A 57,671-nucleotide genomic window follows, 5' to 3' on the forward strand; every position below is an offset into this window, starting at 1 on the left:
TAGCACAAGGTGATAAAAAAGTTATATTAGTAGATTGTGATTTAAGGAAGCCATCTATACATAAGAAATTTAAGATATCTAACATAGTAGGATTATCAGATGTAATAGTAGGTAAGGAAGCCTTAGAAAATGCTGTTCATAGATATAATAAGAATATGACAGTATTAACTTCAGGGAAGATACCACCTAACCCATCTGAAATGTTATCTTCTAAAACTATGTCAAAGCTTATAGAACACTTAAAAGAAGAATATGATTACGTTATTTTAGATACACCACCTGTACAAGCGGTTACAGATTCGCAAATACTTTCAACTAAGGTAGATGGAACAATATTAGTAGTAAGAGCAGATAAAACTAAAAAAGATGGGGTTCAAAATGCAATAAGCCTTCTTAAGAAAGTTAATGCTAATATAATAGGAACAGTTTTAAATGGAGTAGATACTAGTAGAAATAAGTACTACTATTATTATGGAGAAAAATAATCTTAATTATTTAATAGTTAAAATAGATACACAAATGAGAAGATAAAGAGAAGGAAAAGATATAGGTAAATAATAATTTAAAACATTATAATATGAGATTTTGTCTACAATGTGACAATCTAAATACTTTCTTAGATTGCCACATTGTGGTAAAAATATAGGGTTTTAAGTTAAAAGTAGTAAAAAAAATGTAAAGATGGAGGTGCTAAATGGTAGATTTGCATTCTCATTTAATTTGGAGTATAGATGATGGTTCAAAATCAAAAGAAATGACCACAAATATGTTAAAGCAAGCAGTAAGGGGAGGAACTACTAAATTAGTATTAACACCTCATTACTTGCAAGGCCATTATGAAGTTCAAATAAATGAAGTTAAGGAAAGAGCTAATGAAGTTAAAGAACTTGTTAAGGAGCTTGGGTTAGATCTTGAAATTTATTGTGGACAAGAGGTTTATTATTCAGAGCGTATATTAGAAAGTTACTTAAATAAAGAAATAGGAACTATAAATGATTCTAGATATATGTTAATTGAGTTTAATATGAGAAACTTTTCTATTAAAGAAGTTGTGGAAGTATTATATGAATTGCAATTAAGGGGAATAGTACCAGTAATTGCTCACCCAGAAAGATATTATAGGTTTATTAACAAGCCTTCTTTAATAAATGAGTTTATAAAGGAAGGCTTTTTATTTCAGCTTAATTTAGGAAGTATTACTGGAGATTTTGGTAAAGATGTAAGAAAAACAGCAGAAATATTCTTAAAAAATAAAATATATAGCTTTATAGGTTCAGATGCTCATAGAGATGAAAAGAGAAATCCAGATATGAGTAATGGAGTAGAAGCATTAAAAGATATGGATAGAAACTATTTCAATTATTTTAAGGATTCAGGGGAAAGCCTCCTTAAAAATGAAGAAATACTATTCATAGGAAGCAAAGTAAAAGAAAGAAAGGGACTATTAGGTCTGTTTAAATAATGATGAGTTTAAATTAATATATAAGGGGGGAAATACTATGGAGAGATTACAATCAGATAAAGAAAATAGCTTAGAAATTCAAGTTATTAATAAAGAAAATAGACTAATGTATAATGCGACTAAAAGATTAATGGATATTTTACTATCATTATTAGGGCTAATAATAGTAAGTCCAATTCTGTTAATTGTGGCTATTTTAATAAAGCTAGAATCATCAGGACCAATTATTTTCTCTCAAAAAAGAGTAGGTCTTAATGGGAAAGAATTCAATATGTTTAAATTTAGGTCAATGGTTCAAAATGCAGAAGAACTTAAAGAAAAACTTCAAAAACAAAATGAAATGTCAGGACCTATGTTTAAGATGAAAGAAGATCCTAGGGTTACTAAAGTAGGAAGGTTTATTAGAAAGACAAGTATAGATGAATTACCACAACTAATAAATATACTTAAAGGTGAAATGAGTTTAGTTGGTCCAAGACCAAGTCTACCAAAGGAAGTAGCTAAGTTTGAACCTTGGATGCTAGAAAGGCTAAATGTTAAACCAGGACTTACATGTTATTGGCAGGTGTCAGGAAGAAATAATATAGACTTTGAAGATTGGATGAAACTTGATATTAAATATGTTAAAGATAGAAATTTAGGATTAGATATAAAATTAATATTTAAGACATTCTTTGTGCTGTTTGGAGATAAGAATGCTTGCTAGTTTATAGGGAGAAGGGGAATTAATATGAAAATAGCAGTTGCAGGAATAGGTTATGTAGGATTATCTAATGCAATATTATTAGCTCAAAATAATGAGGTTATTGCAGTTGATGTAATAAAGGAAAAGGTTGATATGATTAATGATAAAATATCACCAATAGTGGATAAGGAAATTCAAGAATATTTAAAAAATAAGGATTTAAATTTATATGCTACTACTGACTCCTATGAAGCTTATAAAGATGCAGAATATGTAGTAATAGCTACACCTACTAACTATGATGAGGAGATGAATTATTTCAATACTAGAACAGTAGAAGCGGTTATAGCTAATGTATTATCAATAAATCCAGAAGCAATAATGGTGATTAAATCAACTGTTCCAGTGGGATATACTGAAAAAGTTAAAAAAATGTTTGAGGCTGAAAATATAATATTTTCTCCAGAATTCTTAAGAGAAGGTAAGGCATTATATGACAATCTTTATCCTTCAAGGATAATAGTTGGTGAAAAGTCAGAAAGAGCTGAAATATTTGCTAATCTTTTAAAAGAAGGTGCTATAAAGGAAGAAATTCCAGTATTATTTACAAATTCAACAGAGGCTGAAGCTGTAAAACTATTTGCAAATACTTATTTAGCTTTAAGAGTTGCATATTTTAATGAGCTTGATACATATGCAGAAATTAGAGGATTAAATACAAAGGATATAATTGAGGGAGTTGGATTAGATCCAAGAATAGGAAGTCATTATAATAATCCTTCGTTTGGTTATGGTGGGTATTGCTTACCTAAGGATACAAAGCAATTATTAGCAAATTATGCTGATGTTCCTAATAATATAATTGGAGCAATAGTAGATGCAAATAGAACTAGAAAAGATCATATAGCAGATATGATATTAAAAAGGAACCCAAAAGTAGTTGGTATATATAGATTAACTATGAAAACTGATTCAGATAACTTTAGAGCTTCATCTATTCAAGGAATAATGAAAAGAATAAAGGCTAAGGGAATTGATGTAGTAGTGTATGAGCCGGTATTAAAGGAAGATAGTTTCTTTAATTCTAAGGTAATAAAGGATATTGATGAATTTAAGAAAATGTCAGATATTATTGTGTCTAATAGATTATCTGAAGAGTTATATGATGTAGAAGATAAAGTGTATACTAGGGATTTATTTAAAAGAGACTAGTAATATTAAGTTATTTATGTTGAAAATATGTTTAATATATTGTGGAGGGAAGTATGACTGAGCCGTTAGTTTCAATAATTACGCCAGCTTATAATTCGGAAAAATTTATAAGTGAAACAATAAAATCAGTAATAGCACAAACATACAAGAATTGGGAAATGATTATTGTGGATGATTGCTCTGATGATAGAACTTGTCAAATAGTTAATAGTTGGGTAAAAAAAGATAAAAGAATTAAACTTATTAGGAAAAAAATAAATTCAGGAGCAGCAGATTCAAGAAATATTGCTTTAGAGAATTCTAAAGGTAGATTTATTGCGTATTTAGATGCTGATGATATATGGTATCCTAATAAATTAAGTAAGCAAGTGAAGTTTATGATGGAAATGAAATGTGGTTTTTCTTGTTGCTCATATGAAGTTATAGATTCTGATGGAGAAAGTAAGAATAAGTATATTTATATGAAAGATATATTGGATTATAAGGGATTCCTTACTAATAATTTATTGCAAACAGTTGGTATAATGGCAGATCTGAAAATTATAGAGCGTAATAATCTAATTATGCCAGATATGAAGAGAAGGCAAGATGCTGCAACTTGGCTTCAAGTACTGAAAAGTGGAAAAAAATGCTATGGAATGAAAGAAATTCTTGCTAAGTACCGAAGGGTTGAAGGATCTCTTTCAAGTAATAAGTTAAAAGCAGCTCAAGGTGTATGGTATCTATATAGAAATGTAGAAAAATTATCACTAATACTTTCTATTTATTGCTATATTAGATATGCTTTGCTTGCTATATGGAAAAGAATTTATGTAAATAATTATTCACAAAAAAGATGTAGTATAGACAATTGAATTTATATAAAATAATATAAGATTTATCAATATCAAGGGAGGTATATATGAAATCATTACTAATGCTTACTAAATTTTATCCATATGGAAATGGAGAAGCTTTTATCGAAAATGAAATAGAAGTTTTATCAAAAAAGTTTGAAAAGATAGTCATTATAGCCTGCGAAGTGGATAATAAAGAAGAGCGAGTTAGGAAAGTGCCAAATAATGTAAAAGCTTATAAGGTTATATCAAAGCAAAAAAAAATACAAACAATAATTGATGGAATAGTAGGTATTAAAAAAATTTTTAATATGAGTAATGAAATGAAGAATGAAATTAATTATTGTGATAATATACTTAAAAAGTTATTTCTTTTATATTTTGAGCAAAAGAGCAATAGAATATTTAGTCAGATAGAGCAGCAAGATTTTTTTAGAGATATAAAAAGTGAGGAGTTCGTATTGTATAGTTATTGGCTCTTTACTACAGCAAAGGTAGGAGTAAACTTAAAAAAAGTATTGAATAATAATATTAAATATTCTTTTTGTAGAGCACATAGGTATGACCTCTACGAAGAAAAGAATTCATTAAAATACTTACCTTATAGAAGTTTATTATTAAAAAATTATGATAGTATTTTTCCTTGTTCTAATGATGGTGTTGAGTATTTGAAAAATAAATATAGTGATTATTCAAATAAAATAAAAGTATCATTTCTAGGAACTTTAGATAATGGATTATCAAAATATAGTGATGATAATATTTTTCGAATTGTAAGTTGTTCTCGACTAGAACCTGTAAAAAGGGTTAATAGAATTGTAGAAGCATTATCATTAATTGATATTACAGATAAAATGATTGAATGGACTCATATTGGGGGAGGAAGAGAATTCGATACTATTAAAAAATTAATAGATAAAAAAATTAAGAATAAGAATATAAAAATTAATCTATTAGGAAATGTACCCAATAAGGATGTAATAAATTTTTATAAGAATAGTAAAGTGGATTTATTTATAAATGTAAGTTCTAGTGAGGGGTTACCGGTCTCAATAATGGAATCAATAAGTTTTGGAATTCCAGTTATAGCTACTAATGTAGGTGGAACATCAGAAATTGTCATTGATGGTGTGGATGGATATTTACTGTCTTCTAATTTTGAAAATAGAGAGTTAGCAAAATTAATTATAAAAATAATAAAAGCTAAGGAATCCGAAGAATATAATAATATGAGAATGCAATCCAGAGAACTATGGGAAAAAAGATTTCAAGCTGAAAATAATTATGAAAATTTGTGTAGCTTTATTAATTTGAAAGTTATGGATAGATAATTGGAATACATATTAATTATAAATACTTATAATTAACTTAGTTGAATAATTTTAAAAAATGACATTTTGTTACGCATATTATTGCAAAATATAGATATACAATTATGAATTAATATTATAGTTGTTTAGCTTGTAAAGCAAGATAGCGTTTCATTATAAATTTAAATGTAATTCTTGTGTATAAGATTAAAATTAAGGTTAGATATAATTTATTATATCTATGTATCAATATTGATTATAAGTATAAAATAAAGTTATATGGTTAGGTTTACCAATAAAGAATAAGGTATAAATTTACTGGATTTTAAACTTAATTATATATAGAATAATTAAAATGAAATTTATTATAATTATGAGAACATTATAGAATTAAGTTTTTGTAGATATTATACTAAATATCTATTATTAGTAAATTATAATAAATTATAGTATAAAATCGCTAAGATTTATATATTAATTATTATTTTAGTTGAGCTTATAAATTATGAAAATATTATTTAAAATAAGAAAGTATAATAAAAAGTAAGTTTATTATGTAAAGGTATGAAATATGAATAGTTATTTAGGTTATATTATTTTAGGAATTTTTTGTATATTAATTTTTATTAGATATATAAATAATAAAGAAATAACTTCTATTACAATATCTTATTGTATAATATCACCAAGTGTACAATTTATAGGTATGAAGCTTGATTCATCTTATTTTTTACTTGTATATATATGTATGTTAGTTATTTTATTTAAAAAAGATTTAAGAGTTAATAAAAACATAAAAAGTTATTTTTTATTAACGATTTTCATATGCTTTATTTACTATATAGCATGGATGTTTAATAGTGGCAAAGATGTCTTGGTAATGTTAATTTCATTGGCAGGAATATTAAAAGTTGGGGTTTTTATGGTGATTTTATATAGCTTAGATTGTGAAAAGTTACAGAATAATAATTATATATTCATAAAAATAATTTCTATAGTAACAATTTTAAATTTATTAGCAATATTGTATCAAGTATTCTTTCCAAGTGAAGCTTATAATATATTTTCAGAATTATATAGTTCTAACACAGCAAATTATTATAAGCAAGATACTTCTTTATGGGGAAAAGGAGGGTTTTACAATGGAAGATATACTAGATATTTCGGACTATTTGAAAATCCTATGTCCCTTGCATGTTATAGTCTTATAGCTATAAGTTATGTTATTACTAAAATTTCATCAAGATTAATTAATAAAAAGTTATGTACAATATTATTAATAATACTACTGTATATAGGCTTTATGTCAACAACTAAGACGTTTATATTAGGAATAGTATTACTATTTATATTTTTAGCAGTACTTCAAATGGCCGATAAAAGTAATAAAAAAATTAAATTATTAACTATTACATTAATAATGTTAGCATTTATATTAACAATAGTTTTTTATAGCGAGATATATAATCTTTTGTTTGAATATAATCCAAGCTTAGCATATTATTTCTCATATTTAAAGGATCCCGTTTCAGCATTTAATACACGATTTGGTTCTTTAAATGGCGATGGAAGTCTTTCTTATGTCTTTAAAATAATGAATGAAAATCCGTTGATTGGTGTTGGACCTACCAGTGTTAATGGTGAGATAGTTGGAGATAATGCTTATGTTGTGCTTATTCATAATGGTGGTTTAATAGCATTAGTTACGATAGTAGGTTATTATATGAGACACTTATTTAATAGTTTTAGATTCAGAGATACTACAACTACACTTTTAATATTAACTACCCTTATTGTAAGTATGGGAATGCCAATTCTTACAGGTGGGAATTTAACACTATTTATTATTTATTATTTATGTATCGAAAAAAATATTTCTAATAGATATGGTAGTATAAAAATGATTTAGTAATATTTTCGGATAGTTTGGTTTAAAAGTAATTAAATAATGTGTTTAGTTAAGGAGAAGAAAATGCATAGAAGAAAAACATTTTTGTTTATTAGAAAATCAATGGGAATTGGAGGAATAGAAACATATATATTTAGAACAGTGAAAAAGCTAAGAAAAGATGGAAATAGAATCATATGGGTATTTCCAGATGGTGGATATATAGATGATGGATTTAGAAGTGAATTTTTCAATAATGATGTAGAAATAATTAGAGTTAACCTAGATAAAATTAATTGGATAGATAATTTAAACATAAATTTTGAGGAATTTGAAGAAGTCATAGCTTTAGCTTTTAATATTTATGACTTTGCTTTTTTAGAGATGATTAAAAGTAAGTACAAAAATACTGACATAGATAGTTTTTTTTGGGTTCCTCATTTTGAAGGTAAAAGTATTTTTATTGAGGAATTCGCTCCTAAAATAGTAAGACCAATATTAAATAAATATATTAGAAAAATTATTATAAGTATGGAAGATAATAATAATATTATATATGTAAATCAATCACATCTTGATGCATTTAAAAATAAGTATAAATATAATATTATTAATGAGAATAGTAAACTGTTATTAACATCTAATAGAGAAGTACCTGAATATGATGCTGATTTAATAAATAGAAGAAGTGAACGAAATAAATTTAATATCATTACTATTAGTAGATTTTCATTTCCACATAAGGCATATATATTAGGATTAATAAGGAGCTATGGGGTTTTAAAAAAAAGTTATAATCAATTAAAGTTAACAATAATAGGATATGGAGAGCATGAAAATATTCTAAAGAATGAAATATCAAAGCTATCTGAGGAAGCTAAACAAGATTTGCATTTAGTAGGAAAGGTACATTATACAGACTTAAATAAGTACTTTAAAGATGCGAATCTTAATATAGGAGTAGGGAGTACTATTATCGATGGAGCTCTAACAGGATTGATATCAATTCCTGTTAGACATTATACTGAGGAGTGTGAGGGATATGGATATTTACCATTGAATAAGAAGTATCTAACCTCAATAGAGAAGGGTGAGCCAATAGAGAAATACATTGAGGAAGTTATAAATATGGATAAGAGTGAGTATCAATATTTAAGCTTAAAAAGTTATGAAACATATAGTAAACAAGAAGATAGTACCAATGTATTGATGAGTATGAAAAATGTAGATAATAAAAGGTGTCTAAATAAGAAGTATATTAGGACCTTGATTGTGGCATATAAATTAGCGAAATATGTTAGGGGTATTAAATTAAATAAATGATAACTTAATATAAAAGTACTAATATATTAAATTAATATAATGCTAATAATGTAGAAATGTAACACGAGGTAATATCATGGAAAAATCAGATAAGAAAAGTATAGTGTTAAAATCAATTATATGGAAAATAATGGAAAGGACTGGGGTTCAAGGTGTACAGTTTATATTACAATTAATATTGGCTAGACTTTTAACACCAAGTGAGTATGGAATAATCTCATTAATTACTGTCTTTATAGTTCTGGGTAATGTCTTTATACAAAGTGGTTTTAATACTGCATTAATTCAAAAAAAAGATGTTAATGAAGAAGATTTTTCATCTGTATTTTATTTAAGTTTATTTGTAGCTATGCTGCTATATATAATATTATTTTTTAGTGCACCTTTAATTTCAGAATTTTACAAAATGAATGAAATTACAATGATTTTAAGGGTATTAGCAATAGTATTATTATTTGGTGCGTTTAATTCTATACAAAATGCAATAATTTCAAGAACTATGAAATTTAGAATGTTATTTTTTAGTAGTGTCATATCTATGATTACATCAGGTATAGTTGGAATAATTTTAGCATATTTAGGATTTGGGGTTTGGGCTTTAGTAGCTCAGCAAATTGTGAATCAAATATCAATTACAATTATTTTGTGGATAACACTAAAGTGGAGACCAAAGCTAGTTTTCTCTTTTTCTAGAGTTAGATACCTATTTTCTTATGGATGGAAACTTCTTCTTTCATCTTTGATTGATACATTGTATATGAATTTAAGAAGTCTTATTGTTGGGAAAATATATACTTCTGAGATGCTTGCTTTCTATAATAGAGGTGAACAATTCCCGCAGATTATAGTTTCTAATATAAATGGTTCAATTCAGTCTGTTATGTTGCCAACACTCTCAGCAGAGCAAGAGAATAAAAGAAGAGTAAAAGAAATGGTTAGAAGATCAATAGTAACAAGTTCATATATACTGTTTCCTATTATGGTTGGATTAGCAGTTGTTGCAGAACCATTAGTCAGGATTATATTGACAGAAAAGTGGATAGAGTGTGTACCTTTTTTACAAGTTTTTTGTTTATCATATGCATTATGGCCTATACATACTGCAAACTTACAAGCAATAAATGCCTTGGGGCGTAGTGATATATTTTTAAGACTAGAAATAGTAAAAAAAATAATAGGAGTAATAATTTTAGCAATATCAATGTTTTATGGAGTATATGCCATAGCACTAGGTGGATTATTCTCTGGAATTATATCAACATTTATTAATTCTTATCCTAATTTAAAACTTTTAAATTATAGTTATAAAGAACAAATAAAAGATATAATTCCATCACTATTACTATCTATAGTAATGGGAGGAATAGTATATAGCATTTTATATTTAAATATGTCTCCATATATAACTTTATTTATTCAAATATTTATTGGGTGTATAGTATATATAGGGTTATCAAAGATATTTAAACTTGAATGTTATGAATATTTATTGAAAATAATTAAGTCATTAGTTAAGAAGAAATTATAATAATATAAAAATATTGTAATAATATAACATTATTATAGGAGGCAATTTAATGAAGAAAAAAGTAGCTGTTTTTCCTGCTGGAACTGAAATCGGATTGGAGATAAATAGAGCTTTAGGATACTCAATACATATTGAGTTATATGGACTAACAAGTATAAGAGATCATTCTAGATTTGTTTATAAAAATTATATAGAAGGATTACCGTTTTATAATGAAGATAATTTTATTATCGAGTTAAATAAGATTATTGAAGTTAATGAGATAGATTTTATATTTCCTGCAAATGATGATGTCCAATTATTTTTAACTAAAAATAAAGAATTGATTAAAGCAGAAATACTAACATCTGATCTTGAAACAGTAAAAATATGTAGGTCAAAATTAGAAACATACAATTATTTTGATAAAGAAAATTTTGTTCCGAGATTTTTTGAGAATACAGAAAGTATTAGTGAATATCCGATTTTTGCAAAGCCTGATGTTGGGCAAGGGGCAAAAGGAGCAAAAATTATAAATAATTTAGAAGAACTAAATGAAATATTAAATAAAGATGAAAAATATGTTATATGTGAGTATCTACCAGGTGAAGAATACACTATAGATTGTTTTACTGATTTTAATGGTAATCTAAGAGTATGTAAAATGAGAAACAGAAAAAGAATTAGAACTGGAATAAGTGTTAACTCAGAAATACTGGAGATGGATGATGAAGTTTTAAATATAGCTACAATTATAAATAATAAATTAAAGTTTAATGGAGCTTGGTTTTTTCAATTAAAAAGAGATGCCAATAATAAGTATAAACTTCTTGAGATAGCTACTAGAATATCAGGAACTATGGGGTTAAGCAGAAATTTAGGAATAAATTATCCATTATTAACAATATATAATAGTATGAACATGGAAGTAAAGATTATTGAAAATAAATACAATATAGAAGTTGATAGAGCTTTTATTAGTCGTTTTAAGTTGGATTTTGATTATGAGACAGTTTATGTAGATTTAGATGACACACTAATTATTGATGGAAATGTAAATAAATTTTTAATGCTATTTATTTACCAGTCATTAAATGACAATAAGAAAATAAAGTTGGTTTCAAAACATATACACAATATTAGTGATACCCTTAAATCAAAAAAAATTGATATAAATATTTTTGATGAAATAATACATTTAAAAAATATAGATAAAAAATCAGCTTATTTATTTGATAAAAAAGCAATTTTTATAGATGACTCTTTTGCTGAGAGATATGATGTGGTTAGCAATTTAAACATTCCGGTTTTTGACAATAGTGAAATTGAATCTTTAATAGATTGGAGACGATAAAATGAACAATAATTATAGAGTGGGAATAACTGGTCCGATGTCAGAAATTAATTTTGGTGACTATGCGATGGTTATCAATAATATTTTTGATATTGGGGTAAGAGATATAACAATTTTCTCCTACAACAAGGGGTTTTCTGATAAGATAATGGAAGATTATTGTGGAGATTTTAATGTGTCCTCAGTGGAGGTTAAACTTGCTGAAAATAATATAAAAGATTTTAATAATGATGTAAAAGAAAGCCCTAAAGTAGGATTCTTACCTTTTAACTTTCCAACTGAGACACCGATAGATATACTTTATAGAACTGAAAACCTAGATGAGATAAGAAGTTATATTAAGAATATTGATATTCTTGTTGTAAATGGAGGCGGATATTTTAATCATTTATGGAACAATAGCTTATGGAGATCAGATATGCTAAAGAAAATAATTGTTCCAATGATTGTTGCAAATCAATTTAAAAAGAAAATAGTGTTTACAGGTAATGGATTTGGTCCATTTGATCAAAGTGAAGAGTTTTTTAATTATATTTTTAATTATTTAAATAATACAACTTTTGCAGTAAGAGATAGAATGTATTCAAAAGGATATCTAAATAAAATTGGTATAAAAGAAGAAAATATTGAGTTTATACCAGATGATTTATATATTATTAATGAGAAAATAATAAATTTACCTAAGAAGAATGAGATGGACTTTTCTAAAGTTGGTAAATACATAGCAGTAGAGCTTTATTATCCTTTGGAAGAAATAAAATCATATTTGCCAGAATTGAAAAAATTCAGTGAAAATATGTATAAGAAATATGGCCTTTCAATTATATTTATTCCTTTTGATTTTCAAAGAGGAGGAATGTGGCAAGGTGAATTCTTAAGTGAGAATTTAGAAAACTTCTATTTTTATGATTTAAATAAATCTGGATATATGCCAATACAGGATTTACATCAAATTATAAATAATGCAGAAATGGTTATGTGTACTAGATATCATGCTTTAGTTTTAGCTGTTGGATCAGGTATACCTGTTATAAATATGATAAAAAAAGTGTGTGATGATCATAGGTATTATTTTAATAAGAATTTTGGATTATTAGAATATGCATTCGAAGGACTAGAATTTAATGAGATGGATTTTCTAAAAATCAATTTTTTAGATACTCTTAAATATGTAGAAGAAAACTTTAATGAAATAATCGAAAAGCAAAAAGAGTTATATGAAAATGATCAATATATAAAAAATAAAGAAAATCTTAAGTCAATTAGAAATGAATATTTTAAAAAAATAAAATAGGGTGATAATAATGAAAAATATACAAGTTACTCGTTCATCTATGCCTGAGTTTCAAGAATATATTGATGAAATTAAAGAGTTATGGGATAGCCATTGGCTAACTAATATGGGAGTAAAACATATAGAATTAGAAGAGAGATTATTAGAATATTTAGGGACTAAAAACATATCCCTATTTACGAATGGTCATTTAGCATTAGAGTGTATAATAGCCGCTTTAGATCTAAAGGGAGAAGTAATAACTACTCCTTTTACATTTGCATCTACAACACATGCTATAGTTAGAAATGGATTAACACCTGTTTTTTGTGATATAAATCCAGAAGACTATACAATAGATGTAACTAAGATTGAAGAATTAATAACGGAAAAAACTTCTGCGATAATTCCTGTTCATGTATATGGAAATATATGTGATGTTGAGGAAATAGAAAGAATAGCTAAAAAACATAATTTAAAAGTCATATATGATGCAGCACATACTTTTGGAGTTAAAGTAAATGGAGTGGGAATAGCTAATTTTGGAGATGCTTCAATGTTTAGTTTTCATGCTACAAAGGTATTTAATACTATAGAAGGTGGGGCAGTAACTTTTAATGATGAATCATTAAAAGATAAATTAATTGAATTAAAGAATTTTGGTATTACTGGACCTGAATCTGTTGAGTATGTAGCTGGCAATGCAAAGATGAATGAGTTTCAGGCAGCTATGGGAATTTGTAACCTTAGGCATGTGGATAATGAAATAAAAAAGAGAAGTATAGTTGTAGAAAAATACAATTCTAGATTAGGAAATATTAACGGAATAAAAATATGTAAACTACAAGATGGAGTAGATAGCAATTATGCATACTATCCAATAGTGTTTGATAATTATAAATATAATCGTGATGAAATTTTTGAAAAGTTAAAGAATGAAGGAATAATATCCAGAAAATACTTCTATCCATTAACTAATTCTTTTGATTGCTATAAAGATAGTTTTAAAGTGAATGAAACTCCAGTGGCTACATATATATCAGAAAGAGTTTTAACTTTACCACTTTATGCAGATTTATCTTTAGAAGATGTAGATAGAATATGTGATATTATTTTGAATTAATAATTCAAATAATTAAGGGGGAAATATGAAAGGTATAATTTTAGCAGGGGGAAGTGGAACAAGACTTTATCCTGTAACTAAGGCTATGTCAAAACAAATGGTTCCAATTTATGATAAACCGATGATTTATTATCCTATGTCAGTATTAATGTTATCTGGAATAAGGGATATTTTAATAATTTCTACTTCTAGGGATATTACTAATTTTAAAGAATTATTTGGAGATGGAAGTATATTAGGACTAAATATTGAATATGCAGTGCAAGAGAATCCTAATGGGCTAGCAGAAGCATTCATAATAGGAGAAGAATTTATTGGAAATGACAGTGTTTCTCTTATTTTGGGAGATAATATATTCTATGGGCAAGGCTTGGGGGGATATTTAAGCAGAGCATCAAAGCTAGATTTTGGTGCAATGATATTTGGATATTTTGTTCATGATCCTAGAGCTTTTGGAGTTGTAGAGTTTGATGAAAATAAAAATGTTATTTCTATAGAAGAAAAACCAGATTATCCGAAGTCAAAATATGCAGTTCCAGGATTATATTTTTATGATAGTACTGTAGTAGAAAAAGCAAAATCTTTGAAACCTTCGCAAAGAGGAGAACTTGAAATAACAGATTTAAATAGACTTTATATGGAAGAAAAAAGTTTGAAGGTCCAATTATTTGGGAGAGGTATGGCATGGCTTGATACAGGAACTCATGCCTCAATGTTACAAGCTTCAAACTTTGTAGAAGCTATACAAAACACTCAAGGAACATATATAGCTTGTTTAGAAGAAATATCATATAAAAAAGGCTGGATTTCAAAAGAACAAGTTAGAGAATTAGCAGAACCTATGAGTAAAACAGGATATGGTAAATATTTATTAGATATAATAAATGAGGAGTAGATAAAAATGAAAACTTATTTAGTAACTGGTGGCGCAGGATTTATAGGCTCAAACTTTGTATTATATATGCTTAATAAATATAAAGATATAAGAATTGTAAATTTAGATAAATTAACTTATGCAGGAAATTTAGAAAATTTAAAAAGTGTTGAAGATGATTCAAGGCATATATTTGTTCAAGGGGATATATGTGATGCAGAACTTGTATCTTTATTATTTGAAAAATACAAAATAGATTATGTTGTACATTTTGCAGCAGAATCTCATGTTGATAGGAGTATAAGAGAGCCAGAAGTATTTGCTAAAACAAATGTACTTGGAACAGTTAATTTATTAAACTGTGCTAAAAATGCTTGGGAAACTGAAGATGGATGGAAAGAAGGAGTTAAGTTCTTACATGTTTCAACAGACGAAGTGTACGGATCATTAGGGGAAACAGGTTACTTTATGGAAACAACTCCATTAGACCCTCATAGTCCATACTCTGCAAGTAAAGCTGGATCAGATATGATGGTTAAAGCATATGGAGATACATATAAGATGCCAGTTAATATAACAAGATGTTCAAATAACTATGGACCATTCCAATTCCCAGAAAAGTTAATACCACTTCTTATAAATAATTGTCTTCAATTAAAAGATTTGCCTATATATGGTGATGGATTAAATATAAGAGATTGGTTATATGTTGAAGATCATGCTAAAGCAATAGACATGGTTATTAATCGTGGAAAACTTGGAGAAGTTTACAACATTGGTGGACATAATGAAAGAACTAATATCCAAATAGTAGATACAGTTATTAAATATATTAATGAAAATGTAGATAGCAAGGTAACTGAAAACTTAAAGAAGTTCGTTGAAGATAGAAAAGGTCATGATAGAAGATATGGAATAGATCCAAGGAAGATAAAAGAAGAGCTTGGATGGTATCCAGAAACTACTTTTGAGGTAGGAATAGTAAAGACAATAAAATGGTACTTAGATAATAAAGAATGGATGGAAAGTGTTACATCAGGTGATTATAAGAAGTATTATGAGAAGATGTATAAATAATCCAAAATGAAAAATATGTCTATCTATAAATTTATAGATAGACATATTTTTTATATAGAAGAGAGGTATCCTATGGCTTTATTTAATAAACTGGACAGAGCAATTTTTCTTAAAGAAGAAAGTGAGCTAAAAGTTTATATTTTAAAGCTACAGTAGTTATATAGTAAAGCTCAAGGGAGTTTAAAATATAAGCTATAAAAAGAATTATCCTATAACTCAAAATCAAAGACATTTAGATGTTATAAAGAGAAATAAGAAGTCAAATGCTACTGCAGATCTTCAATCTTCTAATGATGAAGAATTAAAAAGAAGAGCAAAAAGCTTTCCTAAACTTCATAGAGGAGATAAACTAAGTTTTTTAAATAAGTATAGGGAACTTTTAGAGGAATTTAATTGTTTTTTCTGCCACAGTCCATACTTATTACTTTTACTGATAGCCAAGTATTGAATATAGCTATTAATAAATAAACTATATTAGCTATAAATAGATGATTATATAATTGAAGATAATATCTCTATTAATAGAAGCTTCTTAAATAATAAGAAATCTTCAGCGTATTTATTTTAAGATTACTGGAGGCTTAAATTCCATTAATTTTTTTGTATTGAGGTCAACATAAATTTAACACAAGAAGTATACCAATTAACCAGTCTTATGGTATTATATGGATATAGCTCTAGGAGGTGTAATATGAAATATATAATATTAACTTCATGGCTTTTACTATTAATTTTTTATTTATCTTTAATGAAAGCGTCTTCAAAGGAGAATATATTTAGGGGGAGGGAATAGGGAAATTGCAATTATCATAGATTAATTGAGAACTAAACTTAATTTTTATTATTGAAAGCCAAGCTTTGAATTTTGTATTAATAGAGCTATAAATTAATTGTCTTAGATATTAAATAAATTATTATGTATAGAGAATTATTATTGGAGATGAATCAATATAAAAAGGTCGGCGATTGCCGGCCTTTTTGTATTCAACTTATTAATATTAGGGTTTTACATAATCCCAATAAATACATAAAAATTCTAGTAAAATAAATAATTAGAATAGTAAATGTATTTTAATTTCACTTTATTTTCTCAATCTCTTCCTAAACTGGATACTTAATTAATAACAACGTATTTTTAATTATGGTTAGGAGGATGTAAAATGCAATTTTCATTTTTAGGGTTTTCAGTTAAAAAGATTATGGAATTTAAGTTAGATGTTAAGGATTTAGCTATTCTTAGGTATTTTCAAGATTTTATGAAGAGTGGAAAGATGAATTATGAAGAAGTAGATGGTGTTAAGTATTATTGGGTAAGCTATAAAAATATTTCTGAAGAAATGCCTTTCTTAGGCTTAGGTAAGAGAACTATTATGATGAGGATGCTTAAATTAAGAGATTTAGGTCTTCTTTCTCATTATACAAAGAAGGAGGGGGGAACCTTTTCGTATTACACCTTAGGGGATAAGTTTAATGATTTTATATATATTTCAGAAAATAGATCATTAAGTAATATAGAAAATGAAATAAAGGATGATAAGGGCAAATCAAAGGAAGAATTTATAGATGTAATAAATTCAAATAATAGAAGAAAAATAAGTGGACAATTGATTGGGAACATAAATTTAGAAAGAGGAGAATTTTCTAGTGAGGTAAATTCAAATAGTAAGGGAGAACTAACTGAAATTAATAAGGAGAGTATTAATCATAATGAAGAGGATATAAGTATTTCTGAATACCCTAATCAAAATAATAAAGCACTTTTATCTAAGGATATGAATAGGGGCTGTTCACCAAATGATACAACAAAGACTAATCTATTAAATAACTTAACTACTATAAATACTAATGATTTAAAAAGTATAAAAGATAAGTTAGAGTTTATATTAAATTATTTAAATATTAGAGCTAATGTAAATTATAGAATTACTAATAGAAAAACAGTTACCTTAATTACAGCAAGGCTTAGAGAAGGTTTTATTCCTGAGGATTTTAAAGTTGTTATTGATAAAAAGGTTAGTGAGTGGAGTGGTACTACCTTTGAACAATACCTAAATCCTTTTACTTTATTTGGTGATAAGTTTGAGCTTTATTTAAATCAAAAGGTTGCTTCTAAAAAGAATAATGGCAATGGAGGAGTAGGTAATTCTCAGAAAGAAAAATTCTATAAATCAGATACTAGAAAGTTAAGATTTCATAACTTTACAGGTAGAGAAGTTGACTATGATGCTATAGAAAATAAGCTACTAGGATGGGAATAGTAATAATATTTACTGTTAAAGCTAAAAAAGATTTCCAAGTGGGAGATCTAATATTTCTTATGGATAATAAAATAAATAATTAATTAAATAGATTATCTAAATAGGATGCTAGAGGATGATGAACATTAAGGCGCAATAAACTTTTACTTATAAATGGGTATTAAGTAGGGTTCTAGAGACTTAGTTAATAATTAAACGGTATAAGTAATTAGTATTAATTTAGTTTGTATTGATCTTTAGATTTGGATAAATTTAATCAATTCTAATTGGTAAATATTTACAAAATAGATTTTTTGTGTTACGATGTAAATGATTAATGATGCGTGTTACCTTAAGTGGGCATTAGCTAGCTTATTCGTCGTAGGGATAAGTTAGCTTTTTTTATGACTACAACATAGTTATATATTTAAATTTTAATAGGTAGCATAGTTATAACATTGAGGGGAGGGAGATAAAATTTTTATCTGTCATAGTAGGTTAATATAAAGTGATTCTTATCTTAAAGTGGGGTTTTCTTAAAAGTAGATAATTAAAATTGTGTATTTTGTGTGAGTCACTTTCACAGAGTGCAGAATACCTTACTTCACCTGAAGGTTAGAAGAACTAATCCAGGCGCGTAGCAGTGCTTAGCTCTCACTTGTAGAAGGGAGAGTGTTAGCAATGGTAGCGATGGGATAAATTCTACTGGATGATTGGATAATCTTAATTATTTACTTCTAAAACTAAAAAATTATTATTTATAGGGGGAAGGGTATAATGAGAAAGAAGAAGGGGAATGTTTCAAAGAGAATATTACCACTATTCATAGTATTTACTATGTTGTTTTCTTTTGTTCCTGTAAGGGCAGAAGTAAATACAGAAGTAGAGCGAGAGAATTTAGCTTTAGGAAAAAGTGCTACTGCATCAGGATATGAAGAAGGAAGTAATTTTACAGTAGATAAGGTTATTGATGGGACAGTAGATAGACCAGCAGATATTAATAAGGGGGGAAGCTCAAGATGGGCATCAAACCTTAATGCAGTTAAACCATGGATTACAATTGATTTAAAAGAAGTTAAAGCTTTTGATGAAGTTGTAATTGAATGGGAAAGAAGAAATGTAAATTCATATAAAGTAGAAGTATCAGATGATAATGCTACTTGGACTGAAGTTCATAAGAGCGCAACTAAAAATGAAGTTAAAGAAGTTTTAGATGTTGGATCACAAAAGGCAAGATATGTAAGAGTAACTATTGATGATTATTCTCCAACACAAGAAGGTAGTACTATTAGTTGGAATACAGTATCAATATATGAAGTAGAAATATATAATAATGAACCAGAAGTACCAGAGGTGCCAGAAGTACCAGAAGTTATAGTACCAGCAGAGGGAGATAATGTTGCATTAAGTAAAACTGCAACTTCATCAAGCAATGAGACTAATACTTTAACACCTGATAAAGCAGTAGATGGTTTAAAATCAAAGGCTTCTAGATGGGCAAGTGGTGTATCATCAAATCCACAATGGATTACTGTTGACTTAGGTGCTAAGACTCAAATAGAGAATTTAGTTATAGAATGGGAAAGAAAAAATGCTACAGAATATAAAGTTCAAGTTTCTGATGATAATGAAAATTGGACTGATATATATGCAGCTACATCAGCCCCAACTAAAAACAGACAAGAAATTAATTTAGATAAAGCTATTGCTACTAGATATGTAAGAATTTATGTAGATAAACATATAGCAGATGCTGATGGTGTTAATTGGAACAATGTATCTATATATGAAATTGAAATTTACAATGGCGGAATTCCAAAGGGATTTGATGAAATTGCTAATGCAATAAAGGTAAGAGATCTTACAATTGATGATGAAGTATTACCAATGCCAGAAGTACCAGAAGGATATGAAATTTCATTTGTTGGAGCTGATTACGAAGAAGTAATTGGATCTGATATGAAAATAAATAGACCTTTAGTAGATATAAAGGTTCGTGTTAACTTTGAAGTAAAACAAGGAGATAAAAAGGCTTATACTCCTGATATAGATGTAATAGTACCTGGAGCTAATGAAGTTACAGGTAATGAAGTACCAACTGTTATTCCAGAGCTTAGAGAGTGGCTAGGGGGAGCTGGTAACTTTGAAATTAATAATGGATCAAGAATAGTTATTTCACCTTCTTCAGAAGCAGAATTAACTCAATCTATGAAGGTTTTTGCAGAAGACTATAAAGATATAGTTGGAAGAGAAATTGAAGTAGTAGTTTCAGACTCACCAAGAACAGGTGATTTCTATTTTGAATTAAACAATAAACGTCCTGAACTTAGAAAAGAAGGATATTATATGGAAATCGGTGATTTTGTTAAAGTTGAGTCTAATGAAGCAGCAGCAGCATTTCTTTCAACAAGAACAATATTACAAATATTAAAGCAAAATGGAACAACTATTCCACAAGGAATTACAAGAGATTATCCATTATCAGATGTAAGAGGATTTATGCTAGATGTAGGAAGAAAACCTATTGAATTAGATTTCTTATATGATGTTGCAAAACTTATGTCTTGGTATAAAATGAATGATTTCCAAGTTCATTTAAATGATAACTATATCTTCTTAGAAGAGTATTCTAATAATGGAGAAGATCCAATGAATGCTTATTCAGGATTCAGATTAGAATCAGATATTAAAGAAGGTGGAAATAATGGGTTAAATAAAGCTGATTTAACTAGTAAAGATACTTTCTATACTAAAGATGAATTTAGGACCTTTATAAAAGATTCTAGAGAAATAGGAGTAAATATAGTTCCAGAATTTGATACTCCAGCGCACTCATTACCATTTACAAAAGTACGTCCTGACTTAAAAATGGGAAACGTAGGACGTCAAGCAGATCACTTAGATGTTACTAATCCTGAGTCTTTAGAATTTGTTAAAGGATTATGGGATGAATATTTAGATGGAGAAGATCCAGTATTCGATTCTGAAACTACTGTAAACGTAGGAACAGATGAATATGATGCAAAATATACAGAAGAGTTTAGAAAATTTACAGATGATTTATTAGGATATGTGCAAGATGAAAAAGATAGAACAGTAAGATTATGGGGAAGCTTATCAGCAAGACCAGGAAAGACACCAGTACGTTCAGAAAATGTTCAAATGAATATTTGGAATAATGGATGGGCAGATCCTTCAGATATGTTTAATGCAGGTTATGATTTAATTAATACTGAAGATGGAAAGCTATATATAGTTCCAGATGCAGGATATTATTATGACTATTTAAACTCAAGTTATATATATAATAGTTATGAAGTTAGCAAATTTGGAAATGGCGATGTAATTCCAGCAGGTTCACCACAAATGATTGGAGGAACATTTGCAGTTTGGAATGATATGGTTGATAAAAGAGCTAATGGAATAGTGGAATTAGATATCTATGATAGAATATTACCTGCTGTTCAAGCTATATCAGAAAAGATGTGGGGATTAGCAGAAGATAAGAGTTATGCAGAATTCCAAGAAGTTGCAGCTAAGGTTTCAAATGCTCCAAATTCTAATCCAAGATATAAAGTAGAATCTAAAACAGAAAAAGTTTTAGATTACAACTTTAAAGGTGCTTCAAATGGTATAGTACCTGACAATTCTGGAAATGGATATAATTCATTAGCTCTTAATAACTCTACTGTTAAAGATGGAGTATTAAAGTTAAATGGAAACAATAGTTATTTAGAAAGTTCTATAGATAATATAGGACCAAACTATACAGTTTCATTAAGTGTAAAACGTGATGAAAATAGTAATAATGAAGAGCAAGTTCTTTTTGAATCTGAAAAGGGATCCTTTAAAGCAGTTCAAAAGGAAACTGGAAAAGTAGGATTCTCAAGAGAATCATATGATTATTCCTTTGATTATGAACTACCTAAGGGAGAATGGGTAGATATATCAATAGTAGGAAGAATGACTAAAACAGAGCTTTATGTTAATGGAGAATATGTTGATGAAATTAGTAAGACTAGTGCAACTAAGCACAATGGAACCTTTGTATTCCCATTAGAAAAAGTAGGTAGTGAAACAAAGGCATTTAATGGTGAAGTAAAATCATTAGAAGTTTATAATGTTGCTACAAATGTTGCAGATGAAACATTAATTCCACAAGAAACTATGAAGGCAACAGCAACAAGTGAGCATCCAAATGTAGGTTCAGAAGGTTTAGCATCTTTCGCTATAGATGGAAATCCGGGAACTATTTGGCACACAAATTACAATACTCCTGTACAATTGCCACAAAGTATAACATTAGATTTAGGAAAAGCTTATACTATTAATAAATTCTCATATCTTCCAAGAAGCAATGGAGGAAATGGTACAATTACTAAATATGAGCTTCAAGTTAGTACAAATGGAACTGATTTTACAACAGTTTCAGATGGATCTTGGGCAAAAGATGCTACTTTAAAAGTAGTTAATTTTGATGAAGTTCCTAATGTAACACATGTAAGATTAGTTGCAAAAGAGGGAGCTGGTGGCTTTGCAACAGCTGCTGAATTAAATGTTCATAAGGTTAAGGAAGTTACACCAGAACCAAAACCAGAAGTAGATAAAACTGCTTTAAAAATAGCTATAGATTATGCTGATGAAGTTGTAGCAGAAGGTTTACTAGAAGGTGTAATACCAGCTGTAGTAAAAGAATTCAATGCTGCATTAGAAGAAGCTAAAGCTATTTATGCAAATGAAGATGCAACAGAAGAAGAAGTAGATGCATCTTTCAAGAGATTAGTTAATGTTATTTGGATGCTTGAATATAAGCAAGGCGATAAAGAAGTATTACAAGCCCTTGTAGATTCTGCAAAAGAATTAGTTGAGAAGGGATATACTGCTGAATCATGGGCTATTTTACAAGAAGCTATTGCAGCTTCCGATGTTGTACTTGCAGATGAAAATGCAATGCAAAAAGAAATAGATGAGACTTTAGATTCATTAAAAGCCGCTATAGATGGCTTAGTTAGAATTGAAGTTAAGAAAGAAGCACTTCAAAGCTTAGTAAATAAATTAGAAAAACTAGATAAGAAGGAATATACTGAAAAAACTTGGACACCATTTGAAAGTGCATTGAATGCATCTAAAGAAGTTTTAGCTGATGAATATGCAAGTCAAGAAGAAGTAGATTCAGCATATAACACATTATTAAAATCTTATTTAGATTTAAGATTAATACCAGACAAATCTAAACTTGAAGATTTAATAAATAAGGCTAAAGAAATAGATTTAACAAAATATACAGATGAAAGTGCTAATGAGGTAAAAATTCAATTAGCAAGAGCTAGTGAAGTCTTTGTTAATGAAGATGCAACTCAAAAAGAAGTAAATGAAGCAACAAAATCTTTAGATACAGCTATAAATGATTTAATAGCTAAGGGTGATGGAAATGGTGGATCTGATAATAATGGATCCGGAAATAACGGTAGCGGAAACAATGGATCTGGAAATAACGGCAGTGGGGACAATGGAAGCGGAAACAATGGAAACGGAAGTGAAAATGGAAGCGGAACAGGCACACCAAGTGATTCAAATAAAACACCTAATAATGGTGGCAAATTACCAGCTACAGGAGTGGAAAATGGACATTGGGGAATACTTGCTGTTATATGTGTAATAGCAGGATTAGGACTTATGTACAGTAAACGCAAAAAAACTATATCTTAAAAAATATTTAGGGAGATGAATTTTTTCATCTCCCTTATAAATTCCATCATTCAGCTTTGAAAGGGAAAATTAATAATATTAATGCGACTTGGAGCATAGTGACGGAATAGGTAAAATTACATAGATGCACATTTTATTGAGGCTCTGGTAAGCTTGATTTAATTAAGTTCATTATATAGCATATCTCATCATCAGATATTTTGATGTTATATTTGTTATTTAAAAATGAGAACTCACCATTTATTAAATTGTATAAATCGCTATTTTCAGCAATATACTGTTCTTTATCTAAATATTCTGAAGTAGTGTCACCATTTTTTAATCGTCCTACAACAAAGGCTAGATGAAGAGTTACACCAACAGTTTTTTCATAAGATAAGGTAACAGAATGCTTGGACAGTATACTGTTTAAGAATTTAGTTACATCATTAAATAAAACTAAACCATCTATATTATCTATATTTTCATTTATAACTATAGGAATATTTAGCATAGCAGTTTTAAAATTAATTAAATCTTGAAGAGTTTTAATTACATTCATGTTAAACACTTCGTACATAGAATACTGTTTTATATCTAAATCAACAGGAAAAGATGAAACTATAAATAATATTTCATTTTTTTCTTGGAGGTTTATTATCTGTTGTTTAAAATAGTTTTTATCTAAGCAATTTAAACATACTATTTCAAATAAATTTTTACTATAATTAAGATTTGTTTCTAAAAAGCTTTTAATAGCAATTGCAGCCCCTTCAGCTGTTAGGCAAGCAGTTATTATTAGGATTTTATTATTATCTATATTTTTTTCATTAAAGTTTTTATGAGTTTCCACATAGGAGTTAACCATAATTACATCATTATAAATATCCTCTAAAGATAATCCAGATAAGGCTTTTCTTGTAGCCTCTAATACATGCAGGGTTGAAATAAGAGATATAACTTTTATTGGAACATTGAAGTTTTTTCTTATAACATCTGCAAAAGTAGTTAATGACCCCATGTCTACCAATAGAAGATAACCTGCATCAGATGGATTGTTTTTTATTGCATCTTTTAAGTCTTCTAAAACTTCTAGGGGTGCAACTTCTAAGGGGGCATTTATAGAGATTACATAATCTTCACCTAAAAGTTTATTTGCAACGTTTGCCATTGATGTAGCTGTAGACTCTCCATGGGCAATAAGTATTATTTTAACTTTATCTTTAAACTCACTGTTAAAAGTATTATCAGGAATTAAAAATAATGCTAGATATCCTATTTCATCTATTGGAATTGGAGTACGTATATAATCTTCTATAATATTTTTAATTTTAAATGCTACATTAAATTCTTTAGGATAAAGAGTTTTAATTTTACCTAAATTAGAGTTAGATATAGCTTTATTACTTTTTATTCTATTTATTAATGTATTTATATGTAATGCAAAGGCTGCATAAAGATTATTATCAAAAACTATATTTAATTCTTGTACAATAAATTCAACTAATTCGTCTATGAATGATAAAACATTAGAATCAATTATTGTTAATAAGTTTTGTCTATTATTTTCTATTGATGTATTAGAAGTATTTTTAGCAAAATGTTGAAGTATATCTTTTTCTAATATGTGTTCAATATCAATGTCTGATATTTCTCTAGACTTTAGCTTGGCTAATTTTTCTTCTATAAAATTATATATTGAGTCTATATCTTCTTTATAATTGGTATCATCAAGGTTTTGAGCATATCCAGGAAACCTGAAATATTCGACTTCTTCACCTATTAACTTATTCCATAGAACTCTATGTTCTTTTTCTTTATAAAGTCCTTCTTTAATATATGAAGGTAAAATTTTACTTGATATTCTTACATCAGGTTTTTTATTAGTTAAAAATTCTGAATAAGATTTAGCGCAAAGAAGCTGAACATCACTTTTTAATTGACCTATATTATTAGGACAATCATATGAAAGTAAAGCACGAAGTGAGTTTAAAGATACATAAATTTCTTTATTTATTCTATTACTTTCAGCTTTGAAGAAGGTTTTAATTAAGTGAAGACGCTCTTCTAAAGTTCTATCTTTAAGAGATGGAATTGTAATTGTCATAGGAATTCTTCTAGTAAATGTACTTAATAAAGCAGAGTTTGGATCTTCAGTAGTTGCTGATATTATTAAAACGTCAGAAGTTCTTATTTCAGAATCCCCAACTCTTCTAAAGGTTCCAGTATCTAAGAATATGAAAAGAGCCTCTTGGCCTTCAGGTGGTAGTCTATGAACTTCATCTAAAAAGAGAATTCCCCCATCAGCTTGTTCAATTAATCCTACTTTATCAGACTCAGCACCAGTATAAGATCCTTTTTTCACACCGAAAAGTTGTGAGGTAAGAAGTTGAGGGTTATTACTATAATCAGCACAGTTAAATATTATAAAAGGTGAGTCTTCAGATTTAATTTTCATTTCTACAGCATAGCTGTGCATTAAAGAAGCAAACATAGATTTACCCACACCAGTATTACCTAAAATTAAGCTATTAATACCATTAGGTGGATAGAGTATAGCTGATTTAGCTTGTTCTATAGCATGTCTTAAAGATTCGTTATTTTGTGCTAATAAATCTAATTTAGATTTTGTATTAGGTTTATTATTTTCTTGAATAAAAAATAAAACTGGCCTTCCAGAAGACTTGTATAGTTTTCCTTCCTTACATAATTTATTTAATTCATGACTTACATTTGCTCTAGACATATTCATCAGCGAAGATATAGTATTTGTATCTATTCCATCTAAACAATTTAATTGAAGAATTGTTTTATATATTAAATCTTTTTTATTCATAATTAAATAACCTCCTCAATAATTCTTAAATTTACAAGATTTACATTTATACAATGAAAAGGATATCACAAAAAAATACGAATATCAAACAGTATTTAAACATAATTTGTGAGCAGTGTTTAAAATTCAAACACTATTTTTAAAATTTAAACACTATTAAATTTGATTAAACAGTAATGTTTATTGTTTGAATTTTAAATTGAAGTAGTAAAAAATAAAATTTATTTAAGTTTTATAATAATTAGCATAAACCATTGATTTTACTAGCTTAATATTAATATAAAAAGAAAAAATGATAGAGTGAAATAGTGTTTAAATAAATAAAATATATATTTATATAGAGTTTGGCACAAGTATTGCTATATATAATTGTGCCAGAATAAAAATCAGTAATGGAGGTAGGCAAATGGAAGAAATGAATGAATTAGAAATGGCAGTAATGAACATAATTATTAACGCTGGAGACTGTAAAAATCATGCGTATACGGCTCTAAATAAAGTAAATGAAGGTAAATATGATGAAGCTGATGAAGAACTAAAAGCAGCTAATGAAGCTTTAGAGAAAGCACATAATGGTCAAACTTTATTTATACAAAAAGAAGCTAATGGAGAAAAGGTAGATATGTCAGTTTTATTTGTACATGCACAAGACCATTTAATGACAGCAATCACTGAAAAGAACTTAATAGAACAAATTATAGAGTTAAGAAAAGTCGTTAATAAATTAATTAAATAAAAATATTAAAACAAACAAGTTAAAAATATTAAATTTTAGGAGGAAGAGATATGATAGTAATAAAATTATTTTGTGCATCAGGAATGTCAACAAGTGTTTTAGTTAATAAAATGAGAAAGGCAGCTGCAGATAGAGGAATAGAGGTAGAAATTTCAGCTTTTCCAGAATCCCAAATAGACAAGCATTTAGATAGTATGGATGTTGCACTTTTAGGACCTCAAATTGGGTTTAATTTAGCAAAGGATAAGAAGATTTGTGACCCAAAAGGAATTCCAGTTGAAGTAATACCAATGGTTGATTATGGAATGATGAATGGAGCAAAAGTATTAGACTTAGCTTTAAAATTACTAGGAAAATAGATTTTTAATAAAATTAATTAATAATAGTATTAATTAATAATAAAAGGAGGAATAACTAATGAAGTTTCCAAATGATTTCTTATTTGGTGCTGCTTCAGCCTCTTACCAAGTAGAAGGTGGATGGAATGAAGGCGGAAAAGGTGTAACTAATTGGGATGTCTTTTCTAAAATACCAGGTAAAACTTTTGAGAATACAAATGGTGATGTAGCAGTAGATCATTATCATAGGTATAAAGAAGATATTAAGCTAATGGCAGAAATGGGATTGGAATCTTATAGATTTTCTATTTCTTGGGCTAGAATAATACCAGATGGTGTTGGAGAAGTAAATCAAGAAGGAATAGAATTTTATAATAATATAATAAATGAGTGTTTGAAATATGGAATTGTTCCTTTTGCAACTCTATATCACTGGGATTTTCCACAGGTTTTAGAAGAGCAAGGTGGATGGTTAAATAAAAAAATGATTGATGCTTTTGCTAAATATGCAGAAGCTTGCTTTAAAGCTTTTGGTGATAGAGTTAAGCATTGGATAACATTTAATGAAACTATTAATTTCTGTAGATTAGGATATATAGCTGGGGTTCACCCACCAGGTATTACAATGGATCCTAAAAAATATTTTCAAGCTTCTCATAATGTGTTTGTGGCACATGCTAAATCAGTAAAGATATATAAAAGTTTAAGACAATTTGGAGAAATTGGAATAACTCATGTATTTAGTCCTGCTTATAGTATAGATGATAAAGAGGAAAATAAATTTGCAGCAAATCATTGTAATAATTATGAGATATTCTGGTACTATGATCCTATCTTAAAAGGGGAATATCCTGAATATGTTGTAAAGGGTTTAATGGAAAAAGGACTAACTCCTGATTGGACTAAAGAAGAATTAGATTTATTAAAAGAGGCTGCACCGTACAATGACTTTATGGGATTGAATTATTATAAACCTCAAAGAGTTATGAAGAATATTGCTAATGAAGAAATTAATCCAACAAGAGAAAACTTTACTGGAGCTCCTGGTAATCCTTCCTTTGATGGTGTTTATAAAACAGTAAAAATGGCAGATAAGGTTTATACTAAATGGGGATGGGAAATATCACCTGAAGGTTTCTTAGGTGGATTAAGAATGTTAAAGGAAAGATATGGTGATATTAAACTATATATTACTGAAAATGGACTAGGAGATGTAGACCCGATTATAGAAGATGAAGTAATGGATATTCCAAGAATAAAGTACATAGAGGAACATTTGAAAGTAGTTAAGAAAGCTATTAATGAAGGTATAAATCTTAAAGGATACTATGCTTGGTCTGTTATAGACTTATTAAGTTGGTTAAATGGATTTAAGAAGCAATATGGCTTTATATATGTAGATCATAAAGATAATTTAAATAGAAAGAAAAAAGCATCATTCTATTGGTATAAGGAAGTAATTGAAACAAGAGGGGAAAACTTATAAAAAAATTTGTAAGAAAGGTGATATTATAATGAAAAAGATGGATGAAATTAGTGCTAAGGTAATACCTGCAGTATCTAAATTTGCAGGAGCAAAGCCTATAATGGCGCTTAAAGATGGTTTTGTTTTAACAATGCCTATAACACTTATAGGATCAATATTTATGCTTATTAAAAGCTTCCCAATTAAAAATTGGTCAAACATTATGGCTGGTATATTTGGAGAACAATGGGCTGCTCCATTAAACCAAGTAACAGGAGCCACTTTTGATATTATTGCATTAGTTGCAGTTTTTGGTATAGCTTATTCTTATGCAAAAGCTAGTAAAGTATCAGCTGTACCAGCAGGTATTTTATCTATTGTTTCATTTTTAGTAATAAGTAATGCTTTTGTAGTAACAAAAGCAGGGGAAGTAGTTACTGGAGTTATTCCTAAGGTATGGACTGGCGGACAAGGTATGATTACATCTATAATAATAGGGTTATGTGTTGGTGCTATATATTCTTGGTTTATAAATAAAGATATAAGAATTAAAATGCCAGATAGTGTTCCAGAAGGGGTAGCCAATGCTTTCTCAGCACTTATTCCAGGTTTTGTTATTGTTTTATTATCAATGATAGTATATGCAATTTGTAATGCTACTCAAGGAATTTCAATGACAGAAATTATCTATAATATTTTACAAGTGCCAATGCAAAATCTTTCAGATTCTTTAGTAGGAAGTATACTTATAATGGCATTTATGTCTATATTCTGGTGGTTTGGATTACATGGAGCAAACATTATTTTAGGAATAATTTCACCAGTTCTTACAGCTAATTCTTTAGCTAATCAAGCGGTATTAGATGCTGGTGGAACTTTAGTTGTAGGAGAAAATGCAAAAATTGTTACATCTCAATTTGTATCTATATATGCAAAATTTGGTGGGGTAGGAATAACTTTAGGATTAATAATTGCAGCTCTTATTGTAGCTAAATCTCAACAAATAAGACAGTTATCAAAAATGTCATTATTACCAGGATTATTCAATATTAATGAACCAGTTATATTTGGTTTACCAATAGTATTTAATCCAATAATGGCAATTCCATTTATATTAGTTCCAATAATTGCAGTATTAATGATATATTTCTCATTAGTTACAGGATTTATTCAACCATTTGCAGCACTTCAATTACCTTGGACAACTCCTCCAGTTATATCAGGATTTATATTATCAGGATGGCAAGGAGCTGTACTTCAAATATTAATAACTGCAATGGCAGTTGGAGTATATCTTCCATTTGTTAAAATGCAAGATAAAGTTGCATATGAGCAAGAAGTTGCATATGAACAAGAAAATAAAGAAGCTTAATTAAATATATATAAATAAGAAGTAAAGTTTACTTGAGAAATAAACCTTACTTCTTATTTTTTTATAAGTTATTTTACTTAAGGGATGCAACGTATTTTTTTGGAGATAATCCAAACTCATCTTTAAAAGCTTTAATAAAATTTTGATAGTTATTAAATCCACTGTAAATATATGCAGAATCGATAGAAGCTCCATTAAGTAAATAAATTTTAGCTATAATTAGCCTTTTTTTCATAATATATTGATGTATAGTAAACCCAACATACTTCTTAAATTGACGACTTAAGTGATACTTGCTTATATAAAATTTCTGAGACAGTGTGTCAAGAGATAAATCTTCACATAAATTTTCGTTTATATATTGCACCACATCACTTATTTTTGAGTTATGTTCAATATCAATATCTATTTCTTTTGATGAATCAAAAGATGCTCTATTTAGGTATATTAAAAGTTCTGTTATATAAACTTTTCTAAGAAGATTATCACCATAATCGTTGCTGGAACAGACTTTCTCAAGCTTTTCATATATTTTATTAATAATGTGAAAAAGATCAATATTCGGACGAAGAAGGTTATGATGATGCTTTGATGAATTTTCAAAGCAAAGTGTAAGATTAGTTTCATCATTTTCAATAGTTTTCACAAAGTTTGGGTCGATCCAAATAACGATTCGTTCATAGTTTATTCCATTTTCAACTACAGGTTTATGTAACTCTTTATTATTTGTTAGAAGAATATCATTAGGTTTAAGGGTATATGTTTTTCCTTCAATAATATATTTAACTTTTCCAGAAATGAAGAAGAATATTTCATAAAAGTCATGATTATGGTATTCAACATTTATAGGAATATTATCGGAATAATGAAAGAGTTCAAAGTCTTTTGAATGCATTACTTGTCGTGATGAGAATGTTAATATTTTCTTATCCATTTTACCACCCCAAAAAAATTATTATAAATATAGAGTATAGCAACTTTTGTTATTTTTCAAGCAAGATAAATAATAAAAATTGTAAATTATTATATATAATTTAAGTATAGAAAGAAAAAAGCACCATAAGGTATAGTGAGGAATATGGTCAATTAAAACGTATATAGAATGATTTTCTAAGTTTAATGTAATCATATTCCTAAATTTTTATATATAATTTCTATATTAATAAAAATTGCTGAATTTCAGTTAACTTTATTTATAAAAAAGTAAGAAATATATTTGAAAAAGATGAAATATTGGTGCTAAGAGATAATAAAATCAATAAAAAATGATTAATTAAAATTTAAATAAGAGGTGGTTAATATGAAGTTATCATTTAGATGGTATGGAGAAAGTGATCCTGTAAAACTAAAATATATAAGACAAATTCCTAAGATGAGAAGTGTTGTTACAGCTGTTTATGATGTACCAGTAGGAGAAGTATGGAGCCGTGAAAGTATAGCAAAATTAAAAGAGGATATAGAATCAGCAGGTCTTATATTTGATATCGTTGAGAGTGTACCTGTTCACGAAGACATAAAGTTAGGAAAACCTACAAGGGACAAATACATAGAGAATTATATTGAAAATATTAGAAGATTAGCTGAGGTTGGTGTGAAGGTTATTTGTTACAACTTTATGCCGGTATTTGATTGGACAAGGACTCAACTTGATAAAGAGTTAGAAGATGGATCAACAACACTTGTTTATTATAAGAATCAACTTGAAAAGATGGATCCTTTAACTGGAGAATTAGCTCTTCCTGGCTGGGATTCTAGTTATAAGAAAGAAGATTTAAAAGATTTATTTGAAGAGTATTCAAAGATTGATAAAGAAGCTCTTTGGGGAAATTTACAATATTTCTTAGAAAAAATTATTCCAGTTGCAGAAGAAAATGATGTATGTATGGCAATACACCCTGACGATCCTCCATTTGATATATTTGGGCTTCCAAGAATAATAACTGATGAAAATAATATAGATAGATTTTTGAAATTATTTGATAGTCCTAATAATGGGTTAACATTATGTACAGGATCATTAGGATGCACGAAATCAAATAATATCTATGAAATGATTGATAAATACAGTGCACAAGGAAAAATTCATTTCATGCATGTAAGGAATGTAAAAATTTTAGATGATGGAAGTTTTGAAGAGTCAGCTCATTGCTCAGATTGTGGTTCACTTGATATTGTTGAAATTATGAAAATTTTACACAAGAATAAATTCAAAGGTTATTTAAGACCAGATCATGGAAGAATGATATGGGGTGAAACAGGTAGAGCTGGATATGGATTATATGATCGTGCATTAGGCGCAAGTTATATTAACGGTATATGGGAGACTCTTGAAAAACTAAAATAAATTATTATAAATTTGGAGGAGATATTATGAAAATACCATTTGAAATAGATTTAAAAGATAAAGTAGTTGTTATTACAGGAGCAGGTGGAATACTTTGCAGTATGTTTGCAAAAGCAATTGCTGAATGTGGAGCTAAGGTAGCTCTTTTAGATAGAAATCTTGAAGGAGCACAAAACTATGCAAATGAAATTATTAAAGAAGGTCATATTGCAAAAGCATATGAGGTAGATGTACTTAATAAAGAAAGTTTAGAAGCTGCTCGTGAACAAATTGTTACAGATTTAGGAACTTGCGATATCTTAATTAATGGTGCAGGTGGAAATAATCCTAGAGCAACAACAACTAATGAGTATTATTTTGAGGGAGATATAGATAAGAATGATATTACTACATTCTTTGATTTAGATCCTAAAGGAGTTGAATTTGTATTTAATTTAAACTTCCTTGGAACATTAATACCAACACAAGTATTTGCTAAAGATTTATTAAATAAAGAAGACGCAAGCATTATAAATATTTCTTCAATGAATGCATTTACTCCACTTACCAAAATTCCAGCTTATTCAGGAGCTAAGGCTGCAATAAGCAACTTTACTGAGTGGCTTGCAGTTCACTTTGCAAAATCAGGAATTCGTGTAAATGCTATTGCACCAGGATTCTTTGTAACTCAGCAAAATGAAGCATTACTATTTAATGCAGATGGAACTCCAACTCCAAGAACAGGTAAGATTTTAGCAGCTACGCCAATGGGACGATTTGGTGAAAGTGAAGAACTTATAGGAACATTATTATATCTACTTTCAAAACCTGCTTCTAGTTTTGTAACAGGAGTTGTAATCCCAGTAGACGGTGGATTTAACGCTTATTCAGGTGTATAGATAAAACCTTAATTATATATTCATTAATTTAAAGAACTTATTTAGTAAAAGTAATATTAGCCTTCCTTAATGTAAGATTGGATTCAAGTTATATCTTTATAGTATATTTTGAGCTTGGAAAAAATCTTACTTAAGTTAGACTAACAAAGTTAAATATTTAACTAAGTTTAAGAAGGATGATTAAAATGAAAAAATTTATGGATGAAAACTTTTTACTATCCAATCAAACAGCAATAGATTTATATCATAATTATGCAAAAAATATGCCTATTATAGATTATCATTGCCATATAGATCCAAAAGAGATATATGAAAATAAAAAATTTAAAAATATTACTGAAGCGTGGCTATATGGGGATCACTATAAATGGAGAGCAATGAGAAGTAATGGTGTAGATGAAAAATATATTACAGGTGATGGAAATGATTATGATAAATTCTTAGCTTGGTCAAAAACATTACCAATGGCTATAGGAAATCCACTTTATCATTGGGCTCATTTAGAACTTCAAAGATTCTTTGGAATATATGATGTTATAGATGAAGATACAGCTCCATTAATATGGGAAAAGGCTAATAAATTACTTAATGGAGAAGGATTTAAAGTAAGGGACTTAATTAAAAAGTCAAATGTAAAGGTTATTTGTACAACAGATGATCCAACTGATACATTAGAATATCATTTAAAACTTAAAGAAGATGAAAGTTTTGATGTGAAAGTTTTACCAACATTTAGACCAGATAAAGGTATGGAGATAAATGCAGAAGGATTCACTTCATGGGTAAAGAAATTAGAAAAAATATCTGAAGTTACTATCACTAACTATGATGAGTTTTTACAGGCATTTGCATCTAGAGTAGAGTTTTTCCATTCAGTTGGATGTAGAATATCAGACCATGGTATGAATAATACAGTATTATATGCGGAAGTTTCAAAAGAGGAAGCAGAGGCAATATTTAAAAAAGCATTAGATGGACAATCTATAAGTTTTGAAGAAGAAAAGAAATATAAGACTTATACATTTAGATTTTTAGCCAAACATTATTATAAATTAGGATGGACAATGCAACTTCATATTGCTGCACTTAGAAATAATAATACAAGAATGAAGGAAAAACTAGGAGCAGATGCTGGGTTTGATTCTATAAATGATGAAAGTATAGCTTATCCTCTTTCTAGACTTTTAGATTCCTTAGATAGAGAAAGTTCTCTTCCTAAAACTATTTTATATACTTTAAATCCAAAGGATAACTATGTTTTAGGAACTATGCTAGGAAACTTCCAAGGTGATGGAATTCCAGGGAAAATACAGTTTGGATCAGCTTGGTGGTTTAATGATAATAAGGATGGAATGATTGAACAGATGAAAGCCTTATCCAATCTTGGATTATTAGGTCGTTTCGTTGGTATGTTAACTGATTCTAGAAGCTTTTTATCATACACAAGACATGAATATTTTAGAAGAATATTATGTAATTTAATTGGAGAATGGGTTGAAAATGGTGAAGTACCAGAAAATCAAAAATTACTTAAGAAAATTGTTCAAGGTATATGTTATGACAATGCCAATGAATACTTTGGTATTTAAATAAGAATTTATTGTTATAATACTTTATTTAATTTAAGAAAGACATATGCTCCTCTAGTAGATTAAGTTACTAGTTTATTTATAGATAGTATATCAGATAACTTTTTTTAATTTAATAAATATAAAAAGCAGATGATGCTTATGAAAGAGGGAGAGGCTTAATGGACGTAATTACTATAGGAGATGCTATGATTGCAATGTGCCCTAGAGAAAAGGGACCGATAATATTTTCAGATACTTTTAAAAGAAAAGTAGGTGGAGCAGAGCTAAATGTTGCTATAGGATGTGCAAGATTAGGACTAAAAGCGGGTTTTATAAGTAGACTTGGTAACGATGATTTTGGAAAATATATAATAAAAACTGCTAGAGGGGAGGATATTGATATTTCAGAAGTTAAACTTGTGGATGGATATCAAACTTCAGTATACTTTAGAGAAGTTTTATCAGATGGATCTAGTAGATCATTTTATTATAGAGAAAATTCACCAACAAGTACAATGAAATGTGAAGATTTAAATGAAGAATATTTTAGAGCGGCAAAAATACTTCACATAACAGGAGTATTTCCTTCAATAACTAAAAATAATCAAGAGATTATATTAGAAGCAATAAAATTAGCAAAGAAAAATAACTTAACTATCTCCTTTGATCCTAATATAAGATTAAAAATGTGGACAAAAGATGAATCAAAGTCTTATATAGAGAAGATATTACCTGATGTTGATATTCTTTTAATTGGTGATGAAGAAATAAACATATTATTAGGAGATGTTTCTATAGAAGATGCAATAAAAATATTCCATGGATATGGAATAGGAAAAGTTATTGTTAAAAAAGGTTCGAAAGGTGCTATTGGTTCAGATGGTAGGGATATTTATGAAGTAGATGCTATTAAGCCAAAAGCTTTAGTAGACACAGTAGGTGCAGGAGATGGATTTGCAGCAGGTTTTTTAACAGCATTATGTAATGGTGAAAGTTTAGAAGAATGTGTCAAATTTGGAAATGCGGTTGGTTCCTTAGTAGTTGGTGTTGAAGGTGATAATGAGGGGTTACCTTATTATGATGATGTTTTAGTACATTTAGGAAAGTCGAAAAAAATAGAACGATAGAGTTATTTATAAAAAGTAAAAGTAGATTAATGAGATAATTTAAAATAAATATAATGAGGTATAAGAGATGTTTGAAAAAATTTACAATATATTCAAGGAAGAAAAAGCAGTAGCTGTTATTAGAACTAAGACATATGAAGAAGCTAAAGAAATTAGTATAGCAGCAATTGAAGGTGGAATGAAGGTCATAGAAATAACTATGAGTGTACCAAGTGCTCCTCAATTAATAAAAGAATTAAAAGATAAATACAATGGTATATGTGTTGGAGCAGGAACTGTATTAACTAAAGATGCTGTAGATGAATGTATTGAAAATAATGCAGATTTTATTGTTTCTCCTTGTGTTGATGAAGAAATAATAAAATATTCAAATCAAAGAAAAGTATTAATAATTCCAGGATTAATGACAATGTCAGAAGTGAATAAAGTATATAAAATGGGATTAAAATTTATAAAAGTATTTCCAGGAACAGTTGTTGGAAAAGGGTTTATAGGTGCAGTAAAGTCAATATTTGAAGATATTAATATAATGCCAACTGGTGGGGTGAACAAGGATAATATTAGAGAATGGATAGATAGTGGAGCAGATTGTAGTGGTATTGGCAGTGATTTAAATAAGGTATATAAAACTAGTGGAGCTACAGGGGTAAAAGAATATTGCAAAGAAGTTATAACAAATGTAAAAAAATAATCCTATGGAAATGCTTTAGGAATAAGCTCTGAAACTGGAGTTAATTCTAAGGGAGAATATTTTGAAAATACTATAGAAATTGAACTTTAGATTATAGATTATAGTAAAATTGAAGGCTATTGGTAGAAAATAAAAAATTATTCTACTAATGGCCTTTTGTGTTAAATATTTCTAATAATCGTTAAAAAAGCTTTACATGATTTTACATAGTTGTGATATATGAGAAAAATTATATATGATAGAATCCCTATTAGATGGCTTATGAAAATTACATAATGCGATATTAAGGGAGGATATTATGGCTAAAAGAAAGTTATATAGAAGCAAATTATTTACTTTAGGACTAACGGCTTTAATTTGTACAACACCACTGGAGACTATGGCGGTAAGCTCAAGAACATTATTGGCAGCAAGTAATACTGAAAATAATGTTAAGCTAAGTAAGGTGGAAAATCCAGAATTGGTTATTACTGAAATACTACCAGATTCTAAGAATGTTAATGGAGCAGATGCCTATGAGTTTATTGAAGTTTATAATAACTCAAACAGAGAAGTGAGCTTAAAGGATTATAAATTATATTACAATTATCCAGATAAGGGTGATGCTAGTGATGTATTATGGGTAGATATTAATGATGATGTTAAAGTTAAAAGTGGAGAAGCAGTTGTTTTTTGGATTAAGAATGGAAGCAACAATGATTTAACTGTTGATGATTTTAATAAGAATTTTAAAACTAATTTAAAGATAAATGAGAGTTTATTTGAATTATACAATGGTGGTATGGCTAACAGTGGGGCAAGGGCTTTAAGACTTACTACTAGTATTTATGAAGAGTTAGATTTCATAGCTTATAATATGGAAGGTGTAAAAGACACATCAGCAGATAAATCTATTAAGTATAGATATGATGAAAATACTAATAAAAGTGTTATGACAACTAATAAAGGAACTCCAGATCCAGGAGTTGTTAATGATAGTGATAAGCCAGTACAAGTTACTCCTTCTGTTCCAGCAAATTTACCTGTAGCAGAAAATATCACAGCTGATAATTTTACAGCTGAAGAGGAAGTAGTTTTTAAGGTAAAGGCAAAGTCAGATGAAACTAATATTAAGACTGTTAGGTTAAGTTATAAAAGCAATAAAATGAGTGATTATGAAACATATAATTTAACTAAAATAGATGGAGAAATATTCTCAAAGTCAATTTCTAAGTATGATTTAATAGGAAAAGCTTATTTTGATTACTATTTTGAAGTTAGTGATGGATTTAATACTGTAAAAACTGATGTTAAGAGAATAACTAATAATGAAATAGATACTTCAAATATTAGATTTAACATAAGTGAAAATCAGTATTTATTTGGAATAGATAACTTAATTACAACAGGTGATAAGTTACTTATTGATGGAGAAGATAAGACTTCTGAAGCAGTTCCATCTATAGAAAATAAGGCTAAGATAGTTTTTGATATTAAAGAAACAGATACTTTCTTTAAAAATGCAGTTGCAATTGGAAACACTGTTCTTGGAATATTTAATGAAGGAACTTACGATAAGTGGGATACAGTAGCTTATGATGTAGATCCAACGTATTTCACTAAGGGTGAAAGTATTCAAATTGATATTCATGCAGGTAATAAGGCAAATGCTTTAGAACATAACTGGGAAAATAATGATGACTTTGTTGTTAAGAATATTAGATTAGTATTACCAGATGGAAGTATATTACGTCCATCAGGATATGATAATCCAGAACAAGTTATTAATATGGGGGACTCAGCAGGGAAGATTGAAATATTAAATGCAATATTTACTCCTAGTGATGATTCTTTTAATGCTTTAAGATATAACTTAGATACAAGGAAGATTTCTGATGGAACTCATACATTAACTGGTAACTTAACATCTTCAAATGAAAGTGAAGCTGTTAAATTTATAGTAGATAATACTGCACCTGAAATTACTACTAATATTAAGGATGGAGAAATATATAAGGGTACTAATTCAATTACAGTAGATGCTACTGATAAGCTTTCTGGTGTTAAGAATATTATTACAAAGCTAGATGGGAAAGTTATTGAAGTACCTTATACTTTTAGAGCACTTGAATTAACTCCTGGAGAGCACACTTTAGAAATATATGCAGTTGATAATTGTAATAATGAATATACTAAGATTGTTAAATTTAATATTCCTGAAGAAAATGCAAAACTAGGTTTAGAAATTAAACCAGGAGCTGGAGCGATATTAGACAGGGATCCTGTATTTTCAATAAAGGCTACAGATAGCACTGATGATAATATGACTGTTTCCTTTAAAAGAGGTGAGAGATATGTTTTAGGAGATTATAATATTTCTAAAACAGAAGGGGTTAGCCAAACTTCAGGGACTAATTCTCAAGTATTTGATAAGAACTCTAGTAATGGATTCCCTTATGAAGAATTTGATATTGCTTTAAGTGATAAAGTAAATGAGAATGCTACAATTCAAGTAGATTGGAAGGGAAAATCAAATAATTCAAAAACAAAAATGTATGTTTATAATTATGTGACAAACTCCTATGATTTAGTTACAACAAAGATGGAGCAAAATGGGGAAGAGGTAGAGCCAACAAACTCTCCTAATGTAATTGGAGCTGAAATAGTTGGATCTGAAATAGAAGGAAATAATGAAATTAAATTAACTGGTTCTGTTACGTTAAAGGATCATTTAAAAGATAATAAGGTAAAAGTAATGGTGCAAAATGGGGAAGGATATACTCCAACACAATATGAGGCAGGTACACCAGCAGTTCCTTCTGAAAATACTACTATTACTACAAGTAATGAAAATGATGTAGATAGAAATACTTATGATTTTAGTTTTGCACTTGAAAGTGATACACAATATTATAATGAGGATACCCCAGACAACCCAGATATAGTTGGAAAGTATGAACATCAATTAAATATACATGATTGGCTACTTGCAAATCGTTCAAGAATGAATATACAATATCTATTCCATGATGGGGATATTATTGATGATGTAGATATGATTTCTCAATGGGAAAATGCTGACGCAGCTTATAAGAAGTTAGATGATGCAGGATTACCTTATGGTGTTTTAGCTGGTAATCATGATGTTGGTCATTTAACAGGAGATTATACAAACTATAGTACTTACTTTGGAGAAGATAGATTTAAGAATAATCCATGGTATGGTGAAAGTTATAAGAATAATAGAGCTCACTACGATTTAATAACTGTAGGCGGAATTGATTTTATAATGATGTATGTAGGTTGGGGAGTTTCTGATGAAGAAATAGAATGGATGAATGATATTCTTAAAAAATATCCTGAAAGAAAGGCTATTTTAAACTTTCATGAATACTTACTAGCTAGTGGAGGCCTTGGAGAAGAGCCACAAAGAATATTTAATGAAGTAGTTGCTACAAATCCAAATGTATCTATGGTTTTATCAGGACATTATCATAATGCTCAAACTGTAATTAATGAATTTGATGATGATGGTGATGGAGTTAATGATAGAAAAGTATATCAAATGCTATTTGATTATCAAGGACTACCTGAAGGTGGTATGGGATATATGAGATTAATGCATTTTGATTTAGAAAATGAAAAAGTATTATTTAGAACTTATTCACCTTCTTTAGATGATTATAATGCTAAAGATACAGTTCCAGGTGGAGACACTATATTAGGAGAAGAATCCTTCGATATCTCTTTTGCTGACTTAGGAATTGAGCCAAAGCAAAAGACTATTGAAACAACTGGTATAGATGTAAATGTATATACTGATGAAGTTTTTGGTACAGTAAATAATATAACTAATGATACTGAAATTTCATATGCATTAGAAAATGCAGAAAATGGGGTATATGGATGGTATGCAGAAGTGACAGATGACTTTGGTGGACTTTCTAGAACAAATGTAAATTACTTTACTGTAGATAAGGACATTGTAAAGCCAACTATTACTTTACCTAAAAATAATGAAGTTCCATTAGGCACAGAATTTAATCCACTAGATGGAGTTACTGCAAGTGATGATAGAGATGGAGACCTAACTTCTAAGATAGTTGTAACTGGAAATGTTGATACAACTAAGGAAGGAGAGTACACAATTACTTATACAGTAACAGATAAAGCTGGAAATACAGAAGTAGTTACAAGAACTATCACTGTAAAGAAAGTAGGGGGATCTACTCCAGGAGAAGATAATAATAACGATAATAATGGAGGCAATAATAATGGGACAAGCTCTGGTAATGGAAACAATGGAGGAGCAAACTCTGGATCTAACTCAGATTCAAATTCTGGATCAGATTATGGCTCTAATTCAGAAAATAGCCTAGATGATTTAAAGAAAGATAACTTGCCTGAGACAGGAAGTGAATCAGTTATATATCTTGCTTTAGGAGCTTTAACTTTAATTGGAGCTGGATTAGTACTAGCTAAGAAAAAAGTATTAAGCTATAGAAAATAAATAAATAAATAAATAAAGATAAAATAATGCCCTAGGGTAGCAGAACTTTGAGATACCTAAACTTTTTGATATCCTGGGGTTAGATTAATCTACGCTATATCAGAAGTATTTTCTTCAATTTTTAATTCATAATTTTTAGCGTATTATTTGATGAATTTATTTTTGGTGTTAAATCATAAACTAGTATTATTTATAAAAATCAAGAGATAAGTATTTTATTTATAGAAGAAAAGAGTACTGTGTTATAATAATAAATAATATGTAAAAATTCCCTTTAGTAGAAAGAACAATAATTTTACTAAAGGGAATTAATTTTAATTAATTAAAACTTTTGATAAACAAAGAGCTGAGGCTGATATAGCTCCAGTTGTATTAGAATATTTTTTTACTATAACATTTTGCTTGTTCTCTATAACTGATAAATTAATATTTTTATTTAAATATTCTTTTAATAAATCTGATAACAATGGTTCCTTAAATAGTTCTCCATTAACTATAATTTTACTTGAGTCAATCATCATAGACAAATTATTTATAGTAATTGAAAGATATTTTATTGCAGAATGAAGTATAGTTATTATTCCAGCATCGCCTATACTATAGGCTTTTAATATAGTTTCTATTGTTATTTCGCTCTTATTTGCAACTAATTGCTTTAGGTATGTGGTTTCTGAATTATCAAAAAGTATTTGGGATTTTTTTATAATCCAAGCTTCACTTCCATAAGTTTGAAGACAACCTCTTTTACCACATTCACATAATTCACCATCAGGATGAACAATTATATGTCCTATTTCTCCTACAAGAAAATTATCATCAGCATAAAGTTCTCCATTATACATATATGAACAAAACATTCCTCTACCAACGTGGAAGAATATAAAATTATCGTCAGTACCATTAGAATTAAATAATCTTTCAGCTAATGTCATACACTTAACATTGTTTTCTAAATAAATTGGTAGATTAATTTTATGTAATAAATTTTTAATATCAAAATTTTTCCAAAAGGAATTGTTACTAATAATTGATTTAGATTTTTTATCAAAATGACCAGGAAGTGCTATACCAATTCCTTCTGGGTTATATTCTTCGCAAGATTTCACGAAATTGGTCAATTCACTAGTGTAAAATTCTTCTGTTAAAGTTTTTTCTAAATCATAGCTAGCTAAATGAATAATTTTTTCTTTTAAAATTTTACCAAGATTATCAGTTAAACAAAATGATATATATTTTGGAGATAATTCGCTTCCTATATAAAAACTATGGTTAGAAGATATGCCTAACAGTATTTTTTTTCTTCCTGATTTACTTTCTTCAGGTACAACTTCTCCAATTTCATGTATAAGCTTTTCTTGAATCATATTACCAGTGATTTCGCTAACTGTTGCAGGTGTAATTCCAGTTTCCTTTGAAATATCAATTCTAGAAATAGGTCCTTTAGCGTATATTTTATCTAAAATTTTAAATCTTAACTTTTGCTGTTTTTTTGTAAGTTTCATAAAGATCCTCCTTCTTTTAATAATATTATACACCATTGATTATAATTTATAAACAATTATGCGAATTTTACCCAAAAAATATCGTTGACAGATTATAATTTATAATATATTATTTAGTTAATAAATAATTATTTATTATCAATATATGAAATGAAATGGTTTTAATTAGTTTATAAATTATTTTTTATAATTAATTAAATGAGGAGAGGTTAATATGAAAAAACTAAATGAGTTTCTTGAAGAAAAAATGTTACCTATAGCTGCGAAGCTTGGGGCAAACAAAGTATTAATTTCAATACGTGATGGTATAACATTAAGTATGCCACTAATTATTATTGGTTCGTTATTCATGATAATAGCAAGTTTTCCTGTTAAAGCATGGACTGATTGGTTAACAGCTGTAGGAATTGATGCTTATTTGTGGAAGGGTGTAGATAGTAGTTTTGGATTAATGGGTCTAGTAGCAAGTTTTGGAATTGCAAATAGCTTAGCTCGTCAAAATAAAGTTGATGGAGTATCAGCCGGTATTATAGCATTATCTTCATTTATAGTTGTTACACCTTTTGTAAGCGGTGAAACAGGTACAGGCATCCCAGTTGGCTACATGGGAAGTAAAGGTTTATTCGTAGCTATGATTCTTGGTATTATTTCAGCTTTAATTTTTATCTGGTTTATAAAACGTGATATTCAAATAAAATTACCAGATTCTGTTCCACCTGCAGTTGCTAGAAGCTTTAGTGCTTTAATTCCAGGTGCAGCTATTATAACTTTATGGTTAGTTGTATTTGCAGTTCTTGATAAGATGAATATTGGTAATATTCATGACATAATGATGATAGTTCTAGGAGGACCTTTAGGGCTACTTGGTAATAACATATTTGGAACAATTATTGCAATCTTATTAAATAGTTTATTCTGGTTCGTTGGTATCCATGGAGGAAACGTTGTAAACAGCATTCTTCAACCTATTTGGTTAATGAATTCAGATGCAAACCGTTTATTATTCCAAGCTGATAGTGCAGCTCATTTACCAAATATTATTACACTACCATTTATAGATAATTTCGTATATATGGGTGGCGGTGGAGCCACAATTGGGTTAGTAATTGTTATTGCAATCATTGCTAGACGTAAAAATGCAAGCAAAATGACTAAAGCTATGGCGCCATTAACTTTAACTCCTGGTATATTCAATATTAATGAACCTGCTATGTTTGGTTTACCAATAGTAATGAATGTTTCATTAATAATACCATTTATTTTAGCACCAGTAGCAAATGCGGTAATATCATATGTAGCAATGGCTTCGGGGTTAGTTGCAAGAACTACAGGTATAACAGTTTCATGGACAATGCCACCAATTCTTAGTGGATTCCTTACAACTGGAAATCATATAAGCGGAGCTGTATTACAATTAGTATGTATACTTGTAGACGTAGCAATTTATTGGTTCTTCTATAAAGCAGTTGAAAAGCAAAATTTAGCTTTAGAAGCAGTAGAAGCAGTAGAAGCTAATGAAGTCAACAATATAATGAGTTGAATAAAATAAAAGAAATAAAAAATAAATAAATAAATTAATATAAGTTAAAGAAATATTTGGAGGAGTAATTATGGGTAAAAGATTAATTAGTGCAAATGCTTCGGAAATATTGCAAATGACCGCGGCAGAGTTAAAACAAAGTATTAAAGCAAGCGAAGGGAGAACTATTCTTTCAGAGAATGTGGCACCAAGAGAATCCTTTATCGGTGATATTACTAACTCTGAGATAGCTAGAGCTTTTGGAGCAGATTTAATTCTGCTTAATTGTGTAGATGTTTTAGATCCTTGTATCTTTGGATTAGAAGTAAAAGAAGGAGTTTCTTTTGTAGATGAACTACATAATTTAGTAGGGCGTCCAATAGGAGTAAACCTAGAGCCTGTAGACTTAGAGGCTGATATGGCAGAAGATCTTTTTACTATAAGCAAAGGTAGACAAGCTAATCTTGAGACAATTAAAGAAATTGAAAAACTAGGCATGGATTTTGTATGTTTTACTGGTAATCCAGGTACAGGAGTTACTAATTCACAAATAGAAAAAACAATTCGTTTAGCAAAAGAAAATTTCTCAGGATTAATAATTGCTGGTAAAATGCATGGCGCTGGTGTTAATGAGCCAGTTGCAGATTTAAAGGCAGTAAAAAGCTTTATTGATGCTGGTGCAGATATCATATTAGTGCCTGCAGTTGGTACCGTACCTGGTTTTGATGATTCAGAATTAAGAGAAGTAGTTAGAGTAGCACATGAAAATGGCGCTCTTGTATTAACAGCTATTGGTACTAGTCAAGAAAGTTCTGATGAAGATACTATTAAGCAAATTGCTATAAGAAATAAGATTTGTGGTGTAGATATTCAACATATTGGTGATGCAGGATATGGAGGTGTTGCACCTTTCGAGAATATTTTTGCTATGAGCAAGGCAATACGTGGTGTTCGTCATACAGTATCAATGATTGCACGTTCAATTAACCGTTAATTATTTGATAAATAGGAATATAGTTAAAAGATTTGGGATGATAGGTTAAAATTCAACTTATCCTCCTATATATTACTAAAAATAGAGAGGTTATTAACCGTAGATAGGAAAGGGTGTATATATATGAAAAAGACAATTATGTTAGTGTGTGCTGCAGGAATGAGTACTAGTTTAATGGTTGCGAAAATGCAAAAGGCCGCTGAAACTAAGGGTATTGAAGCAGATATATTTGCTATTTCAGCAGGAGAGGCAGATAGTTATTTAGATGAGAAAAAAGTAGATGTATTACTTTTAGGGCCACAAGTAAGATTTATGAAAGCGCAATTTGAAGAAAAAGTTGCACCAATGGGAATTGCATTAGATGTAATACAAATGACAGATTACGGTATGATGAATGGAGAAAAGGTATTGGATCAAGCTCTTAAATTAATGAAATAAAATTATAGATCCAATTACTTAAAAGGAGTGTTTAATTTGGAAGAACAAACAAACTTAGAAGTTATTATGGAGTTAATTATATATGGAGGAGATGCTAAAAGTAATGCTATGGAAGCTATTCAAGCTGCTAAGGCTGGAGATTTTGAATCAGCTAAAGCTAAGATTTCAGCAGCAGAAGCTTCATTAGTAAAGGCTCATCATTCTCAAACAGGAATGTTAACTGAAGAAGCTAAAGGAAATAAGTCGGAAATTTCTTTATTAATGGTACATGGACAAGATCACTTAATGACTTCAATGGCATTTACGGATTTAGCAAAGGAAATTGTTGATGTATATAAGAGAATTGATGAAAAGTAATTTTATCATTTATTATATAATTAGGGAATAATAAATATGTAAAGAAAGTGATTTAAAGGGCTGAAGAAAAAAGAAGTGATAAGTATAAAGTTTACAAAATTTACTTGATAAAGTGAATAGAAATAATGAGTATTTATTGATAACGTTATAAAAAGATTCTTGACAACGTTATACTGATATATTATTATATAGATAAGTTAATAATGTTAGTAATTAGGATTGTTACTGGTAAGCAGGCAAGACCTAATAGGTATATAAATGTATTTTATGTTTAATAATTTATATTTATATGCCTATTAGGTCTTTTTAAAATTCATATATGCTAGGAGTATTATATATGAGAATTACACGCATAATAAATAATAATGTAATATGTGCAGTTAATGAAAGAAATCAGGAGAGAATTCTTTTAGGCGCAGGAATTGGATTTCAAAAGAAAAAAGGTGAAAAAGTAGATAAAAGTAAAGTGGAAAAGGAATTTTTCTTAAAATCTAAATCTGTATCAGGAAAGCTTTTCTCAATATTAACTCAAATTCCTATGGAGTATATGAGGGTTACAGAGAGTATTATAAAATATGCTAAAGAAACACTTAATGAGGAACTAAGTGAAAATATTTATTTAACTTTAACAGATCATATAAGTTTTTCTATAGCAAGACAAGAAAAGGGACTTCCCTTTAGCAATGCTTTATTGTGGGAAATAAAAAGGTTTTATCCGAAAGAGTTTAGTATAGGTTTAAAGGCTATAGAACTTTTAAATAAAGAGTTTAATATAACTTTACCAGAAGATGAAGCGGCTTCAATTGCAATGCATATTGTAAATGCAGAACTTGGTGGTGAAGCTATAAGGGATACTATACAAGTTACTGAATTTATTCAAAATATATTAAATGTAATAAGATATCATTTTAAAATTGATATAGATGAAGATTCATTGTATTATAGTAGATTCTTAACTCATTTAAAGTTTTTCGCTTATAGAATACTAAGTAGTACCTTAAGTGAAGATGGAGATGAAGACTTTGAAGAAGTTGTTAAGTTAAGATATCCAGAAGCTTATGAATGTACATTAAAGATTGCTAAGTTGATTAGGGATAAGTACAATAAGGAATTAAATTCAGATGAATTAGTTTATTTAACTGTTCATATTAAGAGAATTATTACAAGTTAGTAAAAATTGAATGAGACCTATTTAATAGGATTGTTACTGGTAGTGCAGGCAAGACCTAGAGTATTAGAATGGTTTATATATAAATTAAATTTTTTATAAATTTAGTTTGTGTTATAAATTTTATTTCTAATACTCTAGGTTTTTTTATAAAAAAATTTATAAGTTTTTGTAAGGAGAGATAAATTATGGACTTTAAGAAGATGGCCAATGAAATATTAAAATTAGTTGGCGGAGAAAAAAATGTGGCTAGTGTTACAAATTGTATGACTAGATTAAGATTTAATTTAAATGATGTTAGCAAGGCTAATACAGAGGCTATAAAGAAACTTGATGGAGTTCAAGGAGTAGTAAATAAAAATGGACAATTCCAAATAATAATTGGAACAAATGTAAGTAAGGTTTGTGATGAAATACATAAGCTAGGTAACTTTGCTGAAAATTCATCTTCAGATTCTGAAGATAAAGAAACAGGAATTATAAATAAAGTTTTAGGTACTATTACAGCAATATTTACTCCAATTATTCCAGCACTTGCGGGATCAGGTATGATAAAGGCTTTATTAGCAGTATTAAAGCTTTTTGGACTAGTAGATGCGGGGACTCAAACATATGCTTATTTAAGCTTTTTAAGTGATACAGTATTCTATTTCTTACCGGTTATATTAGCTTATTCAGCTGCTAAGAGATTTAAGTGTAGCCCTTATTTAGCTGCTGTACTTGGAGCTGCTTTATTGCATCCAAGTTTTACAGCTTTAAATACTGGTGACCCAGTTGCTTTCTTTGGAATACCTGTAAGAATGATTTCTTATGGTTCAAGTGTTGTTCCTATACTTTTAATAGTATTTGCACAATCATATGTTGAAAAGTTTGCAAAGAAAATATCACCTGCTTCAGTTAAAGTATTTTTAGTACCACTTATTACTTTAATAATAACTTCTTTAATAGGATTTACTGCTTTAGGACCTTTAGGTAATTATGTTGGTGAAATTCTTGCTATTGGAATGAACTTTATAAATGATAGAGCTGGATGGCTTATTCCTGTAATTATGGGTACATTTACTCCATTATTTATTATGACTGGTATGCATTACTGTTTTGCACCTATCCAACAAATTCAATATGCGACTTTAGGATATGGTACAATCTTAGGACCTGGTATGTTATCATCTAATATTGCTCAAGCAACAGCAGCTTTAGTAGTTGGATTTAAAACTAAGAATAAATCATTAAAGCAATTAAGTTTATCAAGTAGTACAACTGCATTTATGGGTATTACAGAACCTGCTTTATATGGTGTAAACTTTAAACTTAAAAAACCTTTATATGCATCTATGATAGGTGGAGGTATAGCTGGTCTTTATGCTGGTATTGCTGGAATTAGAACATATGCATCAGCTACAGCAGGACTTGCTGCAATTCCAGTTTATATTAGTGATGATATGTCAAATGTTTTAAATGCATGTATTACAATAGTTATCGCAATAGTTGCTACTACAATAGTTACTTTAATAATGGGATTTGATGATATTGAAGAAGAAAATAAAGAAGTTTCAGAAGAAAAAAATGAAACTAAATCTAAATCAATAGTTGGAGAAATATCTTTAGCTACTCCTGTTGAAGGAGAAGTTATTCCACTATCAGAAATGAATGATGATGTATTTGCAGAAGAGCTTATGGGTAAGGGTATGGCTGTTATACCAACAGTAGGAAAAGTTTTTGCTCCATTTGATTGTACAGTTGAATCTTTATTTAAAACTAATCATGCTATTGGATTAAAGGATGAAAATGGTGTAGAACTATTAATTCATATAGGAATAGATACTGTAAAATTAGAAGGTAAATATTTTAATTCTCATATAAAACAAGGTGATGTAGTTAAAGCTGGAGATTTATTAATAGAATTTGATAAAGAAGCTATTAAAAATGCTGGATATGATATAACTACAGCAGTTATTGTTACTAATACTGCAAATTATATGGATGTATTAGGAACTGAAAAAACTTATATTAAGAATGAAGATACATTAATAAGAGTTCTTAATTAAGAAAGGAGAATTTTAGTGAGAACAAGATTTAATGAAGGTTTCTTATGGGGAGGTGCTATAGCAGCTAACCAATGTGAAGGAGCTTATAATGAAGATGGAAAAGGATTATCTATTCAAGATATAATGCCAAATGGAATAGTAGGTCCAATTTCAGATGGACCAGTAGAAGAAAATTTAAAGCTTGTAGGAATAGATTTTTATCATAGATATAAGGAAGATATTAGATTATTTGCAGAAATGGGTTTTAAGACATTAAGATTTTCAATTGCATGGTCTAGAATATTTCCTAAGGGTGATGAAGAAACTCCAAATGAATTAGGATTAAAGTTTTATGATAATGTTATAGATGAATGTTTAAAATATGGTATCGAACCATTAGTAACTTTATCTCATTATGAAACACCACTTCATTTAGCTAAGACTTATGATGGATGGAGAAATAGAAAGCTAATAAAGTTCTTTGAGAATTATTGTAGAGTAGTTTTTGAACGTTATAAGGGCAAGGTAAAATATTGGCTGACATTTAATGAGATAAATTCTGTAATACACTTCCCATTAATGGGAGCTGGGATATTAACTCCAAAAGCAGAGTTAACTAAGCAAGATGTTTATCAAGCAGCACATCATGAATTAGTTGCAAGTGCATTAGCAGTTAAAATAGCACATGAAATTATGCCAGATGCAAAGGTAGGATGTATGGTACTTGGAGTAGTAAATTATCCTATGACTCCACACCCAGATGATATGATAGCTTCAATGGAACGTGATCAGGATCTTATGTTCTTTACAGACATTCATGTAAGAGGTAAGTATCCAAGATATACAAAGAAGTTATTTAAGGAATTAGGCGTTAATATTCAAATGGAACCAGAAGATGAAGAAATACTAAAAAATACAGTAGACTTTATATCTTTTAGTTACTATATGAGTAAATGTACAGCTAAAGACTTATCAAAGTATGAAAAAGGAAGAGGAAATTTAACTTCAGGAGTTAAAAATCCATATTTAGAAGAATCTGAATGGGGATGGCAAATAGATCCTCAAGGCTTAAGATATATATGTAACTATTTTTATAATCGTTATGAAAAACCATTATTTATTGTTGAAAATGGATTAGGTGCTATAGATGAATTAGTAGAGGTAGATGGTGAAAAAACAGTATTAGATGATTACCGTATTAAATACTTAAATGACCATTTAGTAGAACTAGGAAAAGCTATAGAAGATGGTGTTGAAATAATGGGATACACAAGTTGGGGATGTATTGATTTAGTTAGTGCATCTACAGCAGAACTAAAGAAAAGATACGGATTTATATACGTCGATCGTCAAAATGATGGTTCAGGTACTCTAAATCGTTATAAAAAAAAGAGTTTCAATTGGTATAAAGAAGTTATAAGAACTAATGGTGGAAGCTTAGTGGATTAATACTTAATAAAAAACAAAATATTATAGCTTAAAATAAAGGACCTTATCAGAACACTTATAATTGTTCTGATAAGGTCCTCTATTTTATCAAATAAGTTAATATAATTTATTTTAAATATAAATCACAATCGAATGTTGACAATAAATTACATGGAAACGTATAATATTAATAGGTTAATGTGTTAAGATGTTATAATATATTAACTTTAGCTTTTTATTTAAATATTATAGGGGGAGAGATAAATTATGAGAAAAAGTAAAGAAGCAACAAAAAAAATGATTGCATCAGTATTGGCAGGAAGTGTGATTGTAAGTGTAGTTTTACCTAATACTGCAAATGCAGTAACAACTGAATATAGTACAAGCACTATATTTGATGTGAAAAATGCAGATGTGGATAGCATAATTGAATCTATTAGATTAAAATGCAAAGAAGATTTAATAGGTGGTGAATCAATTGATGTTAACAATAAAACTATAGCTAGCAAAATATCAGGATATGTAAAACAAACTAAAACTTATTTAGATTCTATGAACTTAGATGATACTAATGATTATTTGTGGGAGAATTTACAAGATTATAAAGATAATCCAGCTAGAATAACATCAATGTATAATAATATTTTATCAATGAGTATGGCTTATAGTTTACCAAATGATACTTATTACAAAAATGAAGAACTAAAGGATAAAATCATTTATGCATTAGAATGGATAAATAAAAATGCTTATAATAGTGAAATTGAGCAATATGGGAACTGGTGGGAATGGATGATTGGCGCACCTGCCAGGTTAAATAATATTGTTGTATTAATGTATGATGATTTAACAGAAGAACAAATAACTAGATATATGGATGCAATACAAAAATTTTTACCAAGTATTGAACCAGGAAGTAAATATCATACGGGAGCTAATTTAGCAGATGTATGTTTAAATAAATTGCTTCAAGGTGTTAATGAAAAGAATCCAGAAAAAATAAAGGAAGCTTCAGAAGATATAGAAGATGTTTTTGAATATGTAACTAGCGGGGATGGATTTTATCCTGATGGTTCTTATGTTCAACATGGAATAGTTGCTTATACTGGTTCTTATGGAAACGTTCTTATAGATAAAATATCCAATGTAATGTTCTTACTAGAAGGTACTCCATGGAAAATTGAAACAGAAAGTAAAAATAATATATATAATTGGATATTTGAAAGCTTTGATCCAATAATATACAAAGGATATGTTATGGATATGGTTAGAGGAAGATCTATATCAAGATATAACGGAAATGGATATATACAGGCTTCTGGAATTATTGAAGGAATGATTAAAGTATCTATGATTTCAGATGAGGATATGGCAAACAGAATACAATCATTAGTAAAGCAATGGGCTATTGAAGCAGAGGATGTAATAGATTTCGGATCAAAGTTTAAATCAATAAATGTAATAGATAAATACTATGAAATAATGAATAGCCAAGCAATTGTTGAGTCATTACAAGGTGCAAATCATTATGCTCTAAATATGATGGATAAGACTGTTCATGAAAGAGATGATTATGCACTAGCCATTTCAAGAAGCTCAAGTAGAATAAGTAAATATGAATTTATGAATAAGGAAAATTTAAAACCTTGGTTCCAAGGTGATGGGATGACTTATCTTTATAATGATGATTTAACTCAATTCTCAGACGATTTTTGGGCAACAATAGATCCGTATAGGATGCCAGGAACAACAGTAGATACGAGAGAAAGAGCAGATAAAGAGATTCTTCCAGGTATAGAAGCAGGTTCACCACTACAAGATGAAGTTTATTATGAATTAGGAAATAGTAGTTGGTCTGGTGGAACTAAGCTTGGTAACTATGGGGTTGCAGGAATGCAAATAGATAATAAGTACGATTCTCTAAAAGCAAATAAATCATGGTTTATGTTTGATGATGAAATTGTTGCATTAGGCTCAGGAATAAACAATCCAGAAGAATTTAATACAGAAACAATAGTTGAAAATAGAAAAATAAGCAAAGATGGAAGTAATAGATTTATTGTTAATGGAGAAGAAAAGGTACAATCTTTAGGTGATAATGATAATGTTGAAAACGCTAATTGGGCATATTTAGAGGGAGATGTAGATAGAACAGGAATTGGATATTATTTCCCGGATGGAGCTGATATTAATATATTAAGAGACTATAGAGAAGGTAACTGGTTTAATATAAATGCTTCTAATACAGCTGCTGATAAAATGGTTACAAACAATTATTTAACCATGTATATAGATCATGGTGCTAATGTAGAAAATGAAGGATATAGCTATATATTATTACCAAACAAGACATCAGATGAAGTGGAAGAGTACGCTAATAATCCTAATATTAAAATCATAAGAAATGATGAAGTTGCCCAAGGAGTTGAGCATACAGAATTAAAGATGGAAGGTGCAAATTTCTGGGTTGATGGAAAAAATACATCAGGATCTATAACATCATCAGGAAAAGCATCAATTATGATAAAGGAAAATGATGATAATACATTAACAATAGCAGTTTCTGATCCAACATTTGAAGGAGAAAGTCTATCAATAGAAATTGCAAAATCAGCAACTAAATTAGTAAAATCAGATAATCAAATTTCAAACTTAAGTTTAAATGATAAAAAGATAGCATTTGATGTAAATACTTCTGGTGCTATGGGGGCAAGCTTTGAATTAACAGTGGAATTAGGAGAAGCTTTAGATGAGGATAATATAGAAGCTGAAGTTATAAATGAGGCTCCAACAATTAATGGAGAGGATGTAAGATTATATGTTGGTGATACATGGGATAAGAGTCTTCACAAAATAGTAGCCTCAGATAAAGAAGATGGGGATTTGAGTGAAGCTGTTAAGATTAAAGAAAATAATATTAAACTAGATAATGACTTTAAAGTTACTGAAAAAGGAGAGTATAAAGTAGTATTTGAAGTTACTGATAGCAAGGGAGCTAGAATAGAAAAAGAATTTAAAGTATCAGTAGAAAATGAAGTGAAAAATCCAAGTGCTCCAAATTCAGAAAATAATTCAAATAAATCAGAGAATCTACCTAATACTGGAGCTGTAGTAGGGGGAACTGCTATAGCTGGAATAGGTGGAGTATTAACATTATTAGGAGCAGTAATTTTTAAAAGAAAGAAAAAATAAATTTCAAAATAATAATATTATAAGTAAAAAAGGTAAGGCAGACTAATATGTTCTGTCTTACTCCTATAATAAACAATATAAGCAGAGGAGAGAGTTGTATGAACAAGAAAGAAGTAAAAGAGTTAATGAAGGGACAATTAATTGCAGTAATTAGAGGAAATGATATTGAAGAAGCAAAGCTTATATGTAAGACTCTTGTGGAATCAGGAATAACATCTTTAGAGATTACATTTAGTCTTCCAAATGCAGAAAAATTAATTGGTGATTTAAAGAAAGAATTTCCAAATGCGCTTATAGGGGCAGGAACAGTATTATCTAAAGAACAGGCAAAACTTGCAGTAGATAATGGAGCTGATTTTATAGTATCGCCTTGTATTGTAGAAGAAGTAGGTTCTTATTGTAGAGAAAAGGATGTATTTTGTTCAATGGGAGCTGCAACACCAACAGAAGTTTATAATTCATATTTAGCTGGTAGTGATGTGGTTAAGTTATTTCCAGGAGACTGTATTCCTATGAAAATGATTAAAGGAATTAAAGCGCCAATGCCATTTATTGAAATTATGCCAACAGGTGGAGTTGATGATAAGAATGTTAAGGAATGGTTTGAAAATGGTGCATATGCTACAGGATTTGGCGGATATTTAACTAAGGGAATAAATTCATCAAATCTTGGGTTATTAAAAGAACGTTGTGAAAAATTAATACAAGCTAATAAATAAAGCTGTGATTAAAAATTTTGACTATATATTTTATACTATTAATAATGTTAGGGAGAAAATTATAATATGAGTAAAGTACTATTATTTGGAGAGGCAATGGCTCTATTTACAGCTCAAGCTGAAGGGAAATTAGAGGATGTAAATTTATTTGGAAAATCAGTAGCTGGTGCAGAGCTTAATGTTTGTACAGGCCTAGTAAGATTGGGACATACTGTCTCATATATTACTAGATTAGGAAATGATCCGTTAGGCTTATATGTTAAAAAATTTATTGATAAAGAAAAAATAGGAACAGAATTTATAACTTTTGATAGTTTAAATAAAACTGGATTAATGCTAAAAAGCAAATGTTCAGATGGTGATCCTGTAACAGAGTACTATAGAAAGGGATCAGCATTTTCACATATTACTTCAGAAGATATTGATAGGGTTGATTTTGAAGGAGTTGAACTTCTTCATGTAACTGGAATACCACCAGCATTATCATTAAGTGCTAGAGAAGCTACATATAAATTAATTGAAAGAGCTAAGGAAAAAGGTGTTTATGTAACTTTTGATCCAAACTTAAGACCAGCTTTATGGGAAAGTGAAGAAGTTATGGTTAATGTTCTAAATGATTTAGCAAAAAAATGTGATTTGATATTACCGGGTGTGGCAGAAGGCTTGATATTAACTGGAAGTGATGATGTAGAAAAAATAGCTGATTTTTATCAAAATCTTGGTATTAATGAAGTTGTTATAAAGAACGGCAGTAAGGGAGCTTATGTGAGAAGTGGAAATGATAGTTTTGAACAACCAGGTTTTAAAGTTGAAAAAGTAGTAGACACAGTAGGGGCTGGTGATGGTTTTGCTGCAGGTGTATTAAGTGGCAAATTAGAAGGATTATCAATTAAAGAGTGTGCCATAAGAGGTAATGCAATTGGTGCAATTCAAGTTACATATTCAAGTGATAATGAGGGTTTACCTACACATGATGAGTTGAAAAAATTTATAGAAAAAAGAATGTAAAACCTGAGTTATCACAAGAATAGTTCAGTTAAAAAATTAATAAATAAGAATATAAAATTGTTAATGTAATTTGTTTATTATTACTAAAAATAATTTAATTTGAAAAACTCCTTCGGGAGTTTTTTTGTTTTAGAAAAAATTTTCTGAAAAGTTATTGACTACGATTTCAAAAGGTAGTAATATAGTATTAACATCTTAATGTGTTAAGTGGTTAACACGAAGAAGGGAGAGGTTTAAATGGAAACTAGATATGCACATAGTCCTAAGGATATAGCGCATTATTCAACAGAAGAATTACGAGGGGAATTTTTACAAGAAAAAATATTTGTGCCTGGTGAAATTTGTTTAACTTATTTACATTATGATCGTCAAATATTTGGAGGTGTAACACCTAAGGACAAGCCTTTAGAAATCGTTCTTACAAAAGAACTTGGAGTAGATTACTTCTTAGAACGTCGTGAGCTTGGAATTATTAATATTGGTGGTCCTGGAACAATAATTATTGATGGTAAAGAAGAAGAAATGAAAAAGCAAGATGGATATTATATTGGAAAGGAAACTAAGCAAGTAATATTTAAATCTAATGACTTAAATAACTTAGCAAAGTTTTACGTTGTATCAACACCTGCACATCATAAATATCAAAATGTGAAAATAAGCATAGATAATATTACACCAAGAGTTGTTGGTGAAGGTAAAACATTAAATAAGAGAAAAATATTCCAATACATTCATCCAAATGTATGTGAAAGTTGTCAATTACAAATGGGATATACAGTGCTTGAAGAAGGTAGCGCATGGAATACAATGCCATGTCATACTCATGAAAGACGTATGGAAACTTATTTATATTTCGATATGAATGAAGATACAAAAGTTTTCCACCTAATGGGAAAACCAGATGAGACTAAACATATTGTGGTAGGAAACGAAGAAGCTGTTATTTCTCCAAGTTGGTCAATACATTCAGGAGTGGGTACAAGCAACTATACATTCATATGGGCAATGTGTGGAGAAAACATAACATATGATGATATGGATATGGTTGATATGGATGACTTAAAATAAATCGAGGAGGATGAAATTAATGAATGATTTTAATATGAATAATTTTTCATTAGAAGGAAAAGTAGCTTTAGTAACAGGTGCATCTTATGGAATAGGATATGCTATTGCATCAGGTTTAGCAAAGGCAGGAGCTACGATAATTTTTAATGATATAAATGAAGAACTAGTTGATAAAGGAATTAATGCATATAAAGCAGATGGAATAGATGCAAAAGGTTATGTATGTGATGTAACTGATGAAGATGCTGTACAAGCTTTAGTAAAGAAAATAGAAGAAGAAGTTGGAGTTATTGATATTTTAGTTAATAATGCTGGAATAATTAAAAGAATTCCAATGATTGAAATGACTGCAGCTGATTTCAGAAAAGTTATAGATGTAGACTTAAATGCACCATTTATTGTTTCTAAAGCAGTAATACCATCTATGATAAAAAAGGGACATGGAAAAATCATTAACATATGTTCTATGATGAGCGAGTTAGGTCGTGAAACTGTTAGTGCTTATGCATCAGCAAAAGGTGGATTAAAGATGCTAACAAAGAATATATGTGCAGA

General features: G+C 28.8%; 41 protein-coding genes (2 of these 41 cut by a window edge). 38 read left to right on the forward strand and 3 right to left on the reverse strand.

Features of this window, described 5'->3' with window-relative positions:
- From E5347_RS08980 to E5347_RS09055, 16 genes are all read left to right on the forward strand, one after another.
- Positions 1-485: the 3' portion of a CpsD/CapB family tyrosine-protein kinase gene (locus tag E5347_RS08980; RefSeq protein ID WP_136006577.1), read on the forward strand. The gene continues 169 nt to the left of window position 1, outside the view; 485 of the gene's 654 nt are visible here — the last part of the coding sequence; its start codon lies beyond the left edge, outside the window; the stop codon is at positions 483-485.
- 209 nt (positions 486-694) lie between these two features.
- A complete protein-coding gene (locus E5347_RS08985; protein WP_136006579.1) occupies positions 695-1,462 on the forward strand; it encodes a tyrosine-protein phosphatase in 768 nt (255 codons plus the stop codon).
- 37 nt (positions 1,463-1,499) lie between these two features.
- A complete protein-coding gene (locus E5347_RS08990) occupies positions 1,500-2,168 on the forward strand; it encodes a sugar transferase (RefSeq protein ID WP_136006581.1) in 669 nt (222 codons plus the stop codon).
- Positions 2,169-2,192: 24 nt separating this feature from the next.
- Positions 2,193-3,359 carry a nucleotide sugar dehydrogenase gene (locus tag E5347_RS08995; RefSeq protein ID WP_136006583.1) on the forward strand — a complete coding sequence of 389 codons (1,167 nt, stop codon included), beginning with the start codon at positions 2,193-2,195 and terminating at the stop codon, positions 3,357-3,359.
- Between the two features lie 53 nt (positions 3,360-3,412).
- Positions 3,413-4,213 (forward strand): glycosyltransferase family 2 protein, encoded by an 801-nt coding sequence (locus E5347_RS09000; protein WP_136006585.1) that lies wholly within the window; start codon positions 3,413-3,415, stop codon positions 4,211-4,213.
- Between the two features lie 47 nt (positions 4,214-4,260).
- On the forward strand, positions 4,261-5,526 hold the full coding sequence (locus E5347_RS09005; protein ID WP_136006587.1) for a glycosyltransferase: 1,266 nt from the start codon (positions 4,261-4,263) through the stop codon (positions 5,524-5,526).
- A gap of 550 nt (positions 5,527-6,076) precedes the next feature.
- On the forward strand, positions 6,077-7,414 hold the full coding sequence (locus E5347_RS09010; RefSeq protein WP_136006589.1) for a hypothetical protein: 1,338 nt from the start codon (positions 6,077-6,079) through the stop codon (positions 7,412-7,414).
- A gap of 63 nt (positions 7,415-7,477) precedes the next feature.
- A complete protein-coding gene (locus E5347_RS09015; RefSeq protein ID WP_136006590.1) occupies positions 7,478-8,716 on the forward strand; it encodes a glycosyltransferase family 4 protein in 1,239 nt (412 codons plus the stop codon).
- Between the two features lie 76 nt (positions 8,717-8,792).
- Complete coding sequence (locus E5347_RS09020; protein WP_136006592.1) at positions 8,793-10,244, forward strand: lipopolysaccharide biosynthesis protein; 1,452 nt, start codon at positions 8,793-8,795, stop codon at positions 10,242-10,244.
- 49 nt (positions 10,245-10,293) lie between these two features.
- The gene (locus E5347_RS09025) at positions 10,294-11,577 is read left to right on the forward strand and encodes an ATP-grasp domain-containing protein (RefSeq protein ID WP_136006594.1); all 1,284 of its coding nucleotides are present in this window, start codon (positions 10,294-10,296) and stop codon (positions 11,575-11,577) included.
- A gap of 1 nt (position 11,578) precedes the next feature.
- Positions 11,579-12,871 carry a polysaccharide pyruvyl transferase family protein gene (locus E5347_RS09030; RefSeq protein ID WP_136006596.1) on the forward strand — a complete coding sequence of 431 codons (1,293 nt, stop codon included), beginning with the start codon at positions 11,579-11,581 and terminating at the stop codon, positions 12,869-12,871.
- 10 nt (positions 12,872-12,881) lie between these two features.
- Entirely contained in the window at positions 12,882-13,973 is a 1,092-nt protein-coding gene (locus E5347_RS09035; RefSeq protein ID WP_168354939.1) for a DegT/DnrJ/EryC1/StrS family aminotransferase, read from the forward strand.
- 25 nt (positions 13,974-13,998) lie between these two features.
- Positions 13,999-14,868: a glucose-1-phosphate thymidylyltransferase RfbA gene (gene rfbA, locus E5347_RS09040; RefSeq protein WP_136006598.1), complete on the forward strand. Its 870-nt coding sequence runs from the start codon at positions 13,999-14,001 to the stop codon at positions 14,866-14,868.
- Positions 14,869-14,874: 6 nt separating this feature from the next.
- Positions 14,875-15,924 carry a dTDP-glucose 4,6-dehydratase gene (rfbB, locus tag E5347_RS09045; RefSeq protein ID WP_136006600.1) on the forward strand — a complete coding sequence of 350 codons (1,050 nt, stop codon included), beginning with the start codon at positions 14,875-14,877 and terminating at the stop codon, positions 15,922-15,924.
- Positions 15,925-17,084: 1,160 nt separating this feature from the next.
- Complete coding sequence (locus E5347_RS09050; protein ID WP_136006602.1) at positions 17,085-18,182, forward strand: conserved phage C-terminal domain-containing protein; 1,098 nt, start codon at positions 17,085-17,087, stop codon at positions 18,180-18,182.
- Between the two features lie 756 nt (positions 18,183-18,938).
- Positions 18,939-23,870 (forward strand): discoidin domain-containing protein, encoded by a 4,932-nt coding sequence (locus E5347_RS09055; RefSeq protein WP_136006604.1) that lies wholly within the window; start codon positions 18,939-18,941, stop codon positions 23,868-23,870.
- A 133-nt stretch (positions 23,871-24,003) separates the two neighbouring features.
- On the opposite strand, the gene E5347_RS09060 is transcribed toward E5347_RS09055, so the two are convergent.
- Positions 24,004-26,685: a sigma 54-interacting transcriptional regulator gene (locus E5347_RS09060; protein ID WP_136006606.1), complete on the reverse strand. Its 2,682-nt coding sequence runs from the start codon at positions 26,683-26,685 to the stop codon at positions 24,004-24,006.
- A gap of 415 nt (positions 26,686-27,100) precedes the next feature.
- On the opposite strand from E5347_RS09060, the gene E5347_RS09065 reads away from it, so the two are divergent.
- Genes E5347_RS09065 through E5347_RS09080 form a run of 4 tightly spaced genes read left to right on the forward strand, consistent with a single transcriptional unit; the run spans position 27,101 to position 30,596 of the window.
- Complete coding sequence (locus E5347_RS09065) at positions 27,101-27,421, forward strand: PTS lactose/cellobiose transporter subunit IIA (protein WP_136006811.1); 321 nt, start codon at positions 27,101-27,103, stop codon at positions 27,419-27,421.
- A 50-nt stretch (positions 27,422-27,471) separates the two neighbouring features.
- Positions 27,472-27,780 (forward strand): PTS sugar transporter subunit IIB, encoded by a 309-nt coding sequence (locus tag E5347_RS09070; RefSeq protein ID WP_136006608.1) that lies wholly within the window; start codon positions 27,472-27,474, stop codon positions 27,778-27,780.
- Positions 27,781-27,838: 58 nt separating this feature from the next.
- Positions 27,839-29,245 carry a glycoside hydrolase family 1 protein gene (locus tag E5347_RS09075; protein WP_136006609.1) on the forward strand — a complete coding sequence of 469 codons (1,407 nt, stop codon included), beginning with the start codon at positions 27,839-27,841 and terminating at the stop codon, positions 29,243-29,245.
- Between the two features lie 28 nt (positions 29,246-29,273).
- Positions 29,274-30,596, forward strand: a complete 1,323-nt coding sequence (locus E5347_RS09080) for a PTS sugar transporter subunit IIC (protein ID WP_136006611.1) — start codon at positions 29,274-29,276, stop codon at positions 30,594-30,596.
- Between the two features lie 73 nt (positions 30,597-30,669).
- Here the strand turns inward: E5347_RS09080 and E5347_RS09085 are convergent, their stop codons facing one another.
- Positions 30,670-31,530: an AraC family transcriptional regulator gene (locus E5347_RS09085; protein WP_136006613.1), complete on the reverse strand. Its 861-nt coding sequence runs from the start codon at positions 31,528-31,530 to the stop codon at positions 30,670-30,672.
- 366 nt (positions 31,531-31,896) lie between these two features.
- Here E5347_RS09085 and uxuA point away from each other — a divergent pair, with 366 nt between their 5' ends.
- The 6 genes from uxuA (at position 31,897) to E5347_RS09115 (ending at position 41,696) form a co-directional block, all read left to right on the forward strand.
- Positions 31,897-32,940 carry a mannonate dehydratase gene (uxuA, locus tag E5347_RS09090; protein ID WP_136006615.1) on the forward strand — a complete coding sequence of 348 codons (1,044 nt, stop codon included), beginning with the start codon at positions 31,897-31,899 and terminating at the stop codon, positions 32,938-32,940.
- Between the two features lie 26 nt (positions 32,941-32,966).
- Entirely contained in the window at positions 32,967-33,818 is an 852-nt protein-coding gene (locus E5347_RS09095) for an SDR family oxidoreductase (protein WP_136006617.1), read from the forward strand.
- A gap of 185 nt (positions 33,819-34,003) precedes the next feature.
- Positions 34,004-35,407, forward strand: coding sequence for a glucuronate isomerase (uxaC, locus tag E5347_RS09100; protein ID WP_136006619.1), 1,404 nt, complete (start codon positions 34,004-34,006; stop codon positions 35,405-35,407).
- Between the two features lie 161 nt (positions 35,408-35,568).
- A complete protein-coding gene (locus tag E5347_RS09105) occupies positions 35,569-36,516 on the forward strand; it encodes a sugar kinase (protein WP_136006621.1) in 948 nt (315 codons plus the stop codon).
- Positions 36,517-36,583: 67 nt separating this feature from the next.
- The gene (locus tag E5347_RS09110; protein WP_136006623.1) at positions 36,584-37,207 is read left to right on the forward strand and encodes a bifunctional 4-hydroxy-2-oxoglutarate aldolase/2-dehydro-3-deoxy-phosphogluconate aldolase; all 624 of its coding nucleotides are present in this window, start codon (positions 36,584-36,586) and stop codon (positions 37,205-37,207) included.
- 298 nt (positions 37,208-37,505) lie between these two features.
- Positions 37,506-41,696 (forward strand): immunoglobulin-like domain-containing protein, encoded by a 4,191-nt coding sequence (locus E5347_RS09115; protein WP_136006625.1) that lies wholly within the window; start codon positions 37,506-37,508, stop codon positions 41,694-41,696.
- Between the two features lie 314 nt (positions 41,697-42,010).
- On the opposite strand, the gene E5347_RS09120 is transcribed toward E5347_RS09115, so the two are convergent.
- Entirely contained in the window at positions 42,011-43,198 is a 1,188-nt protein-coding gene (locus tag E5347_RS09120) for an ROK family transcriptional regulator (RefSeq protein ID WP_136006626.1), read from the reverse strand.
- 214 nt (positions 43,199-43,412) lie between these two features.
- Here E5347_RS09120 and E5347_RS09125 point away from each other — a divergent pair, with 214 nt between their 5' ends.
- From E5347_RS09125 to E5347_RS09180, 12 genes are all read left to right on the forward strand, one after another.
- A complete protein-coding gene (locus E5347_RS09125; RefSeq protein WP_136006628.1) occupies positions 43,413-44,738 on the forward strand; it encodes a PTS sugar transporter subunit IIC in 1,326 nt (441 codons plus the stop codon).
- Positions 44,739-44,808: 70 nt separating this feature from the next.
- Positions 44,809-45,711 (forward strand): haloacid dehalogenase-like hydrolase, encoded by a 903-nt coding sequence (locus tag E5347_RS09130; RefSeq protein WP_136006630.1) that lies wholly within the window; start codon positions 44,809-44,811, stop codon positions 45,709-45,711.
- A gap of 123 nt (positions 45,712-45,834) precedes the next feature.
- Positions 45,835-46,149 (forward strand): PTS sugar transporter subunit IIB, encoded by a 315-nt coding sequence (locus tag E5347_RS09135; RefSeq protein ID WP_136006632.1) that lies wholly within the window; start codon positions 45,835-45,837, stop codon positions 46,147-46,149.
- Between the two features lie 27 nt (positions 46,150-46,176).
- Positions 46,177-46,506, forward strand: a complete 330-nt coding sequence (locus tag E5347_RS09140) for a PTS lactose/cellobiose transporter subunit IIA (protein WP_425350446.1) — start codon at positions 46,177-46,179, stop codon at positions 46,504-46,506.
- 337 nt (positions 46,507-46,843) lie between these two features.
- A complete protein-coding gene (gene licT, locus E5347_RS09145; protein ID WP_136006636.1) occupies positions 46,844-47,677 on the forward strand; it encodes a BglG family transcription antiterminator LicT in 834 nt (277 codons plus the stop codon).
- A gap of 185 nt (positions 47,678-47,862) precedes the next feature.
- Positions 47,863-49,722 carry a beta-glucoside-specific PTS transporter subunit IIABC gene (locus E5347_RS09150; RefSeq protein WP_136006639.1) on the forward strand — a complete coding sequence of 620 codons (1,860 nt, stop codon included), beginning with the start codon at positions 47,863-47,865 and terminating at the stop codon, positions 49,720-49,722.
- Between the two features lie 15 nt (positions 49,723-49,737).
- On the forward strand, positions 49,738-51,150 hold the full coding sequence (locus E5347_RS09155; RefSeq protein ID WP_136006641.1) for a glycoside hydrolase family 1 protein: 1,413 nt from the start codon (positions 49,738-49,740) through the stop codon (positions 51,148-51,150).
- 246 nt (positions 51,151-51,396) lie between these two features.
- Entirely contained in the window at positions 51,397-54,321 is a 2,925-nt protein-coding gene (locus E5347_RS09160; RefSeq protein WP_136006643.1) for a polysaccharide lyase 8 family protein, read from the forward strand.
- A gap of 98 nt (positions 54,322-54,419) precedes the next feature.
- Positions 54,420-55,040 carry a bifunctional 4-hydroxy-2-oxoglutarate aldolase/2-dehydro-3-deoxy-phosphogluconate aldolase gene (locus E5347_RS09165; RefSeq protein ID WP_136006645.1) on the forward strand — a complete coding sequence of 207 codons (621 nt, stop codon included), beginning with the start codon at positions 54,420-54,422 and terminating at the stop codon, positions 55,038-55,040.
- 66 nt (positions 55,041-55,106) lie between these two features.
- The gene (locus E5347_RS09170; RefSeq protein WP_136006647.1) at positions 55,107-56,048 is read left to right on the forward strand and encodes a sugar kinase; all 942 of its coding nucleotides are present in this window, start codon (positions 55,107-55,109) and stop codon (positions 56,046-56,048) included.
- 237 nt (positions 56,049-56,285) lie between these two features.
- Positions 56,286-57,116: a 5-dehydro-4-deoxy-D-glucuronate isomerase gene (gene kduI / locus E5347_RS09175; protein WP_136006650.1), complete on the forward strand. Its 831-nt coding sequence runs from the start codon at positions 56,286-56,288 to the stop codon at positions 57,114-57,116.
- Between the two features lie 19 nt (positions 57,117-57,135).
- Positions 57,136-57,671: the 5' portion of a gluconate 5-dehydrogenase gene (locus tag E5347_RS09180; RefSeq protein ID WP_136006652.1), read on the forward strand. 262 nt of this gene lie beyond the right edge of the window; the window shows 536 of its 798 coding nt (coding positions 1-536); it begins with the start codon at positions 57,136-57,138; the stop codon falls past the right edge of the window.

Origin of the sequence: Clostridium sartagoforme, assembly GCF_004794105.1 — a bacterium.
GTDB classification, from domain to species: Bacteria; Bacillota; Clostridia; order Clostridiales; family Clostridiaceae; genus Clostridium; species Clostridium sartagoforme_B.

What these genes read in the sequence shown, in the direction of transcription:
- E5347_RS09015 (WP_136006590.1), top strand. Translation starts at nt 7,478, where the DNA reads ATGCATAGAAGAAAAACATTTTTGTTTATTAGAAAATCAATGGGAATT.
- E5347_RS09070 (WP_136006608.1), top strand. Translation starts at nt 27,472, where the DNA reads ATGATAGTAATAAAATTATTTTGTGCATCAGGAATGTCAACAAGTGTT.
- E5347_RS08985 (WP_136006579.1), top strand. Translation starts at nt 695, where the DNA reads ATGGTAGATTTGCATTCTCATTTAATTTGGAGTATAGATGATGGTTCA.
- E5347_RS08995 (WP_136006583.1), top strand. Translation starts at nt 2,193, where the DNA reads ATGAAAATAGCAGTTGCAGGAATAGGTTATGTAGGATTATCTAATGCA.
- E5347_RS09130 (WP_136006630.1), top strand. Translation starts at nt 44,809, where the DNA reads ATGGGTAAAAGATTAATTAGTGCAAATGCTTCGGAAATATTGCAAATG.
- E5347_RS09120 (WP_136006626.1), bottom strand. Translation starts at nt 43,198, where the DNA reads ATGAAACTTACAAAAAAACAGCAAAAGTTAAGATTTAAAATTTTAGAT.
- E5347_RS09110 (WP_136006623.1), top strand. Translation starts at nt 36,584, where the DNA reads ATGTTTGAAAAAATTTACAATATATTCAAGGAAGAAAAAGCAGTAGCT.
- E5347_RS09035 (WP_168354939.1), top strand. Translation starts at nt 12,882, where the DNA reads ATGAAAAATATACAAGTTACTCGTTCATCTATGCCTGAGTTTCAAGAA.
- E5347_RS08990 (WP_136006581.1), top strand. Translation starts at nt 1,500, where the DNA reads ATGGAGAGATTACAATCAGATAAAGAAAATAGCTTAGAAATTCAAGTT.
- E5347_RS09160 (WP_136006643.1), top strand. Translation starts at nt 51,397, where the DNA reads ATGAGAAAAAGTAAAGAAGCAACAAAAAAAATGATTGCATCAGTATTG.
- E5347_RS09115 (WP_136006625.1), top strand. Translation starts at nt 37,506, where the DNA reads ATGGCTAAAAGAAAGTTATATAGAAGCAAATTATTTACTTTAGGACTA.
- E5347_RS09050 (WP_136006602.1), top strand. Translation starts at nt 17,085, where the DNA reads ATGCAATTTTCATTTTTAGGGTTTTCAGTTAAAAAGATTATGGAATTT.
- uxaC (WP_136006619.1), top strand. Translation starts at nt 34,004, where the DNA reads ATGAAAAAATTTATGGATGAAAACTTTTTACTATCCAATCAAACAGCA.
- E5347_RS09135 (WP_136006632.1), top strand. Translation starts at nt 45,835, where the DNA reads ATGAAAAAGACAATTATGTTAGTGTGTGCTGCAGGAATGAGTACTAGT.
- E5347_RS09030 (WP_136006596.1), top strand. Translation starts at nt 11,579, where the DNA reads ATGAACAATAATTATAGAGTGGGAATAACTGGTCCGATGTCAGAAATT.
- rfbA (WP_136006598.1), top strand. Translation starts at nt 13,999, where the DNA reads ATGAAAGGTATAATTTTAGCAGGGGGAAGTGGAACAAGACTTTATCCT.
- kduI (WP_136006650.1), top strand. Translation starts at nt 56,286, where the DNA reads ATGGAAACTAGATATGCACATAGTCCTAAGGATATAGCGCATTATTCA.
- E5347_RS09000 (WP_136006585.1), top strand. Translation starts at nt 3,413, where the DNA reads ATGACTGAGCCGTTAGTTTCAATAATTACGCCAGCTTATAATTCGGAA.
- E5347_RS09150 (WP_136006639.1), top strand. Translation starts at nt 47,863, where the DNA reads ATGGACTTTAAGAAGATGGCCAATGAAATATTAAAATTAGTTGGCGGA.
- E5347_RS09055 (WP_136006604.1), top strand. Translation starts at nt 18,939, where the DNA reads ATGAGAAAGAAGAAGGGGAATGTTTCAAAGAGAATATTACCACTATTC.
- E5347_RS09125 (WP_136006628.1), top strand. Translation starts at nt 43,413, where the DNA reads ATGAAAAAACTAAATGAGTTTCTTGAAGAAAAAATGTTACCTATAGCT.
- E5347_RS09095 (WP_136006617.1), top strand. Translation starts at nt 32,967, where the DNA reads ATGAAAATACCATTTGAAATAGATTTAAAAGATAAAGTAGTTGTTATT.
- E5347_RS09085 (WP_136006613.1), bottom strand. Translation starts at nt 31,530, where the DNA reads ATGGATAAGAAAATATTAACATTCTCATCACGACAAGTAATGCATTCA.
- E5347_RS09005 (WP_136006587.1), top strand. Translation starts at nt 4,261, where the DNA reads ATGAAATCATTACTAATGCTTACTAAATTTTATCCATATGGAAATGGA.
- E5347_RS09025 (WP_136006594.1), top strand. Translation starts at nt 10,294, where the DNA reads ATGAAGAAAAAAGTAGCTGTTTTTCCTGCTGGAACTGAAATCGGATTG.
- E5347_RS09060 (WP_136006606.1), bottom strand. Translation starts at nt 26,685, where the DNA reads ATGAATAAAAAAGATTTAATATATAAAACAATTCTTCAATTAAATTGT.
- uxuA (WP_136006615.1), top strand. Translation starts at nt 31,897, where the DNA reads ATGAAGTTATCATTTAGATGGTATGGAGAAAGTGATCCTGTAAAACTA.
- E5347_RS09010 (WP_136006589.1), top strand. Translation starts at nt 6,077, where the DNA reads ATGAATAGTTATTTAGGTTATATTATTTTAGGAATTTTTTGTATATTA.
- licT (WP_136006636.1), top strand. Translation starts at nt 46,844, where the DNA reads ATGAGAATTACACGCATAATAAATAATAATGTAATATGTGCAGTTAAT.
- E5347_RS09105 (WP_136006621.1), top strand. Translation starts at nt 35,569, where the DNA reads ATGGACGTAATTACTATAGGAGATGCTATGATTGCAATGTGCCCTAGA.
- E5347_RS09165 (WP_136006645.1), top strand. Translation starts at nt 54,420, where the DNA reads ATGAACAAGAAAGAAGTAAAAGAGTTAATGAAGGGACAATTAATTGCA.
- E5347_RS09170 (WP_136006647.1), top strand. Translation starts at nt 55,107, where the DNA reads ATGAGTAAAGTACTATTATTTGGAGAGGCAATGGCTCTATTTACAGCT.
- E5347_RS09020 (WP_136006592.1), top strand. Translation starts at nt 8,793, where the DNA reads ATGGAAAAATCAGATAAGAAAAGTATAGTGTTAAAATCAATTATATGG.
- E5347_RS09080 (WP_136006611.1), top strand. Translation starts at nt 29,274, where the DNA reads ATGAAAAAGATGGATGAAATTAGTGCTAAGGTAATACCTGCAGTATCT.
- E5347_RS09075 (WP_136006609.1), top strand. Translation starts at nt 27,839, where the DNA reads ATGAAGTTTCCAAATGATTTCTTATTTGGTGCTGCTTCAGCCTCTTAC.
- E5347_RS09065 (WP_136006811.1), top strand. Translation starts at nt 27,101, where the DNA reads ATGAATGAATTAGAAATGGCAGTAATGAACATAATTATTAACGCTGGA.
- rfbB (WP_136006600.1), top strand. Translation starts at nt 14,875, where the DNA reads ATGAAAACTTATTTAGTAACTGGTGGCGCAGGATTTATAGGCTCAAAC.